This window comes from Thauera sp., assembly GCF_047601425.1.
Lineage (GTDB): Bacteria > Pseudomonadota > Gammaproteobacteria > Burkholderiales > Rhodocyclaceae > Thauera.
In genome coordinates this window covers 447852-505522 of sequence record NZ_JASGJL010000002.1, presented here as the reverse complement: position 1 = coordinate 505522, position 57671 = coordinate 447852, and the positions used below count along the sequence as shown (strand labels likewise).

Below are 57671 nucleotides of genomic sequence, written 5' to 3'. Positions count from 1 at the left end.
GCTGCAGCTTGTACACCACGCCCAACTGGTAGTTGAACATCGTGTCCTTGCGGCTGTAGCGCGTCGTGGCGTCCCACTGCCTGGTGCGATAGTCGTCGACGCGGATGCCGGCGTTGATCAGCCATTCGGACGTGAGCGTCAGCGTGTCGAAGGCATACAGCGACGTGGTGTTGGTCTTGTAATGAGTCGGCTTGTGGCTGCGCACCATGTGGCCGCCCCACGGATCGCTGCCATTGGGCGAGAACAGGCTGGTACACATGTAGGGCGCACCACCCGCCTTGCACTGGTTGCTGTTGGGAATGGCAACGCCGGCGGCGTCGAACTGGCCGTAGCTGTCGACATCCGACTCCTCGCGCGCCAGTTCCAGGCCGATGGCGAACTGGTGCTTGACGCTGCCGGTGGTGGCCTCTCCGGTCAGTTCGGTGACGTTCTGCAGCGTGTCGGTTTCGCTGTGGCGCGAGTTCATGCGGCGCCACACCCGGCCGTTCGCCGCATTGCCCTGGCTGTCGTCGGGCTGGGTCCACACATACTTCTGCGTCGACTGGCTGTAGCGCGTGGCATTGCGGATCTTGGCGGTGTCGCTGAGCTTGTGCTCGATCGCAGCGGTGAAGGTGTCGCCCTTTTCCTTGCGGAAATCGCGGTGCTTCAGGCCGTACCAGTTTTCACGGTCGCCGCCGGTGGTGGGACGAATGGTGGTGGGCGAGGTCAGCCCGGCGGTCGGACCGATGGCGAAGGGCACACCGCCGTCGGGCATGTCGTCGGTCTGCAGATGATCGTAGGACAGCGTGACTTCGGTGGGCGTGTTCATGCCGAAGGTGATCGTCGGCGCGATGCCCCAGCGCTTGTTCTCGGGGCCGTCGCGGCCCGGCACGTCGGCGTCGTGCGCCATCGCATTCAGGCGGAAACCGACGGTGTCGCTCAGCATCCGGTTCACGTCGATCGTGGCACGCTTGTAGTTGTCGGTGCCCAGGCCCACGTCGCCGGTGATGAAGTTCTCGTTCCTGGCCTTCTTGGTGCTCAGGTTGATGCTGCCGCCCGCCCCGCCACGGCCGCCGTAGGCGGAGTCGGAGCCCTTGATGACTTCCACCGCCTCCAGGTTGTACACCTCGCGGGAGCTGGCAGCGATGTCGCGCATGCCATCGACGAAGATGCTGTTCTGCGTGTCGCTGCCGCGCATGAACGGACGGTCGCCCACCGGGTTGCCGCCTTCGCCGGAGCCGAAAGTGATGCCGGGGCTGGAGCGCAGGGCTTCGGTCAGGCTGGTGGCGCCGGTCTGTTTGATGATCTCCTCGTTGATGACCTGCACGGTCTTGGGCGTGTCGATCAGCGGCGCGGTGAATTTGGCCGACGGCGCCTTATCGACCTTGACCGGACTGTAGGCCGAGTCCTGCACCGTCACGGTCGGCAGGGTCGCGGCAGCGTCCTGCGCCGAAGAAGCCGTGCTCGCCAGGCACAAGCCGATGGCAGCGGCCACCCGGCTCAGCTTCACTGGTGGCCGGGAGGTTTGGAAATTGCGCATGTTCATCTCTCTACTCTCTATTTTGTTGTTTTGTGAAAAATCCGTGGAACGGAGAGCTGATCGTAACGCAAACGATAATTCTTACTAATTGAGTAGAAAAAAAACAACACAACTTCCCGCCAACAGGGGAACCAAACGTACTTTTCAGTGTCGCCGGCAGCCGTCGCGCTGCTCGAATCAACGCCGAACTTACGGCCTTGAATCTCGGATTCCACCCCAATCAGGGCCGGCAAACCGAAGGGGCTGCATCACATCATGATTGGCGAGAACAGCAGTAGCCAGCATCCGCTCTTTTCCATGCTGCAGCGCAAAGCGTCAGGCGGCCCAAGCCGAAACACCGGCGGACGCAGCTCAGACGTCGTTGTCCACACCGTCGCCCAGCCCATCGGCCAGCGGCTCGCCGCCGATCTCATCCAGTTCGAGCTCCACCGTCTGCAGGTTGCGCAGCCGCACGGGTGCCTGCAGCGCATGCTGCGCGCCGGTGAATAGATCGCGCTCGAGCACCGAAACCGCCGCCACCCAGGCATGCGAGGCCTCGCAGGCCGATTTTTCCTCGCCCTGCCGGCACACCGTCAGCGCTTTCCCTTCCAGCGTGAAATGCATGCCCGGCAGGGGCCTCACACGCACTGCGTCATCGGCCTGGGCGGCGAAGCGCAGCATGGACTCCCGCTCGTCGCCGAGCAGATCGAGAATCAGGGACGGCAAGGCATACAGCGGCAGGTCGCCGGTGCGCACCGGACCGCTGCGGCCGTCGATGACGATGAGCGGCGTCGACACCATGGTCTGGAACATCTCGTCGTCGAATTCGCCGCGGTCGGGCGCGAGCAGGCCCGATTCGGTATAGCCGCCGTAGTTCCAGCCGAGCGAGGGCAGATGGTCGCCGAACATCACGATGATGGCGTCGGGGTCGCGGCTGCGCAGCTCGCGCAGGAAATCCATCAGTTCGCGGGACTTGTAGTAGACGGTATTGGCGTACGCGGCCACCAGTTCGTTTTCGCTGCTGGCCGTGATGACCGGCGGCCGGGCCTCGTTGAGCGGATAGTCGAGATGGCCGAAATAGGTCAGCACGTAGTTGAACAGCGGCCGGCCGGCCTCCAGCTCCGGGCCGATGCGTTCCAGCACCTGGCGATAGAGGGAGGCATCGCTGAGGAACTCGCGGTTCATGTCGTCGAGCACGAAGTCGCGGTCGGAAAAATACTGGCCGAAGCCCACGCGGCGATAGGCGTTGATGCGGTTCCAGAACGGCGCGGCATTGGGATGCGAAGCGATGCTGCGGTAACCCGCTTCTCCCAGGTGGCGCGGCAGGCAGGGTACGTCGCGGCGCAGGCTGCCTTCGAAGAACACCGCGTCGGTCTGCACCGGGAAACCGCACAAGGCCTCGAACTCGGCATTCGCGGTGTAGCCGCCGAACACCGGCGACAGCGCCCGCGACTTGCCGGCCGCCTTCCACAGCTTGCGGAACCCGGGGTCGAAGGGATCGGCCGACAGGCCGGCGGCCTTCAGTTGCGTCGGGTCCCAGAAGGATTCGAGCACGATCATGTGCACATTGCGGCCGCTGCGGTCATCCTGGCGCTGGGCCGCCTCGAGGAAACCGCTGGGCGCCTTCACCCCGAGCTGCCCCATCGCACCATCGACCTCGGCCATCTGCGGCGGCGGCAGCCGGCGCGACAGGTTGCGCGCCGCCTCCTGCACCAGATGGATCGGCAGTCCGCGCATCTCGTAGTTGCCGCGCTGATTCCACACCCAGTCGCCGAAGCGGGCATCCATCCAGGCCGTCACCGGCTCGGGATGCTTTGCCACCGTCGTGGTCGTGAACACCACGGCCAGCAGGGCCATCCAGGCACGCTGGCGCCTCCAGTCGAACATCCACAGCAGGCCCGCCAGCGGCACAGCCAGCATCGCCACGCTGCCCCACAACTGCCAGCCTTCCAGCAACAAAAAGAGATTCTTCGCCGCGATGAAATCGTCCGGCATCACCGGTCCGCCCAGTACGGCGAGCTTGATCGCGTTGGACACGGTGAAGGCCGAAAACAGCACCACCATCGCCAGCGCAAAGCGCTTCACGCTGCGTGCCATCGAAAAGAGCACGGCCCCTGCCAGCAGATGGGCTGCCAGATCGCGCAGCCAGGCGTCCTGTCCGGGCGACACGCCGATGGCAAAGGCGATACCGGCCTGCGCGGCCACATACCATGCCACCACGATGCCCATCGCACAGGCCCAGTCACGCAGCATCGCGGACGAACGGGCAGGCGGCGGAGTGATGGAACAGGGCATGGCAATACTCCCGGTCAGGATTGGCCGGCAATAATACCTCTGCAACATCACTGTGAACCGAAACCAGGGCCGCACCTGCGGCAACGCAACATGTTCAATTGCGACAAGGCATTACATCCGCCGCCGCCCACTTTGCCAAAATGCAGCGAGGCGATCCGCAGACCGCCTCGCAATCACTGATGGCCGCTCGATTTCAGCGCGGCAGCAGACTCTCGCCCATCAGGAATTCATCGACGGCACGGGCGCACTGACGGCCTTCCCTGATTGCCCAGACGACCAGTGACTGGCCGCGGCGCATGTCGCCGGCGGCGAAGACCTTGGGCACGTTGGTGGTGTAGCAGCCTTGACCGTCGGTGGCGGCGCTGGCGTTGCCGCGCGCGTCCTTGGTCACGCCGAAGGCCTCGAGCACGCCGCCCACCGGGTTGGTGAAGCCCATCGCGAACAGCACCAGGTCGGCCTTGATCTCGAATTCCGAGCCCGGCACCTCGACCATCCTGCCGTCCTTCCATTCGAGGCGACAGGCTTTCAGCGCCTTGACCTTGCCGTTCTTGCCGATGAACTCCTTGGTGGCGACGGCGAAATCGCGCTCGCAGCCTTCGTCGTGCGAGGACGAGGTGCGCAGCTTGGTCGGCCAGTACGGCCAGGTCAGCGGCTTGTTCTCCTGCACCGGCGGCATCGGCATCAGTTCGAACTGGGTCACGCTCGCCGCGCCGTGGCGGTTGGAGGTGCCGACGCAGTCCGAGCCGGTGTCGCCGCCGCCGATCACGACCACGTGCTTGCCCTTGGCCGAGATCGGGTTGGGCTTGTCGCCGGCGACCTGCTTGTTCTGCGGAATCAGGAGCTCGAGGGCGAAATGCACGCCGCCGAGTTCGCGGCCCGGCACCGGCAGGTCGCGCGGCACTTCGGAACCGCCGGTCAGCACGACGGCGTCGAAATCCTGCTGCAGCTGTTCGGCGCTGATCACCTCGGTGGCGTCGTTGACGATGCCGGCGGGCATTTCCTTCGCCCCCACCAGCACGCCGGTGCGGAAGCGCACGCCTTCGGCCTGCATCTGCTCGACGCGGCGGTCGATCAGCCACTTCTCCATCTTGAAATCGGGGATGCCGTAGCGCAGCAGGCCGCCGACGCGGTCGTTCTTCTCGAACACCGTGACGTCATGGCCGGCGCGTGCCAGCTGCTGGGCAGCGGCCAGGCCGGCAGGGCCGGAGCCGACCACTGCCACCTTCCTGCCGGTCTTCACCTCCGCCGGCTGCGGCACGACCCAGCCTTCTTCCCAGGCCTTGTCGATGATCGCATGCTCGATCGACTTGATGCCGACCGGATCGGTGTTGATGTTCAGCGTGCACGCGGCCTCGCAGGGCGCGGGGCAGATGCGGCCGGTGAACTCGGGGAAGTTGTTGGTCGAATGCAGCACCTCGATCGCTTCGCGCCAATGGTTGCGATACACGAGGTCGTTCCAGTCCGGAATGATGTTGTTGACCGGGCAGCCGTTGTTGCAGAACGGCACGCCGCAGTCCATGCAGCGCGCGCCCTGGATCGCGGCCTGCTCGTCGGTCAGGCGGAGCACGAACTCCTTGTAGTTCTTCAGCCGCTTGTCGACCGGCTCGTAGGCCTCGGACAGACGCTGATATTCGATGAATCCGGTTGGTTTGCCCATTTATGCGGCCTCCTTCTCAGCTTCGCGCTGCTCCGCCATCTCGGACAGCGCGCGACGGTACTCATGCGGGAACACCTTGACGAACTTCTTCCGCCAGACGGCCCAGTTGTTCAGGATCTCGCGGGCGCGGACGCTGCCGGCGAAGCGGACGTGGCGCTCGATCAGGCCCTTGAGGATCAGCTCGTCGCCCATCGTCAGGTGGTCGATATCGACCCGGCCGTGGGATTCGAGCTCGTCGCCCGATTCCGAGCCCTGGCGCGCGGCGATCTCGTCCGGCAGCGGTTCGAGCGAGACCTGCGCCATGTTGCAGCGCTGCTCGAAGCTGCCGTCCTCGTCCAGCACGTAGGCGACGCCGCCCGACATGCCGGCGGCGAAGTTGCGGCCGGTCTCGCCGAGCACCACCACGGTGCCGCCGGTCATGTATTCGCAGCCGTGGTCGCCCACGCCTTCCACCACTGCGGTGGCGCCGGAGTTGCGCACCGCGAAGCGCTCGCCGGCGACGCCGGCGAAATACACCTCGCCTTCGGTGGCGCCATACAGCACGGTGTTGCCGACGATGATGTTGCCGCCGGTGTCGCCGCGGAACTCGGCCTTCGGCTTGACCACGATGCGTCCGCCCGACAAACCCTTGCCGACGTAGTCGTTGCCCTCGCCCACCAGCTCGAGCGTGACGCCGCGCGCGAGGAAGGCACCGAAGCTCTGGCCGGCGGTGCCGTTGAGGCGGATGTGGATGGTGTCGCTCGGCAGGCCGGCATGGCCCCAGGCCGCCGCCACCTTGCCCGACAGCATGGCGCCGACGGTGCGGTTGATGTTGCGCACCGGCAGGTCGATGTTGACCTTCTCGCCCTTCTCCAGCGCCGGCTTCGCCAGCGCGATCAGTTGCTGGTCGAGCGCGCCGTCCAGGCCATGATCCTGGCCTTCGGTATGCAGGCGCGGCACCTCGGCAGGCACCGGCGGCAGGTAGAAGATGCGCGAGTAATCCAGGCCACGCGCCTTCCAGTGCGAGATGCCGGCCTTCATGTCGAGCAGGTCGGCACGGCCGATCAGTTCGTCGAACCTGCGCACGCCGAGCTGCGCCATCAGTTCGCGCACTTCCTCGGCGATGAAGAAGAAGAAGTTGACCACGTGCTCGGGCTGGCCGGAGAAGCGCTTGCGCAGTTCGGGGTCCTGCGTCGCCACGCCCACCGGGCAGGTGTTGAGGTGGCACTTGCGCATCATGATGCAGCCTTCGACGACCAGCGGCGCGGTGGCGAAGCCGAATTCGTCGGCGCCCAGCAGCGCGCCGATGACGACGTCGCGGCCGGTCTTGATCTGGCCGTCCACCTGCAGGCGGATGCGCGAGCGCAGGCGGTTCAGCACCAGGGTCTGCTGGGTTTCGGCGAGGCCGAGCTCCCACGGCGAACCGGCGTGCTTGATCGAACTCCACGGCGAGGCGCCGGTGCCGCCGTCATGGCCGGCGACGACGATGTGGTCGGCCTTGGCCTTGGCCACGCCGGCCGCCACCGTGCCGATGCCGATCTCGGACACCAGCTTCACCGAGATGCTGGCCACCGGGTTGGTGTTCTTGAGGTCGTGGATCAGCTGGGCCAGATCCTCGATCGAGTAGATGTCGTGGTGCGGCGGCGGCGAGATCAGGCCGACACCCGGCACCGAGTGGCGCAGGAAGCCGATGTATTCCGACACCTTGTGGCCGGGCAGCTGGCCGCCTTCGCCGGGCTTGGCGCCCTGGGCCATCTTGATCTGGATCTGGTCGGCGTTGACCAGGTATTCGGTGGTGACGCCGAAGCGGCCCGAGGCGACCTGCTTGATCGCCGAGCGCAGCGAGTCGCCGGCCTGCAGGTCGAGGTCGCGCGCGATGCGCTTCTCACCGATCACCTGCGACAGCTTGATCGCTGCGGTCAGCGGCTTGAAGCGCATCGGGTCCTCACCGCCTTCGCCGGTGTTCGACTTGCCGCCGATGCGGTTCATCGCCACCGCCAGCGTGGTGTGGGCCTCGGTCGAGATCGAGCCGAGCGACATCGCGCCGGTGGCGAAGCGCTTGACGATTTCCTTGGCCGGCTCGACTTCTTCCAGCGGCACCGGGGTGGCAGCGGTCTTCAGTTCGAACAGGCCGCGCAGCGTCATGTGGCGCTTGCTCTGGTCGTTGATGATGCGGGCGTATTCCTTGAAGGTGTCGAACTTGCCCGAGCGCGTCGAGTGCTGCAGCTTGGCGATCGCGTCCGGCGTCCACATGTGCTCTTCGCCGCGGATGCGGAAGGCATATTCGCCGCCGGCGTCGAGCATGTCGTGCAGCACCGGGTCGGCGCTGAAGGCGGCCTCGTGCTGGCGGATCGCCTCTTCCATGACCTCGAACAGGCCGATGCCTTCGACCTGGCTGGTGGTGCCGGTGAAGTACTTGTCGAGCAGCCCCTGCTGCAGGCCGACGGCTTCGAAGATCTGCGCGCCGGTATAGGACATGTAGGTCGAGATGCCCATCTTGGACATGACCTTCATCAGGCCCTTGCCGATCGCCTTGACGAAGTGCTTGACGTACTTGGCAGCCGATTCGGCATCACCAGCGAGGTGCTGCAGGGTTTCCAGCGCCAGGTAGGGGTGCACCGCCTCGGCGCCGTAGCCGGCCAGCACCGCGAAGTGATGCACTTCGCGCGCCGAACCGGTCTCGACCACCAGGCCGGCACGGGTGCGCAGGCCCTTCGCCACCAGGTGCTGGTGGATCGCCGACAGCGCCAGCAGCGCCGGAATGGCGACGCGCTCGGCGGTCAGCTTGCGGTCGGACACGATCAGGATGTTGTAGCCGCCCAGCACCGCGTTCTCGGCATCGGCACAGAGCGAGGCCAGGCGCGCTTCGACGCCCGCCTTGCCCCATTCGACCGGGTAGCAGATGTCGAGCTCGGCCGAGCGGAACTTGTTCTGCGTGTAGCGCGCGATATTGCGGATCTTGGCCATGCCGTCGAAGTCCAGCACCGGCTGGCTCACTTCGAGGCGGAACGGCGGGTTGATCTCGTTGATCTCGAGCAGGTTGGGCTTGGGGCCGATGAAGGACACCAGCGACATCACCATCTGCTCGCGGATCGGGTCGATCGGCGGGTTGGTGACCTGGGCGAAGAGCTGGCGGAAGTAGTTGAACAGCGGCTTGTTCTTGCTCGACAGCACCGCCAGCGGCGAGTCGTTGCCCATCGAGCCGGTCGCTTCCTCGCCCGCCTTGCCCATCGGCTCGAGGATGAACTTGATGTCTTCCTGGGTGTAGCCGAAGGCCTGCTGGCGGTCGAGCAGCGGCGCGACGCGGCCGCCTTCGGCGTCGGACACGCTGCCGCCGTTGACCGGCGCGGCCAGGGTGTCGAGCTTGATGTTGATGCGGCGCAGCCAGTCGGCATAGGGACGGGCGTTGGCCAGCGACTCCTTGAGTTCCTGGTCGCCAATGATGCGGCCCTGCTCCATGTCGATCAGGAACATCTTGCCCGGCTGCAGGCGCCATTTCTTGACGATCTTGCTGTCGGGGATCGGCAGCACGCCGGATTCGGAGGCCATGACGACGAGGTCGTCGTCGGTGACGAGGTAGCGCGCCGGGCGCAGGCCGTTGCGGTCGAGCGTGGCGCCGATCTGGCGGCCGTCGGTGAAGGCCACGGCGGCGGGGCCGTCCCACGGCTCCATCATCGCCGCGTGGTATTCGTAGAAGGCACGGCGCTTCTCGTCCATCTGCGCGTGCGATTCCCAGGCTTCGGGAATCATCATCATCATCGCGTGGGCGAGCGAATAGCCGCTCATCACCAGCAGTTCGAGGGCGTTGTCGAAGGAGGCCGAGTCGGACTGGCCGGGGTAGATCAGCGGCCAGATCTTCTGCAGGTCCTCGCCCAGCAGCGGCGAATGCACACCCTTCTCGCGCGCGCGCATCCAATTGTAGTTGCCGCGCAGGGTGTTGATCTCGCCGTTGTGGGCGATGTAGCGGAAGGGGTGGGCGAGATCCCACTTCGGGAAGGTGTTGGTGGAGAAGCGCTGGTGCACCAGCGACAGCGCCGACACGGTGCGCGGGTCGACCAGGTCGAGATAGTACTCGCCGACCTGGTTGGCCAGCAGCAGGCCCTTGTAGTTCACCGTGCGCGCCGACATCGACACCATGTAGAACTCCTTGCCGTGCTTCAGGGCAAGGGCGCCGATGGCGTTGGCGGCGCGGCGGCGGACGACGTAGAGCTTGCGTTCGAGCGCTTCGGTGACCATCACGTCGGCGCCGCGGCCGATGAAGATCTGGCGGATCACCGGCTCCTTGGCCTTGACCGTCGGCGACATCGGCATCTCGGGGTTGACCGGCACGTCGCGCCAGCCGAGCACGACCTGGCCTTCGGCCACGACGGCACGCTCGATCTCTTCCTCACAGGCCAGGCGCGAAGCGGCTTCCTTGGGCATGAAGACCATGCCGACGCCGTATTCGCCGGGCAGCGGCAGGGTCACGCCCTGCTTCGCCATTTCCTCGCGGTAGAGCTGGTCGGGGATCTGGATCAGGATGCCGGCGCCGTCGCCCTGCAGCGGATCGGCGCCGACAGCGCCGCGGTGATCGAGGTTCTTCAGGATTTCGAGGCCCTGGAGCACGATCTCATGGGTTTTCCTGCCCTTGATGTGGGCGATGAAACCCACGCCACAGGCATCATGTTCGTTGGCTGGATCGTACAGACCCTGCTTTTGGGGCAGTTCCATCTTCTTTTCCTCAAAAACGACAGAAGAGTTCACGCGTTCCGGCCTCATCCAAGGCTCGCCAGACAAAGCGAACGCGCACAAAAAAGCCGGGCGCATGCGCACCGGCTTCATGTACCGCACCACAATGGTGCAAAAATCCTGGCTTTATCGACCGATGCACCAAGTTGGAACTGTTACATGCACCATTTTGGTCATCGGCAGCGGGAATCCGCTTGACAAAAAAACTATACGCCCCGGAAACACTGGCTTCAAGATTTTTTTTGCGCTGCGACATACCCTTTTAAAGCAGGAATCGGGCCAGAAAAAGGCACTTTTCTGGAGCAGCCGGGGACAAAGTCCTGCTCACCCCGGGTGGCCTGCAAGGCACGACAGACGCCCCTGCAGGCGCCTGCTTCAGTAGATCTCGCCGACGGCGAACAGGCGGCGGTGTTCCTTCATCGCGTAGCGGTCGGTCATGCCGGCGATGTAGTCGGCAATGGCCCTCGGCTTGTCCTCGCGCGCCATGACCTGGTACTGCGGCGGCAGGATGTGGGGATCATCCATGAAGGCGGCGAACAGCTCGCCAATGATGCGCCGCGCCTTGTTGGTCATGCGCAGCACCTGGTAATGGCGGTAGAGCCGCTCGCGCAGGAACAGCTTCAGCTCGCGCAGGCGGGGCTGCAAGGCCTCGGAATAGGCCACCAGCCGCGGCGCGGCATGCACGTCGTCCAGCGAAGCCACGCCGGCAGCGGCGATGTTGGTACGGGTCTGCTCCAGCAGGTCGATCACCATCAGGTGGATCATGCGGCGCACGGTTTCGTTGATCAGCTTGCGCCCGGACAGCCCGGGCCAGCGCGCCTCGGCCGCGCGTCGCTGCTCGGCGAACAGCGGCACCTCGTCGAGCTGTTCGAGCGTGATCAGGCCGGAGCGCAGGCCGTCATCGACGTCGTGGTTGTTGTAGGCGATCTCGTCGGCCAGGTTGGTGAGCTGCGCTTCGAGCGAAGGCTGGGTACCGTCGAGAAAGCGCTGGCCGAGCGCACCCAGGCGCACAGCATTGGTGCGCGAGCAATGCTTGAGGATGCCCTCGCGCGTCTCGAACATCAGGTTCAGGCCGTCGAAGCCCGCGTAGCGATCTTCGAGCGCATCGACGGTGCGCAGCGACTGCAGGTTGTGCTCGAAGCCGCCGTATTCCTTCATGCAGGCATTCAGCGCATCCTGGCCGGCGTGGCCGAACGGCGTGTGGCCGAGGTCGTGGGCCAGCGCGATCGCTTCGGCGAGGTCTTCGTTGAGGCCCAGCTCGCGGGCGATGCCGCGCGTGATCTGGGCGACTTCGATACTGTGCGTCAGGCGGGTGCGGAACAGGTCGCCTTCATGATTGACGAAGACCTGGGTCTTGTACTCGAGGCGCCGGAAGGCGGTGGAATGGACGATGCGGTCGCGGTCGCGCTGGAAGTTGCCCCGCGCCACCGGTGCCGGCTCGTCATGGGCGCGGCCGCGGGAGTTGCTTTCGGTGACGGCATAGGGTACAAGCTGCAGCATCGCTCATCCTCGCTTCGGGAAACTGCCGGACTCAGCCGCAGCAGGCCTCGATCGCCGCGGCGATGTCAGCCTGCGGTGCCTCGCCGTGGATCACGGCCTTGCCGAGCGCGTGCAGCAGGATCAGGCGCAGCTTGCCGGCTTCGACCTTCTTGTCGTGCGACATCAGCTCCAGGTAGCGTCCGGCGCCCAGCGTCGGCCCGCGCACCGGCAGTGCCGCGCGTTCGAAGAGGGCAACAGTACGGGCAAGGTCGGCACCGTCCAGCCAGCCCAGGCGGCGCGACAGCTCGGCGGCCATCATGGTGCCGGCGGCCACCGCTTCGCCGTGCAGCCACTCGCCGTAGCCCAGCCCGGTCTCGATCGCATGGCCGAAGGTGTGGCCGAGGTTCAGCAACGCGCGTTCACCCTGCTCGGTCTCGTCGGCGGCAACGACTTCAGCCTTGTTGCGGCACGAGACTTCGATCGCGTGGGCCAGGGCCTCTGGCTCGCGCGCCATCAGGGGCTCGAGGTTCTGTTCCAGCCATTCGAGGAAAGCGGGGTCGCGGATCAGGCCGTACTTGATCACTTCGGCAAGGCCGGCGGACAGTTCGCGCGCCGGCAGCGTGTTCAGGGTGTCGATGTCGGCCAGCACCAGCTTGGGCTGGTAGAAGGCACCGATCATGTTCTTGCCCAACGGGTGGTTGATCGCCGTCTTGCCACCCACCGAGGAATCGACCTGCGCCAGCAGCGTGGTCGGGATCTGGATGAAGGGCATGCCACGCTGGTAGCAGGAAGCGGCGAAACCGCCCATGTCGCCGACGACGCCGCCGCCGAGCGCGACCAGCGTCGTGGAGCGCTCGCAACGTTCGGCCAGCAGCATGTCGAAGATGCGGTTCAGCGTCGGCCAGTCCTTGTGCGCCTCGCCGTCGGGCAGCACGACCGAGGCGACGCGCACGCCGGCTGCTTCCAGCGCAGCCTGCAGGCGACCGAGATACAGCGGCCCGACGACGTCGTTGGTGACGATCGCGACGCGCTTCGTCTTCAGGTAGGGCAGGATCAGGTCGGCACGATCGAGCAGGCCGCGGCCGATGTGGATCGGGTAGGCGCGATCGCCCAGGGCGACATTCAGGGTTCGCATGGTGTGTTCTTCAGTTTCTGCTGGGCGAGTTTCTGCAAGCCGTTTTCGATCATGCGCACCATCGTGCCGGGATTGCCGCGCCCGCCGCCAACGATCAGGTGCGCGACCTCGCGGTAAAGCGGATCACGCTGGCGGTACAGTTCCTCGATGCGCTGGCGGGGGTTGTCGACCTGCAGCAAGGGCCGGTTGCGGTCGTTGCGGGTACGCTCGTACAGCACGGCAGGCGGCACGTCGAGGTAGATCACCACGCCGCGCTCGCGCATCAGCTCGCGGTTGGCCGGCGTGGTGACGACACCGCCGCCGGTGGCGATGACGATGTCGGACTCCTGCGACAGCTCGTCCATCATCTGCGTCTCGCGGCGGCGGAAGCCTTCCTCGCCTTCGATCTCGAAAATGGTCGGGATGCTCACTCCGGTACGGGCCACGATCTCGTGGTCGCAATCGGCGAAGCGCACCTTGTGGCGGCGCGCGAGTTCCTTGCCGACCGTGGTCTTGCCGGCTCCCATCATGCCGATCAGTATCAAGCAGTTCACGCGCGATTCGCCGGAAGTCGAAATGAAAAGGTAAAAAGGCGGGCATCCACACAGGATGCCCGCCCCGGCATTGTATCAGCAGCGCAGCGGCTTACCGCAGCGTCAGCTCATCGGCGACGATGCGCGGAGTGATGAAGACCATCAATTCCCGACGCACTGACGATGTGCCACGGTTCTTGAACAAGTGTCCCAGGACTGGCAGATCTCCCAGGAACGGCACCTGTGTAACATCAGATCTTTCATCTTCTTCATAGATTCCACCAATAACAACGGTTCCCCCATTCTCCACCAGGACCTCGCTCTTCACCTTCTTCGTGTTGATTGCAGGCCCGGCCGGGGTGTCCTCACCCCTAGAGTCCTTGTTAACCTCGATCGAAAGCTGCAGCCGGCCATCAGGTGTGATCTGCGGCTTAACCTTGAGTGAGAGCACCGCCTTCTTGAAACTGACGCTCGTAGCTCCAGAACTGGAAGCTTCCTCGTAGGGAATTTCCACCCCTTGCTCAACGGATGCCTCGATCTGATTCGCCGTCAGAACTCGCGGGGATGCCACCTGCCTTATCCGGTTGTCAATTTCCTGAGCGTTCAACTCCAGGTTCAAAAACCGCGTCATGCTGCTATTGAACAGGGTGAGGTTCAAGTTTCCAAATTTCGCCCCCTGAACTCCACTCGTCGATTCACCAGGATTGAAGGTATTTGTTCCACCATCCGTACCTATGGAAGATCTTCCAAAACCTAGTCGAGCCCCGCCTCCGACCCCGACTGTACGCGTACTACCCACACCTAGCCTCACGCCAAGGTCACGTGTGAATGTTTTCTCAGCCTCGACGATGCGCGCTTCGATCAACACCTGCTGCGGCGGGATATCAATCTCTTGCACGACACGGCGCAACGCCTGCAGGCGCGATCCGACGTCAGTCACAAACAGTTTGTTGCTGCGCTCGTCGACATTGATCGAACCACGCTTAGATAGAAACAGTTGATCCTTGCTGCTCAGAAAAGCCTGAATCTCCTTCGCCTTGTGATAATTGATCTGGAAGCTCTCGGTCAACAAAGGCTCAAGATCGCCGATCTGCGCCTTCGATTCAAGCAACAGCTTCTCACGTGCCACCAGCTCATCGTCCGGCGCGATCCAGATCACGTTGCCGTTCTTGCGCATGTCCAGGCCCTTGGCCTGCAGGATGATGTCCAGCGCCTGATCCCAGGGCACATCCTTCAGCCGCAGCGTCAGGTTGCCCTGTACGGAATCGGACGTGATGATGTTGAAGTCGGTGAAGTCGGCGATGACCTGCAGCACCGAGCGCACATCGATGTTCTGGAAGTTCAGCGACAGCTTCTCGCCTTGGTACTGGCCACGCGTGCCCTGAACCAGCTTGTTGGGATCCTCCACCACCCGCTTGACTTCGAGCACGAAGCGATTGTCGCTCTGGTAGGCGTTGTGCTCCCACAAGCCATTCGGCACCACGGTCAGGCGTACGTTGTCACCCGACTGCTGCGCCGTCATCGACGTCACCGGCGTGCCGAAATCCAGCACGTCGGAGCGGCGGCGCAGATGCTCGGGCAGCGAAGTCTTGAGGAGCTCGACAACCAGATTGCCGCCTTGCTGGCGGATATCGATGCCCGCATCCGCACTCGACAGATCGACGACGACCCGCCCCTCGCCTTCGGCGCCGCGGCGGAAGTTGATGTCGCGCACGGCCATGCCGCCGCCGGCTGCGACCCGGGATTCGGCGAAGTTGCCCTGCGCCTGCTCGACGACGGAGCCGCGCGCTTGCTGCGCCTTGCCCTGGTGGATGGCGATGATGAGGTTGCGGCCGTCGATTCGCGTCTCATACGGACTGAGCTTGACCAGGTTGAGCACCAGCCGCGTGCGGTCGCCGGCCTGGATGATGTTGGCGCTGCGCAGATCGCCCTGCTCGATGTTCTGCATGTTGCGCCCCAGCGCATTGCCGGTGTCGCGGAAATCGAAGGCGATGCGGGCGGGGCTGGCAACGCTGAAGCTCGGCGGCGGGCTCGCCAGCGCTTCCTTCATCGTCAGGCGCAGATAGATCCCGTCGTCGTGCTGCGCGACGTCCAGCGCTTCGATCTGGTTCGTCTGGCTCTGGGCCTGTACCGCGTCCTGGGCCAATGCGGCAGACATCGGCGCGAGTCCCACAAAGGCCGTGGCCAGCACCCAAACTCGAATGTGTTTCATCATCTCCCGGCCTCCTGCCGTTCCTGCAGGACTATCGGAACTTCACGTTCGACCCAGTCGCCCTGCGCGTCCTCGACGAGCTCCTTCAGGGCTAGGCCACTCTCGCTGATGCTCGTGACCACACCGAAGTTCTGTCCCATGTAATCTCCGACCTTGACCTGATGCAGGTTCTTGCCCGCGAGCACGAGGGCACGGTTGCTCTTGCCCTGCGACAGCACGCCGACCATGCGCAGCGACTCGAGCGGATAGGCTTCGAGCGGCTCCTTGCGGCGATTCAGATCGGGCCGCAGCGAAGCATTGACCACCCGCTTCTCGACCTCCATGCGCCCCTTGGAAAAGGGGTCGTCCGCGGTGCTGCCGACATATTCGACGATCGGAAACGGTTTGATCTCGGGCAACGCCTTGACCGAGCCGCGCATGCCCTTGGCCTGCTCGTCCATCCAGGCGCGAATATCCTCCTGCTCACCGCTGCTGCACGCCGCCAGCATCGCGGCGGCGCAGGCGAGGGCCAACGCACGCTTCATCGTTTCTTCCCCTTGGCTGCCGCTGCCTTGGCATCCTGGCGCTGCTTGGCGACCTCTTCCTCGTCCAAGTAGCGATAGGTGATCGCCTTGGCCTCGAGCTTGAGCCGGCCGTCCTTGTCGGTGTTGATCGCGAGGTTGTTCAGCGTGACGATACGCGGCATGCGGGCGACGTCGCTGGCGAATTCGCCCAGCTCGTGATAGTTGCCGGTGACGCGGATGTCGATCGGCATCTCGGCGTAGAACTCCCTGACCACGTTGTTGCCCGGCTTGAACAGCTCGAACTGCAGGCCGCGGCCCAGCCCCGCCTGATTGATGTCCGACAGCAGCGAATCCATCTCGGCCCGATTGGGCAGCTGCTTCAGCAAGGCGCCGAACTGCCTGTCGATCTCGGCCAGCTGGTGGCGGTGCTCGTCGAGATTGACGGCCTGACGCTTCTTCGCCACCCAGCTCTCGCGCAGTTGCACTTCTTCCTGTTCGCGCTGGGCCAGGGTATCCGCCTGTTCCTGCCAATCGAACCACCAGAAGGCAGCCAGGGTCGCTGCTAGCAGCCCGGCCATGACAGCCACCCTCGGCGCCAGCGGCCACATGCCCGGATCGTTCGAATCGAGCCCCTTGAAGTCCTGCGCCAGCCGCTTGAAGTCGATCCCCCGCGCACTCTTGCGCGTGTCAGCCGCTTTCACTTGCGCCCCCTGTTCGCCTGCGTGGCGCTGCTGGTGGCCTCGGCAGCCTGCTCTTCGAGCTTCGGACGCTCGATTCCGATACCGAGGTTGAATTCGCTGACGCGACGGTCGTCGATCGCCGCCGCCTTGGTCTCGACCAGCGTCGGCCGCTCGAGGAAGGGAGAGTCCTCGAGGTTGCGCATCAGGTGCGATACGCGCGCATTGGATTGGGCATAGCCGACCAGGGTGATGCGATTGCCCGTCTGTTTGACCGACTTCAGATACACCCCCTCGGGTATGCCGCCGGCCAGTTCATTGAGCAGGTGGACCGACTCGGCGCGCGTGCTCTGCAGATCCTCGATGACCTTCTTGCGCACCAGCAAGGAGTCGATCTGATCCTTGAGACGGCGGATTTCGGCGATTTGCTGATCGAGCTTGGCGATTTCCGCCTTCAGGAAGGCATTGCGCGCCTCCTGCCGCTCGATGTAACCGGTGTAGATCGAATGGACCAGGAAACCGATCAGCGCACCCAGCACGATCATCGCCACCGACAGCACGTAGAACTGCGTGCGGCGCTGCTTGCGCTTTTCTGCACGGTGCGGCAGCAGGTTGATACGGATCATTCGTCGAACCTCCGCAAGGCCAGCCCGCAAGCAACCATAAGGCAAGGCGCGTCGGCCAGCAGACTCTTCGGCCTCACCTTGGAGGAAACGGTCATGCCGGCGAAGGGGTTGCCGACGATGGTTTCGACCTGGGTGCGCGCAGTGACGACGTCGGCCAGGCCCGGCATGGTCGCGCAGCCGCCCGCCAGCACGAGATGGTCCACCTGGTTGTACTGGGTGGAGGTGAAGAAGAACTGCAGCGCGCGCGAGACTTCGAGCGCCAGACTGTCGAGGAAGGGACGCATCAGATCCCGGCGATAGGTATCGGGCAGCGAGTCCGCGCGCTTGGCCGCCTCTGCCTCATCGGCGCTCATGCCGTACTGCCGGGCGATGTCCTGCGTCAGCTGGTTGCCGCCAAAAGCCTGCTCGCGCACATAGATCTGCTGCCGGTTGCGGAACACGCTGACATTCATCACGTTGGCGCCGACGTCGATCAGGCCGATCACCTTGTCCCGCCCGGCATTCGGCAACTGCCGGCTGACGAGGTCGAGCGCGACTTCGATCGCGAAGGACTCGACGTCGATCACCGTAGCCTTCACTCCGGCCGCCTGGGCAACGGCGACACGGTCCTCGACCTTGTCCTTGCGCGAAGCGGCGACCAGCACCTCGAGCTCGTTCGGGCTGCCCGCCGCCGGGCCGATGACCTGGAAATCGAGATTGACCTCGTCGATCGCGAACGGAATGTACTGATTGGCCTCGGATTCGACCGCGACCTCCATCTCCTGCTCGCGCAAGCCGGCAGGCAGGATGATCCGCTTGGTGATGACGGACGAGGCCGGCAGCGCCATGGCGACGTTCTTGACGCCTGGGCCGAAACGCCTCAGCGCACGGCGCACCGCCTCACTGACCGCCTCGAGGCTGGCGATGTTGCCGTCGACGACGGCATCGCGCGGCAAGGGCTCGATGGCATAGCGCTCGACTTTGTAAGCTTCCTTGTCCCCCCCGGACAGCTCGACGAGCTTGACCGATGAAGATGAAATATCGAGCCCTGCCAGCTGGCTTGCGGCAGAGCCGAAAAAGGGGAGTTCAATCACAAAGAAAGTCCTTACATTTCTTCATGTTACGGGCAAAATATGATTTTTGCCTTGAAATCGTATCAATAAGTTTCGGCAGGTGTAAAGCAAACTGCATCACGCTTCACTCCAGGAAACGGCTGGAAACCGCCAGCTCCGGGGCCATCTCGTATAATGCGCACCCCAATGACGTTTCCTGGACTGCTGATGCGCTGGGTCCTCTATCCGATCGCGGCGCTGTTGGCGCTGGTGGTTCTCGGTCTTGCCACGCTGGCAGCGATGGCGCTGTTCGCCTGGCCGAATCTCCCTTCACTGGAATCCCTGACCGACTACCAGCCACGCGTCCCGTTGCGAGTATATACGTCGGATGGGTATCTTCTGGGCGAATTCGGTGAGGAGCGCCGTGATGTGGTTCGCATTGCCGACGTCCCTGCGCTGCTCAAGCACGCCATTCTGGCCGCGGAAGACGAACGCTTCTACGAGCATGCCGGCGTCAACCCGATGGGCATCGCGCGCGCGGCACTGTCCAATCTGACCACCGGTGGCCGCGGGCAAGGCGCATCGACGATCACCATGCAGGTGGCACGGAATTTCTTCCTGACGCGCGAGAAAACCTACAACCGCAAGCTCTATGAAATCCTGCTCTCGTTCAAGATCGAGCATGAACTGAGCAAGGACCAGATCCTCGAGCTCTACATCAACCAGATCTACCTGGGCCAGCGCGCCTACGGCTTTGCCGCGGCAGCGCGCACCTACTACGGCAAGACCCTGGAGCAGCTGACCCTGCCGGAAGCGGCAATGCTGGCGGGACTGCCGAAAGCCCCCTCGGCCTTCAACCCCGTAGTCAATCCCTCTCGTGCCGCGCTGCGCCAGCAGTACGTACTGCGCCGCATGGCCGAGATCGGCATCATCACGCCGAGCGACTACGAAAATGCCATCGCCGACGTCACGCCGACCCGCAGCCAGCGCGTTACGGCCGTCGCCCGCAAGCAGCAGGAAAGCGCCATCCATGGCGACTACGTTGCCGAGATGGCACGCCAGATCGCAGTCGAGCAGTTCGGCGACCAAGCCTACGAACTGGGCATCCGCATCTTCACCACCGTCACCCGCAAGGACCAGGAAGCCGCCTACGCTGCGCTGCGCAAGGGGGTCATGGACTACGACCGGCGCCACGGCTACCGCGGCCCCGAGGCCTTCGCCGAGCTGCCGCCGAACGATGCCGCGCCCGAACAACTCGACGAACTGCTGGCAGGCCGCGGCGACTACGACGAGCTCCTCGCCGCAGTGGTGCTGCAGGCCTCGGCCAAGGAAGTCACGGTCTATCGCCGCGGCGAAGAGTTCAGGATCAGCGGCAACGGCCTGCGCTTCGCCGCGCCCATGCTGTCCGACAAGGCACCGCAGACGCGGCGCATTCGCCGCGGCGCCATCATCCGCATCCGCAGCAGCGGCAACGACAGCTGGGAAATCAGCCAGGTTCCCGAGGTTCAATCAGCCCTGGTGGCGGTCGATCCACGCGATGGCGCCGTACGCGCCCTGGTCGGCGGCTTCGACTTCAACCGCAACAAGTTCAACCACGTCACCCAGGGCCAGCGCCAGCCAGGCTCGAGCTTCAAGCCCTTCATCTACTCCGCCGCGCTCGAGCGCGGCTACGGCCCGGGCCACGTGGTCGCGGACGAACCGCTGTATTTCCCCCCCGGCGTCACCGGCAGCCAGGCCTGGGAACCGAAGAACTCCGACGGCAGGTACGCCGGACCGATGACGATTCGCGACGCCCTCGCCCGTTCCAAGAACATGGTGTCGATCCGCGTGCTGCAGGACATCACGCCACGCTTCGCCCAGGATTACATCGGCCGCTTCGGCTTCGACTCCGCCAAGCACCCGCCCTATCTGCCGATGGCGCTGGGCGCCGGCAGCGTCACGCCCTGGGAACTGGCCGGCGCCTACGCGGTGTTCGCCAACGGCGGCTACCGCATCAACCCCTACGTGATCAAGGAAATCTACGACGGCAACGGCAAGCTGGTCGCACGCACCAATCCGGCAGTTGCAAGTGAGAGCGCGCCGCGCGTGCTGGACCCGCGCAACGCCTGGCTGATGGATTCGATGCTGCAGGACGTGGTGACGCGCGGCACCGCCACTCGCGCCCGCAGCCTCAAGCGCAGCGACCTTGCCGGCAAGACGGGAACCACCAACGATTATCTGGATGCCTGGTTCTGTGGCTACAACCCCGACCTGGTCGCCGTATCCTGGGTTGGCTTCAGCCAGCCGCGCAACCTGGGCCGAGGCGAGACCGGCGGCGCTGCGGCACTGCCGATCTGGATCGACTACATGCGCACCGCGCTTGCAGGCACTCCGGAGATCCGGCGCCCCCGCCCTGGCGGCCTGATCCAGGTCGAGGCCGGCGACGGCAGCCGCACGGACTACCAGTACGCCGAATACGAGCCTCCCGAGCCGCCGGTAGCACCGGACTGGCTGCGGGAAATGTTCGCATCAGACCAGGGGCCGGCCCTGGAGGCGCCGGAAGAAGCCATCCCGCCTGTTGCCCCGGCCCCTGCGCCGCCTCCACCCATCCCTGCCGCGCAGGCTCCGGCTCCGGTCGAAGACCGCATGCCGGTGCCGATCCGGCGATGAACGGCGCGGGCTGGCCGTCCGCAACCGGCCGTCCGCAACCGGCCGTCCGCGACTGGCCGTCCGCGGCTTCAGTACGGACGGGCCAGGGTGACGGCCTCTCCCGCCTGCTCGCTCGCCAGCGCCGACAGCATCGCCCACAGCTCGCCATCGTCGCGGGTGTTACGCCAGGTGCCCTCCATCGGACGGAAATGAAAGCCGCCGGACCTGGCTGCGACCCAGATCTCGCGGGCAGCAGTATGGCGGTTGATGATCATCTTGCTGCCGTTGTCGAATTCGATCTCGAGCACGCCGCCAGGCTTGGGCTCGATGTCGATGTCGGCACCACAGGCATCGAAGGCGTTCTCGATGTGTGCCAGCTCGGCCTCGGCCAGCATGTTGAATGCGGACTCTTCCATGCGGATTCCTTCTGATAGCATTCCGGTTTTTCGTGAATGATGGCAATGCGAGCCAAACTTACTGCAATCGCGCTTGCCTGCGCGCTGCTGTCGGCCTGTGGCATCAAGGGCCCGCTTTACCTGCCCGCGCCCGGGACCGGTGCCTCCGGCCAACCCGCGCAGGGCGCCGATCATAGCAAACCCTCCCAGCCACAGGCCCAGGATGAACGGCCAGGCCAATACACGCCGATCCAGTGACCCCGACGCGATGAGCATTTCGAACGCCCCTCTCAGCCCTCTGCCCACTCCGACCCTGCACGCCCGGGATGGCATCCTCACCCTCGAAGGGTGCTCCCTGGCGCAGGTCGCCGAAAAATTCGGCACGCCGACCTACGTCTATTCGAAGGCCGCGCTGACCGCCGCCTTCGAAGCCTGGCAGCAGGCCCTGGCCGGCCGCCCCTCGCTGGTCTGCTATGCAGTGAAGGCCAACTCCAACCTCGGCATCCTGTCGGTGTTCGCCCGCCTGGGCGCGGGCTTCGACATCGTCTCCGGCGGCGAACTTGCACGCGTGCTGGCCGCCGGCGGACAGGCGGGCAAGGTCGTGTTCTCCGGCGTGGGCAAGACGCGGGACGAGATGCGCCAGGCGCTGAAGGCCGGCATCCGCTGCTTCAACGTCGAATCCGCGACCGAACTCGAGCGCCTCGACGCAATCGCCGGCGAGCTGGATGTGCTGGCGCCGGTGGCCTTGCGCGTCAATCCGGACGTCGACCCGAAGACCCACCCCTACATTTCCACCGGGCTCAAGGGCAACAAGTTCGGCGTCGCCTTCGCCGACGCGCAGACGCTCTACCGCCGCGCCGCGGCGCTGCCGAACCTGCGCATCTGCGGCGTCGCCTGCCACATCGGTTCGCAACTGCTCGACCCGGCGCCGATGGCGGAAGCTGCGCAGAAAGTCGCGGACCTGGTGGATCGCCTCGCCGGCGACGGCATCACGCTCGACCATATCGACCTCGGCGGCGGCCTTGGCATCCGCTATCGCGACGAAGCACCGCCGATGGTGGCCGACTACCTGGCGCCGCTGCTGAAAGTATTCGAAGGCCGCAGGGAAGAACTCTGCTTCGAGCCCGGCCGCTCGCTGGTCGGCAACGCCGGCCTGCTGCTGACTCGGGTCGAGTACCTGAAGCCCGGCGAGACGAAGAACTTCGCCATCGTCAACGCCGCCATGAACGATCTCGCCCGCCCGGCCCTGTACGACGCCTGGCACGAAGTCGTCGAAGTCGCTGCGCCCTGCGCCGATTCACAGATCTACGACATCGTTGGCCCGATCTGCGAGAGCGGCGACTTTCTGGCCCGCGAACGCCGGCTGGCCGTTGCCGAAGGCGACCTCCTGGCCATCCTGTCGGCCGGCGCCTACGGCATGACGATGAGCTCCAACTACAACACCCGGCCGCGCGCCGCCGAAGTCATCGTCGATGGCGAGCAGGCGCATCTGGTGCGTGCACGTGAAACCGTGGCCGCGCTGTTTGCGGACGAGAAGCCGCTGGCCTGAAAGGCCAGCGATCGGTCGGATCAAGCCGCGCAGGAGCGGCCTTGGCCGCGATGCGGCTCTCCAGAGGCAGCTTCAGCCGCGAAAACAGCGCGCGGAACAATATCAGGCCCTGTTCGCGGCTGGGCGCCCCCGGCTGGGCGCCCCCGGCTAGGCGCCCCCGGCTAGGCGCCCCCGGCTGAAGCCGCTTCTACGGGGGCTGGGTGCCCAGCGGTTCGGCCGCTCCATCACCGAGGCGCTCGGACTCCTGATAGAGCGCCCGGCCAAAGGCCTTCCAGGCCTTGCCACCGCTGGTATGCACGCCGATCTGCGCACTCTGGCGCATGGTATCCAGCATCAGATCGGCCAGGGCGAACAGTTCCCCCGTGAGCTTGTCCTGGCGAACCGGGCTGCGCAGAAGCTTCATCACGCCTCCCGATTTCGTGCTCAGCGCCTGCCGGGCCAGTTCCCGCATCCTTGCCTGGTCGTCCCAATCCAGTCCCAGCGCCAGGCCGCGCTTGTAGATCTCGCGCTCCAGCTCGTCGGCCGTGCGCGCATAATGTCCGAATCCACTCATTCTCGATACTCAGCAATCAGGCCGGAGCACGTGCTCCCGGCACCTGCACCCATGAAATCCCACAGGCGTATTCTTTTTTCATCACAGTCTCCATCGGCCCCATTTTATCGTCGTGCAGTCACGCGCCACGGCCCTCTCCGGCACGCACCGTGCTGCAGTGCACTACTCCAGCGATTCTGCCATTACCTGAGCCTGCTTTGCAGCGTTCTGATCCTGTTCGCGCCACCTGCCTCCGCCGCCGACGGATTTCCGCCGCCGGTGAAACTCGCGCTCGAGCGCGCCCGGATCAGCGAGGATGCGGTATCGGTCTGGGTGCAGCCGGTGGACGCGGCACGCCCCAGCATGGCCTTCAATGCCGGCAAGCCGATGAACCCGGCCTCGGTGATGAAGCTGCTCACCGCCTTTGCCGCGCTGGACCGGCTCGGCCCCGCCTGGACATGGACTACCCAGCTCGCCAGCAATGCCACCGTATCCAGCGGCGTGCTGGGCGGCGATCTGTACATCATCGGCAGCGGCGACCCCGTGCTGGATCAGGAGCGGATCTCAAAACTGCTGCGGCGTCTGCGCGGCCTGGGCATCGACCGCATCGCCGGCGACATCGTGCTCGACGCCTCCGTGCTGAAGCTGCCCTTGCATGACCCCGACGCCTTCGACGGCCGCGGCCTGCGCCCCTACAACAGCGGCCCGCACGGCCTGCTGATGCACTACAACACCCTGCAGCTCGCGCTGTTTCCCGGCAAGGCCAACGAAACCGTGACGGTGGTGGCCGAGCCGCCGCTTGCCGGCGTGACCATCGACAACCGCATCCAGAGCTCCGGCAGCAGCTGCGGCGTCTGGCACGACAAGCTCGAAGCACGGCTCGAACCCGGCCGCCGCCTCGTGCTCAGCGGCAGCCTGCCCGCAGCCTGCGGCCCGCGCACCTGGAGCGCCGCACCGCTGCCGCCCGCCGAATACGGCGCCGCGCTGGTCGCCACGCTGTGGTCGGAAGCCGGCGGCCGGCTCGATGGCCAGGTGCGTGACGGCACTGCCCCGATCGGCATTCGCAGCCTGCTGACGCACGAATCTCCGCCGCTCGCCGACATCGTCCGCGACATGAACAAATGGTCGAGCAATATCATCGCACGCCAGTTGCTTGCCGATCTCGGCGCTTTTGTCGCCGGCCCGGCCAGCGACGCCCCTGACATGGTTGCCGCGGGCGCCCGCGCCACGAAGGAACAACTCGCCGCCGCCGGCCTCGATGTCGATGGGCTGGTGATCGAAAACGGTTCGGGCCTGTCGCGCATCGAGCGGATCCGTGCCGACACCCTGGGCAACATGCTGCTGCTGGCCTGGCGCCGGCCATGGATGCCGGAATACATCTCGGCGCTGCCGGTCGCCGGCCTCGACGGCACGGCGCGCAAGCGCCTGCGCGACAGCCCGGCCAGCGGCCAGGCTCATATCAAGACCGGCACGCTGAACGGCGTGCGCGCGATCGGCGGCTACCTGCTGGACAGCAAGGGCCGGCGCCACGTGGTCGTGATGATGGTGAACCACCCCGAGGCCGCCAACAGCGCCGCCGCGCAGGATGCACTGCTGGAATGGGTGTGGGCCGGCCAGCCCTGAGAAAGGCTGGCCGGAGGCCTGGCGCCAGGCCTCAGCCCTGCGGCGGCATCGGCATCGGCGCGCGCTGCAGCAGCCCCCACCAGCCGCGCACGATGCGGTAGAGAATCCACAAGCCGACGATCAGCATCAGCCCGAATGCGAACGGCAGGCCGATGACGGTCACGGCCATCAAGGCCGCGATCACCACCCACAGCACCGCGAACCAGAAGGTGCGGATCTGCCAGCGGAAATGGCTTTCCAGCCAGGTATCGCGCACCGCCGTCTGGTTCCAGTAGTTCAGGATCACCGCCCCGATCGACGGCAGGCTGGCGATGAAGCCGAAGATGATCATCGTCGACCCGACGACTGCGGAAAACACCGCGAACGCATGCAGGGCATAGACCAGATGCGTGACGGTGACCATGTTCTCGGACGGCTGCCCGATCGGCAGCGGGGCGGGAACGGGATTGCTCATCGATTCTCCTCGGTTGCACGTGCTGCGCGGGATTGGCGGCATCCGTGACGGCGACTTCGACCCCCTGCCCGCCTCGGCGTTCAGTCCAGGGGTGGCATCAAACGTAAGCGGGTGTTCCACTGCGGCATGGCATCACGCCGCAACGGCGGCCATCACAGGCCGAGCTCACCCCATATCGCATCGACCCTGGCCTTGACCTCGGCATCCATGACGATCGGCGTGCCCCACTCACGGCTGGTCTCGCCCGGCCACTTGTTGGTCGCATCCAGCCCCATCTTGCTGCCCAGGCCCGCCACCGGGCTGGCGAAATCGAGGTAGTCGATCGGCGTGTTGTCGACCAGCGTGGTGTCGCGGGTCGCGTCCATGCGCGTGGTCAGCGCCCAGATCACTTCCTTCCAGTCGCGGATGCGCACATCGTCGTCCACCACGATGATGAACTTGGTGTACATGAACTGGCGCAGGAAGCTCCAGATGCCGAACATCACCCGCTTGGCGTGGCCGGGATACTGCTTGCGGATGCTGACCACCGCCAGGCGGTAGGAGCAGCCTTCGGGCGGCAGGTAGAAATCGACGATCTCGGGAAACTGCTTCTGCAGCAGCGGCACGAAGACCTCGTTCAGCGCCAGGCCCAGCATCGCCGGCTCGTCGGGCGGCTTGCCGGTGTAGGTGCTGTGGTAGATCGGATCGCGCCGCATGGTGATGCGCTCGATCGTGAACACCGGGAATTCGGACACTTCGTTGTAGTAGCCGGTGTGGTCGCCGTAGGGCCCTTCCGGCGCCATGTCGCCGGGGTGGATCAGGCCTTCGAGCACGATCTCGGCCGATGCCGGCACCTGAAGATCGTTGCCGATGCAGTTCACCAGCTCGGTCTTGGCGCCGCGCAGCAGGCCGGCGAACTGGTATTCGGAGATCGTGTCCGGCACCGGCGTCACCGCGCCGAGGATGGTGGCCGGGTCGCAACCCAGCACCACCGACACCGGGAAAGGCTCGCCCGGATGCGCGCGCTGGTGCTCGAGGAAATCCAGCGCGCCGCCGCGGTGGGCCAGCCAGCGCATGATCACGCGGTTGCGGCCGATCACCTGCTGGCGGTAGATGCCGAGGTTCTGGCGCTTCTTGTGCGGCCCGCGCGTCACCACCAGGCCCCAGGTGATCAGCGGCGCGGCGTCGCCCGGCCAGCAGTGCTGGATCGGCAGCTTCGCCAGGTCGACTTCATCGCCTTCCCACACCACCTGCTGGCAGGGGGCGGAACGGACTTCCTTCGGCGCCATGTTGAGCACCTGCTTCAGCACCGGCAGCTTGTCCCAGGCATCCTTCAGGCCCTTGGGCGGCTCCGGCTCCTTCAGGTAGGCGAGCAGCTTGCCGACTTCGCGCAGCGGCGTGCTCCAGTCGCCGTCGGCGACGTCCTCGCCCATGCCCATCGCCACCCGCTCCGGCGTGCCGAACAGGTTGGCGAGCACCGGAATGGCCTGCGGCACGCCGCGCGTCAGCGGCTTCTCGAACAGCAGCGCCGGGCCGCCGGCGCGCAGCACGCGGTCGGCGATCTCGGTCATTTCCAGGTGGGTATCGACCGGCAGCGTGATGCGCTTGAGTTCGCCGCGGGCTTCGAGCTGGCTGATGAAGTCGCGCAGGTCGTCGTATTTCATGCGGGCATCCCAGGATCAGCGATGCGCGTTGATCGCGTCGCGGGTATCGAGCGCGGCCTGGCGCGCAGCAGTGGCGAAATCCTCGCCCTTGCCGGCGTACAGGATCGCGCGCGAGGAATTGATCATCAGCCCGCTGCCGTCCGCGCTGCGCCCCGCCGCCATGGTCGCGGCGATGTCGCCGCCCTGGGCGCCGATGCCGGGCACCAGCAGCGGCATGTCGCCGGTCAGTTGACGCACGCGGGCGATCTCGGCGGGGAAAGTGGCGCCCACCACCAGGCCGCAGTTGCCGCTGGCATTCCAGTCCTGCGCCACCAGCCGGGCGACGTGTTCGTACAACTTGATGCCGCCGACGTCGAGGAACTGCAGGTCGGAGCCGCCCGGATTGGAGGTCCGGCACAGCAGGATCACACCCTTGTCGGGATAAGCCAGATAGGGATCGACCGAGTCCCGGCCCATGTAGGGATTGACCGTGATCGCGTCGGCCTTGAAACGCTCGAAGGCTTCGACGGCGTATTGCTCGGCGGTGCTGCCGATGTCGCCGCGCTTGGCATCGAGCACCACCGGCGTGCCCGGATGGCGGGCATGGATGTGTTCGATCAGGGCTTCGAGCTGGTCTTCGGCGCGGCGCGCAGCGAAGTAGGCGATCTGCGGCTTGAAGCAGCACACCAGGTCGGCGGTGGCATCGACGATCTGCCTGCAGAACTCGAGGATCGCATCCGGCCGTCCCTGCAGGTGGGCGGGAAAGCGGGTCGGATCGGGATCGAGGCCGACGCACAGCAGGCTGTTGCGCTGCTGCCAAGCGGCTTTCAGGGAAGTCATGAAGTGCATGTCGGCATCCAGGAGAAAAAAGCGGCGGCGGCAAGCATGCCGCTCAGGCATGGCGCAGCAGGTCGTCGATGAACAGGCCGGCGAACACCGCCGCGCCCAGCCAGTTGTTGTGGTTGAAGGCCTTGAAGCAGCCGGCGCGGTCACGGTCGCGGATCAGGAAGTAGTGATAGCCGGCAATCGCCGCCGCCACCAGCAGGCCGGCGAACCAGGCAGGGCCCCGCCCGGCGGCAATGCCGATGCCGGCCAGCAGGCCGAGCGCGGCCGCGTAGCACAGCATCACCGCGGCAACGTCGTAGCGGCCGAAGGTGATCGCGGATGTCTTGATGCCGATCTTCAGGTCGTCGGGCCGGTCAACCATCGCGTACTCGGTGTCGTAGGCGATCGCCCAGAACACGTTGGCGAGCAGCATCACCCAGGCAATGGCCGGCACTTCGCCGAGGATCGCGGCAAACCCCATCGGAATGCCGAAGCCGAAGGCAATGCCGAGATAACCCTGCGGAATGGCGAGGAAGCGCTTGGTGAAGGGGTAGCTGGCGGCCAGGAAAAGCGCCGGCAGCGACAGCCAGATCACCAGCGAATTCAGCGGCAGGATCAGCAGGAAGGAAAGCAGCGACAAACCGCCCGCCAGCAGCAGCGCCTCGCGCGTGCTGACCATGCCGGTCGCCAGCGGGCGGTCGCGGGTGCGCTCGACGTGGCCGTCGAAGTCACGATCGGCATAGTCGTTCATGACGCAGCCGGCCGAACGCATCAGGAAGGTGCCGATGACGAAGATCACCAGGATGTGCAGCGGCGGCCAGCCGTCGGCAGCGAACCACAGCGCCCACAGCGTCGGCCACAGCAGCAGCAAGGTACCGATCGGCCGGTGCATCCGCATCAGGCGGGCATAGTGGGGAAGCTTGTCGCTGAAGCTCATCGTGGTCATCGGGGGAGATCGAAAATCGCAGGCAGGAAAAACTCGCTCACCATCAACGCGCGGCCGTGGCGCAGGAACAGCGAGCGGCGTCCCCACAGCTCGCGCCCCACCGCCACCGGCGGCTGCCGCGCCGACAGCACGGAACGGGCCCGATGATAACGCGCATCGCGCGCATCGAGCCGGGCGCAGGCCAGCGGTGCGCGCTCGATCGCCGGATCGGCGAACAGCGCGGCACCAAGCGGGCGGGCACCGAAGCCGTGGAACAGGTTCCACGCCCCCCGCACGTTGCCGCGCGGCAGCAGAGTACGCGCGAACACCACCGGCACACCATCGGCAATCAGCAGCACCTCCCTCACCCACACCCGCTCACCCGTGTGCAGGCCGAGCAGCACGGCTTCGTCCCTCACGGCCCGCCCCAGCCCCTGGTACAGCACCTCGACGCCGAAACGCCCGCAGCGCCGGCGGATGCGGGCGGTGAGCGACGAGGGGTCGGTGAGCCAGGGGATCAGTGCGGGCGGAACCGTGGCGCGCGGTGGCGTCGATGACCAGGTTTCGCGATGAGAACAGGGAAGCATGGAATCTCTTGCGGGAACAGGCGGCATTCTAATCCGCATTGCCCGCGAACACCGTCTCCTTCCCCGGATCACGCCCCCACGTCGACACCGTAGATACGGACCGTGTTCTTGCCGGCCTTCTTTGCACGGTACAGCGCCTGGTCGGCGCATTCGAGCAGTTGGCCTGCTTCCAGCCCATGCTCCGGCCCGCACGCCGCCCCGACACTCAGCCCGATGGAGACGCTGACCGCATCGACGGCGAACGGCCGCGCGATTTCCACAATCAGCCGCTGCGCCAACGCCATGGCACCCACGCCGCCACGGCCGTCGGACAGAACCGTGAATTCGTCCCCACCCAGGCGGAACACACGGTCCGACTCGCGCAATGCAGCCTGCAGGCGCACGGCGGTTTCGCGCAGCACCGCATCGCCCGCCGCATGCCCGAGCGTGTCATTGACCTGCTTGAAACCATCCAGATCCATGTAGAACACCACGAACTTTCCGCCCCCCTGGCGCGCCCGCTCGATGGCCAGATCCAGACTGGCGGAAAAGGCGGCCCGGTTCGGGAGGCCGGTCAGATCGTCCACCTCGGCCAGATGCTTCAACCGCGCCTCCAGCTGCTTGCGATGGCCGATGCCGCGTGCGGTGGTGACGTAACCGTCCGGCTGGCCGGTATTGCGATCCAGCGTCAGCCTGATGAAGGCTTCGAGCCATACCCAGGAGCCATCCTTGTGGCGCTGGCGCTGCTCGCTGCGGCCGACTCCCAGGCGGCCGTCCCTTACCTCCCGCATCAGCTCCATGAATGCCGGCACGTCATCGGGATGGGTCAATTCGATGGCCCTTCGCCCGATGAGTTCTTCTGGCGCATAGCCGAGCAGATTCTCGACGGATGGCGATATGTAAAGGCGGACGCCATCGAGGCTGCCCCGTATGATCGTATCGGTCGACGCCTCCGCCAGCAGCCTGAAATCGCTTTCCCGTCGCAGCGCCTCCTGCGCCAGCTCGAACAGCCGGAGCTGTTCCTCGGCAAGTGCCGCAAGCTGCTCGAACAGGCGTTGGTCGTTTGCGTCGAATTCCCGGGACGATGCGCCGAACAGAGAAAACCGGCCGGCGCATCCCTCGCCGAATGGAATTGAGGAAACCAAACTGTGGCCATCCGCCACATATGCTTTGGATGCCGGCCCGCCGGCATGCCAGACCTTGTTTGTACCTTCGACACGAATGGTCGCCGCCGCCATGTCGAGCAGACGGCACGCCATGCCGCACAGCAGATCGAAACGGAGAGCCGACAGCTCGACTGCTCCGCCTGCGGACACGCCCATGATGGCGCTGCCCTCGGGCCGATGCACCGGATCATCAATGGCCATTCTCGTGATTTCTCTCTGCTGTCCGGCAGTCTGGCGCTGCGGAAGATCTTCAGATTGGGGTCTTGCGATTCTACGTAGAACCGACTCAGCCCGCACCCACCTTCTGGCGAGCATTGCCCGACAGCTCACTCGCCCTGAATCACGGATGCGTCAATTGCCGGATGTCACCGCCGCGCGTGCATGTAAAGCAAAGCTGTCGAGTCACCGCATCTCCAATGGAATGACGTCAGAGATCATGCACAGACCAGCAGTCTGCTTCGCGCTCGAAACGGATTCAACCTGGGGCTTCGTCGATGCAATAGCTGTGCGTGGTCATGTCAGCCGCCTGTTTCGGCCAGAATCGCCCATTGATCGCCGGCCTCCACCAAAGCCTCCCGAGTGCCACCGCAAGTGGCTGCCCGATGGACGATTTGGCCCCAGGCGTGGCTGGCGGCCTCCAGCGAGGAAACCCAGATGTAGGGAATCCTTTTCCTGAGGAGCGGCTCGATGATTTCTGCAGGATAGTGGCAAGCCATGAAGGCCTGGGAGCACAGAATATGATGGCTGCTGCCTGCCACGACGCCCACGCAACCGAAGCTGTCTGTTTCAACCAGCCGCGCTTGCGGCGTTCCGGTTTGAGACGGATTCGATTGACTGTGATGCGCATGGCGACGCTCCTGCAGCTATTCGGACCAGGGCCACGGTAGCACCACCACAAACACGCCGCCACGACGGGAACACGCCACCTGATTTCCACCTCTCGCCGGATTCAGGGCCTCAGCAGCAGGCGATACAAGTCGTTGCCGCAAACGGCATCGGCTTGAACGGCTTGTTACGCAACACAATTCCCTGGCCTGATCATATCGATATGAGGTATGCCGTCTTCGTCGTAAACCTCCCCTACTGAGCGGAATCCTAGCGATTCATAGAACCTTTTCAGATACACCTGCGCGCCAATCCTGATACCGCTCATCGGAAAAGTTGTCTCGGTGAACTTTATGGCCTCCTCCACCAAGCGGCGGCCAATCTTCTGGCCCCTGAACTTATTGACAGTCATGACGCGGCCGATTGAGGGTTCGCTGTACTTGACCCCAGGATCGACAACCCTGGCATACGCAGCCAGTTCGCCATCCATGAAAGCGGACAGATGCCAAGCATGAAGATCCATCCCATCGGTTTCCTGGTAAGGGCAATTTTGCTCGACGACAAAAACTGACTCGCGAGCACTAATGATCTCGTATAGCTCCAGCGTCGCCAGAGAGTCCAGCCGGGACCACTTGAAGTCAATATTCATGCCATCCGCCTCAGCCGAAATCCCGCGACAATCGATGGTGAAACTTTCCATGCCACCTAACGTAGAGCCAATCAGTGCCGCGCAGCTTTATCGCCAAGTACCCAGCGACCGAAGGGAGCAAGGCTGAACGAATTATAAAGGTCACAGAACCCCTTTTCGGCGACGAAGCCATGGGAAAAGTAAAAGAGCTGCGCCAACCGAAAAACCCAGCAAGCCCCATAGCCAAAAATATGGAGAGGGTGTGGCAACAATACGGTAGTACTGGTTCCCTGAACCGCCAAAGCTGATGGGATCGCTACCGATGAGTCCGGATGCAAATGCGAGCACCCCAAAGGCAATAGCGATCAAGGCACACAGGATACGCAGGCAACGAACAAATAAGGTTTTGGCAGACATGCTTGCTGACACCAGAATCAAACCATACCGCGAAGCGGCGTCGGCTTGAATGAATTTTCACGCCGCAGAGTAGTACCGGACTAGACCGACGGCAAGTAGCGCAAGACCTTGGCTTTCAGCAGCCGAGCATCCCGCCATCAACCCACTCCACCAGATATGGTTTGTCAGGGAGACGACGTGAACAATTCCAGAGCGAGCACAGGGTTTGCCTGTGGATCAAAGCGCACCTCCTCCATGTTGAACCTGCTCCGATAGCGGCGCCGCAAGAGCAAATCCTCGGTGCCAAACCAGGCAGTGCAGCGGCCTCCTCGAGGGTGCAGCCCGGAAACACAGGTGCAATGTACTCCCTGGACAATGCGGCCCTTGCGAAAGCGTGGGCGCCGTAGGTCAAGGAGATTGAAACCAGTGATGTCGGGAAGAAGAAGTGCTCCGATCGTGTGTGCGGTTCCGCTGGATATGCCAGTTGCTCCTGCCAAAGCCAAGTCGAGCGATTCCGGATGATCCAACTGTGCTGGGGACGAGTAATGCGACGCCCAGAAGAACGGACGTGTTCCGTCGTGCCCGAGCACGCAGCGAGAAACCATATGCTGTCTTCTGCGGCTTGGATGTGGACTCTCGAACGCAAAGCTCAGCAGGGTCGGGCGCCGAAATCGCGTCTCGAACGTACATGGCCACGGCCTGCGAGTTCCCAAAGAGCGAGACAGCCCCGCGTCCGAATAGCTCTCCAGTGAGCGATAGCGCGCATAGACCGCATACCATCACTCGATGCCCGGCTTTATCGCTGTTTAGGATTGCTCCGATAGCGTCTAGCGGAATACGCATAGTGACCTAACGCTTGAATTCAGCGGCCGCCGGAGGCGATCCGCTGGAGTGATTGGTTGGGCATAAGCGTTACCACAGTTTCCACCACGGCTTAGCCGCCACCGCCGTTTCTCCTGGATAGTGAACAAGCTCTGATTGAGGATCGTAAAGAGCCAACCCATGCTTTGCAGCTAGCGATTTGAGAAGAGAGCTGACGTAATCAGCCTTGGACCAAACGCAGCACATGATGATGTGCCCCTCCGAGCGATCAAAGGCAACGCTCCAGGGACATAAATCGTGGTCGTCCAATTGATCATCAGAGATGTCATTGATCTGCGGATGCTTCGCAACGAGCTCTTCATAGAATGAGTTGATGGCCGGGTGAGGCTGAACGCCGGACGTATCACCCTCGCAGAGGGCGACATGAAGCGCTCCAGCTTCTGCATGTGATAAGCGCTTGTGTGGAAACCAGACTGAGTGATCGCAGCTCATGCTCTCTGTGCTCAACGTTTGACATAACCGGCGGCCGACGGGCGCAGCCAGCTGGACGTCCGGATGATGGAAGGGTTAGGCGGCTGGTTCATGGATGATCGGATCAAACCTGCGACCAATAGGCCTCGGATTCTTGAAGCACTGCTTGAGCATTCCACTGCTTCATGATGCGTTTGGCTTCTGCGGCTGCAAGCTCGTCTGCATTTAGGGGGCGCCAGGTTCGACGCTCTGCGGAAGCTGGCTGCGACTTCTGCTCCCACAGGGTACTTGAGTAGCGCGGAATTTTGAGCCTCGGCGAGAGACTGCTTGTTCGCTCCGCCACCCGAGCATGGGTTTGCGAGTTGAACAGAATCGTCTTCCCATCCGCAGACTGGGCAGATGCTGTAGCTACCGTACTCCTCTTCGAGGGTGAGGAAGCCGCAGCAGGGGCAAGGCAGTTCGCGCACCATGAGACGCCTAACGCCTGAGTTAAGTCGCGCCGCGAAGCGGCGTCGGCTTGAAGAATTGTTAGACCTATCCCGACCCATCCTGATACTCAATGTAGTTGGGGTCTATGCGTTCTTTGAAATTTTCAATGGAAGCCTCAAGAACGTCAAAGTCTAGTTGGCGCGTGAACAAAGTCATGTATGTCCGCCGCTCAGAGTCATCTCTGAAGAGCTCCATGACTAGGTCACCGTTGATGTAGGTTTCAAGGCCGATACCATCTCTGGGGTTTACGTCACTCGCTACGACATAGCGGATTTCTCTTTCGGGACTCATGTGAACCGCCAAGTAGGCCTAACGCCAGAATTAACCGGCGCGCTTTAGCGCGTCCGGGTTGAATGACTACAAAGGGACTTCCCACTTCCGCTGTTGGCCTGTTCGGCCCGGCATCGAAGTGCCAAGATTGAATTGCTGACATTCAATCTGAAGACGCGAAAGGGGAAGTCCAAATGAATGCTACGACGATCGGAGTGGATCTGGCAAAGAATGTGTTCGTGGCCTGCGTAGGCGACGGCACGGGGCGGATGATCGAGACGCGCGAGTTCAACCGTGCGGGCTTTCTGGCGTGGCTTGCGACGCTGGCGCCGGGCACGGTCGTCGCAATGGAAGCGTGCAGCGGTGCGCACTGCTGGGGCCGCACGATGGCGGCCCTGGGCCTGGAGCCACGGCTGATGGCGGCCGATTTCGTGCGCGCCTACCGCAAGCGCCAGTCGGTCAAGCACGACCGGGCCGATGCCGCGGCGATCCTGGCCGCGCTGCACGCGCCGGGCATGCGCTTCATTCCGATCAAGACCGAGACCCAGCAACAACGCCTGGCCTGGCACAGCCTGCGCCTGGGCTGGATCGAGGAGAGAACGGCGCTGCTCAACCGTATTCGTGGCGTGCTGGCCGAGTTCGGTCTGGTGGTCGAACCGGGGGCCACAAAGCTGCGCCGCTGGTTGGCCGAACATGAGTTCGACACCGCCCAGCCCATGATCCTGCGTCATCTGATCCAGAGCGTGCGCGATCAGCTCGATGCGCTCGATCAACGCCTGACCGAGTGTGACCGGCAGATTGCCGCACAGCAGGCCGAGGATGCGGCTGCCCGGCGGGTGCGCGAATTGCCCGGCATTGGCAATCTGACGGCCGATGCGGTCACTGCCAGTGTGGGCGACGCGCGGATGTTCAAGAACGGCCGGCAGTTTGCCGCCTGGCTGGGGCTCACGCCGAGCCAGTATTCCAGCGGGCAAACCGAAGCTGGGACGCATCACCCGCCGCGGTGACCGTTACCTGCGAAGTCTGCTCGTACAAGGCGCGCGCAGCGTGTTCGCGGCCACCTTGCGCAAGGCACGCAGCAGTCCGGAGACGCTCACCCGATTGCAACAGTGGATCGTGGGCTTGAATGCACGGGTCGGATATCACAAGACCCTGGTCGCCATTGCCAACAAACACGCGCGGCAGTTGTGGGCCGTGCTGGCCAAGGGAGAACACTACGATCCGAATGCCTGGCGCCAATGGGGACCGGCGATCGAACAAGCAGCAAGCTGAAGCACCGCGTTCCAGAGTAAGGCAATCATGACTGCGCGCAAGCGATAGGCAAAACAGGTCAGACCGACCGGCTGAGAATCTGGCTAACCTGGTGGCCGACCAATGAGGGTGCGCGGCTGATCCCCGCGCCCCGGTCGCGCCGACGAGTGATTGAGGCCAGCCGGAGCGGTTAGTCGCATGGCCCCGGCACACCCGCGCCGAACAAGGCCGATTGGGGAAAGGCAGTCTGCTCTGTCCTTGTCCATTGCGATGGCGCCAGTCACAAAGCGATCACGCTCGGCCGTGATCAGCAGGAGAAGAAAATGGGTGCGTGATCAAGCGCTGTTGCGGCCTGCGGCCGCAGCTCTGCAAAAAGGTATTGACGGGAAGTCCCTTGGGGAATTGTTAGAGCCCGCCCACTCAAACTCTAGCAGACCATCTGGCAAGCATGACTCGACGGAAGATGTGGGGGAAATTAAGAACTCGGCCTGATGGCCAGAGGAAAAATTGGCATGAACCCTAACGATTGGCTGACCTGAAACGAAGCCGGTGATGGTTGAGTGCGATGAAGAGAATTGCAGGAAGTTGCGGTAAATGATGCGTGTAACAAGGGATTGCAAGCTCTCCGAGCCCGGCACTTGAATTGTGAGGGTAAGAGGGTTGGTCTGGTCGTCTGCGGCACAAACAGAGTCTCGGGTAACTTTAATGCTGCTCATGTGTCCGTTCCTCAGGTTGTCACTGCGGGGCCCTAACAGTGTAGGAGACGGAATCCACATATTGCCCGCCCCAAATTATTCGTTCAACATTTTACGTCTATAGCTTCCAACTGCATCGGCGATGACGTTAGTCCAGGTCCATGACCTTGTCAAACTACTCCGACACGGTAGCCAGCTTCTGGCGTAAGTACCGGTTTTCACTCGCCGAATCCGGTGTGAAGCCGACGGCGCTGCAGTGGTACGCCCGCCACGCCGCGGCCTATGTCAAGGCCGCTGACGGCTAGCGCCTCGCCACTCACTCGGCGGTGGTTGTGGAGTCCTGGCTGGGCGAGCTGGGCAGGGTAGACGGAATGCCTGCGTGGCAGTTTACGCAGGCGGTTGATGCGGTGCCCCACTTGTTGACAATGGTGGAGCGCCTGCAGCGACCGAGGTGGATTGGGCGTTCTGGCGCGAAGGGGGGCGTACCCTGGGGGCAAGCCATCCAATGATTGCGCGCGCAATGGCCAGTCCGCCCTTCCCTGCCCGCGGGAAATGACGATGGCGGTTCACGGCTTACGCCGGGTGACCGCCTGGTAGCGGTGATCCGGCAGTGCAATTATTCGATTCGCACTGAGCAAGCCTATCTTGGATGGCTTGAGCGCTATCTGCGCTTCATCGGCGGCCGCGATCCTGCGCAGGCGGAGGCGGCACAGGTGAAGGCTTTTCTGCAGGGGCAAGTGGCGGCCAATACGCAGAATCAGGCGCTGAATGCGCTGATGTTCTTTTACGCTCAGGTGCTGGAGCAGCCCTTGGGCGAGTTGGGTGCTTTTGCGCGCGCGAAGCGTCCGCAGCGCTTGCCGGTGAGTTGCCATGCGTTGCGCCACAGTTCTGCCACCCACATGCTGGAGGGCGGCTACGACATCCGTACCGTGCAGGAACTGCTCGGCCATGCCGATGTGAAGACGACGTTGATCTATACCCATGTGCTCAACCGTGGTGGGTTGGGGGTAGTGAGTCCGCTGGACAGGGTTTGAGAGGCAGATCCTCTGCGCGCTTTTCTATCTACGCCCGCAGTAGCGCCTCACGTCCACCCAGCCAGCGCTGCATCAAGCGCTCCGCAGCCTCCGGCATGTCGCGCAGCATGCGTTCGGCGAGCGCACGCGCGGGCTCGATCAGGTCGGTGTCGTTCTCCAGGCTTGCATAGCGCAGCAGTGGCAGGCCGCTCTGGCGGGCGCCGACGAATTCGCCGGGGCCGCGGATGCGCAGGTCGGCGCGGGCGATCTCGAAGCCGTCGGTGTTCTCGTAGATCACTTTCAGGCGTTCGCGGCCGGTCTGCGACAGCGGCTGGGCGTAGATCAGGATGCAGGCCGATTCGGCGCTGCCGCGCCCTACCCGGCCGCGCAACTGGTGTAGCTGGGCAAGACCGAAGCGCTCGGCGTGTTCGATGACCATCAGGCTGGCATTGGGCACGTTGACACCGACTTCGATGACGGTGGTGGCGACCAGCACGTCGATTTCGCCGGCGGAGAAGGCTTTCATCGTCGTGGATTTTTCGTCCGCCTTGAGCCGGCCATGCACCAGACCGACGCGCAGCTCGGGCAGCGCGTCGGCCAGGGCCTCGAAGGTGTTGACCGCGGTCTGCAACTGCAACGCTTCGGATTCCTCGATCAGCGGGCACACCCAGTAGGCCTGGCGGCCGCCCAGGCAGGCCTGGCGCACGCGTTCGACCACTTCGTCGCGGCGGGCGTCGGAGGCGAGCTTGGTGCGGATCGGCGTGCGTCCGGGCGGCAGCTCGTCCAGCACCGAGACGTCGAGGTCGGCATAGTGGGTCATCGCCAGCGTGCGCGGAATCGGCGTGGCCGACATCATCAGCATGTGCGGGCGGCGGTTTTCCTCGCCTTTCTCGCGCAGCGCCAGACGCTGGCGCACGCCGAAGCGGTGCTGCTCGTCGACCACGGCCAGCGCCAGCCGCGGCATCGTCACGGGGTCTTCGATCAGCGCATGGGTACCGACGGCAAGCAGCAATTCACCACTGTGGAGGCGTTCGAGCACGGCTTCGCGCTCGCGCTTCCTGCGGCTGCCCGACAGCCAGGCGACTTCGATGCCGAGCGGCGCGAGCCAGTCCGACAGCTTGCGCCAGTGCTGTTCGGCGAGGATCTCGGTGGGCGCCATCATCGCCGCCTGCCAGCCGTTATCCACTGCCTGCAGCATCGCCAGCGCGGCGACCAGGGTCTTGCCGCTGCCGACGTCGCCCTGCAGCAGGCGCTGCATCGGATGCGGCGCGGCGAGGTCGGCCGCGATCTCGGCCGCGGCACGGCGCTGTGCGCCGGTGGGCTGGAACGGCAGGCTTTCGAGCAAAGCGCGCGGCAGGCGGTCCTGCACCGGCAGCGGCACGGCACGGCGCGCACGGCGGGCGTTGTAGGCACGCCGAAGCGACATCTGCTGCACCAGCAGTTCCTCGAACTTGATGCGGCGCCAGGCGGGATGTTCGCGCAGCTCGAGCGCGGCCGGGTCGGCATCGGGCGTCGGGTGGTGCAAGGCGCGCAGGGCATCGGCAAAACCCGGCAGGTTCAGTGCGTGCAGCACGTCGGGCGGCAGCAGATCATCCAGCGGCTCACTCGCCAGCGCACGGTCGATCAGCTTGCGCAACGTCGCCTGGCCCACCCCGGCTACGGCCGGATAGACCGGCGTCAGGGCTGCGGGCAGCGGCTCGCCCTGCTCCACCGACCTTACGCGGGGGTGCACCATCTCGACGCCGAAGAAGCCCACACGAGGCTCGCCGAACAGGCGCACGCGACGCCCGACGGCAAGCTGCTTCTGCTGCGAAGGGTAGAAGTTGAGCCAGCGCGCCACCAACGCGCCGGATGCATCGCGGATGCGGGCGACAAGTTGCCGCCGCGGGCGCAGCACCACTTCGCACGAGGCCACTTCGCCTTCGATCTGGACAGGGAAACCCGGCCGGGCATCGGCGACCGGCATCAGCCGGGTTTCATCCTCGTAGCGCAGCGGCAGGTGCAGCAGCAGATCGCGCGGGCCACGGATGTCGAGCTTGGCCAGCAGTCCGGCGAGCTGCGCTCCCACGCCCGGCCATGGCTGCGGCGCCGGCGGACGAGGTGACGATGACGCCTCCCGGCCGGGCCTTGCATCGGCGGCATCGGTCCGGGCGGCGGCTTGCTTCGCGCGGGCCACTGCAGCGTCGGGATCAGTCGAGGACGATGGTCAGATCGGCCTCGACCAGCGCGCCGCGCGGCAGTTCGCGCACGCCGACGGTGGCGCGGGCCGGATAGGGTTCGGCGAAATAACGCGTCATGACTTCATTGACGATGCCAAAGTTCGACAGATCGGTCAGGTAGATGGTGATCTTGGCCACTTCGGCAAACGAGGCACCCGCCGCTTCGGCAACCGCCTTCAGGTTCTCGAACACGCGCACGGTCTGGGCCTCGACGCCTTCGACCAATTCCATGCTGGCGGGATCGAGGCCGATCTGGCCGGACAGGAAGACCTGGTTGCCGACCTTGACGGCCTGGGAATAGGGGCCGATGGCAGCCGGAGCGTTGGGCGTGGAGATGATGGTGCGGGCCATGGTTCAACCTCGTTGGATAAAGGCCCACATTCTAAACCGCACGCCAGACTCCGGCAGACCGGCGCTACGTTCAGTCCTGCTGGCGCAGCGTGATCTCGCAGCCGAGACGGCTGATCACTTTCTGCATTCCCTTGCGGGCGCGTGTATTGATGACGAGCGGCGCCATGAAGTTGGCACTCAGCCCGGCGCTGGCCGGCCCGTCCTCCTCGGGACTCTGCGAACGCACGATGATCGCCACCGCCAGATCGCCGGTACCTTCGAGCTCGAGCAAGGCCACGTCCTCGTCGCTCAAGGCGAATTCGAGGTTCACGCCGAGCCGGATCGGCGCGGTGATCGAGAATGCCACATCGGGCTCATCCACCGATTGCAGCAGAAAAACCTCGGCTTCGCGGCCTTCCTCGTGCACCAACGCGAAACGGCGGCATTGTTCGAAACCGGGCAGGCCCGCGGGAAAGTCGATGATGCGATCGTCGGCGACCTCTACGGTACCGAACTCCGGACTCCTGATTTGCATGGGTGCTCCCCTGGATGGAATGGATCGGGCCAGATATCGGGCATCAGCGCCTTTTTTTCTCTGGTGCCAATAGCATACCCGCCTCGACCCCTGCCGAACGCAGCGCGGCCTGGGCTTTTTCCGCGGCATCACGGTCGGCGAAGGGGCCAAGCACGACACGGCTCTGGATGCCGGCCTGCAGACCCTGGGCTGAAAGCGACCGTTGCAGCGCAAGCGCATTGGCAGGGTCGCTGAACACGCCGAGCTGGATGCGGTATCCATCCACTGGCGCTGATTGCGCATCGGCCAGCACCGGTGCCGCAGGTCCGGTAGTCGGGCTGCTTTGGGGCGATGGCACGGATGAGACTGTCTCCACGAGCGGCCGTACCGGCTCCTGAGCCGCGCCGAGGACGGCAGATGGGCGGCTTGCAACGCTCGCCTCCATCGGTGCAAACAGACCGCTGCCGAGCGATGGCGCCGGCGAGACGGCATCCGGCACCGGGCGGACGACACCCGCCGGTTCCTGCTGTTCGAGCGATAGCGCGGCAATCAGGGCCACGATCGCCGCGAGCAGGGCAGCACCGGCCATGCGCAGCGCTGCATTACGCTGGCGCCGCCGCGCGTCCATCACTGACGTTCTCCGTTGCGCGCCAGGGCCAGCAACAAGCCAGCTTCGGCAATGCTGATGCCGCAACGTGCCGCAATCTCGTCGGCACCCAAACCCTGCTCAGCCAGGCGCCTGGCTTCGGCGTATTCAGGCGACGTCGCCGATTGCGGCAGCTGCGCGTGCAGCGTCTCTTCGACTTGCTGCCGCAACCCGGCCAATTCGGTCTGCAGCATTTCGATCTCGGCACGCTGCTGCTCGACGAGCGCCTGCTGGCCTTCGAGCAGGCGCCGCACGCGCTGTGTCTCCAATGTCGCACGAAAGGCGTCCGCCCCGCTCCCGGCAGCAGCCTCAGCCACGTCGGCACCCGGCCTCGGTTCTGGCGCATAGTCCAGAGCTTCGCTGCCGTCATCCTCGCCTGCTGCCGCATCAGCCGACGTGGCCGGCACCTGCTGCCGGGAAGTGGCGCCGGGGGCGCTCGACGCAGCCGAAGCCTCCAGCTGGGACATCGGATCACGGCTGAGCCACACCGCGCGCAGGAACTGCCAGCCCGCCAGCAACAGCAGCAGAAGAACCAGGATCCACAATGCCTGCCGCAAGCTCATCCCACTCTCCCTGTGCCGGACAGCAGCATCAAATCACCAGCATCGGCGGGGCCAACGTCGCCTGGAAGTACGGTACATGCTGGCATCGGCAGGAAAGGCTTCATCGGCAAACACGGCCTGGAACGGGATTCGCCCGATAATACTGCCCGCCCCTGCTGACCACAAACCCAGGAATCAGAGACCCCGATGGATCTTTCAACGCTGCTCTTCTCGTTCAAGAAGCTGGCCGCCGCATTCGCCCTGCCACCGCTTCTGCCCCTGCTGCCGATTGCGCTCGGCCTGGTGCTGCTCGGCCGTTTTCCGCGCCTGGGACGCACGCTGGGCTGGAGCGGCGTGATCCTCGGCCTGCTGCTGAGCACCCCTGCAAGCGTGAACTGGCTTGCAGCGCAGATCGAAGATCCTGTGCCGCTGTCGGCCGACACCATCCAGAATGCCGACGCCATCGTCATCCTCGGTGCCGGCCGGCGCCCCTATGCGCCCGAATTCGGCGGAGCGACGGTAAACAGGCTGGCGCTCGAACGCCTGCGCTACGGAGCACATCTGGCGCGTGCAACCGGCCTGCCCATCCTGGTGAGTGGTGGCAGTGTTGCCGATGAAACACCGGAGGCAGTACTGATGAAAACCGCACTGGAAGAAGACTTCGGCATCCAGGTGCGATGGGTCGAAGAACGCTCGCGCGACACCCGGGAGAATGCCCGCTACTCCAGCGCAATACTCACCCTGGCCGGCATGCGGCGCGTCCTGCTGGTGACCCACGCCGCCCACATGTCTCGTGCCCAGGCCGAATTCGAAGCCGCAGGCCTGGTCGTTCAAGCGGCTCCGACGGCCTGGCTGGGCAATTACAACGAAACTACGGTCGGGGATAGCTGGCTGGCAGAACTGCCCAATCCGAACAGCGCCTACGCCGGCTGGTTTGCCATGCATGAAGCGCTGGGGCGGCTCGCCTACCGCCTGTCGCGCTGAACGGATCACACTTTTCCCCGAGGCGGCTCTCGCCGCCATCGGGGAACAGCTTCAGACCCGCTCGAAGACGCCCGCGGCTCCCATGCCGGTGCCGATGCACATGCTGATCATGCCGTGGCGCAGCCCAGGATCGCGCTGCATCGCGGCCATCAGCGTCGCAGTGCGGATCGCGCCGGTCGCCCCCAGCGGATGGCCGAGCGCGATCGCGCCGCCAAGCGGATTCACCTTCGCCGGATCCATCTCGAGCTGGCGCATCACCGCCAGCGCCTGGGCGGCAAAAGCCTCGTTGAGTTCGGTCCAGCCGATGTCGTCCATGCTCAACCCGGCCCGCTTCAGCGCGCGCGGAATGGCCTCGACCGGGCCGATGCCCATCACCTCGGGCGGCACGCCGGCCACCGCGTATGAAGCGAAGCGGGCGATCGGCGCCAGGTTGTAGCGCTTGAGCGCGGCCTCGCTCATCAGCAGTACGGCCGCGGCACCGTCGGACATCTGCGAGCTGTTGCCCGCCGTCACCGAGCCGCGTGCGGCAAACACCGGCTTCAGCTTCGCCAGCGATTCCGGCGCCGAATCCGGCCGCGGCCCCTCGTCGCGCGACAGCAGGCGCTCGGCGATGCGCACCGTGCCACCCTCGCCCGGCAGGTAGGATTTCACCGCATAAGGCAGGATTTCGGCATCGAACTGCCCGGCCGCAATCGCGGCGCAGGCACGGCGATGCGACTCGGCGGCGAAGGCATCCTGGTCTTCACGGTTCACCGACCATTGCGTGGCGACGCGCTCGGCGGTCAGGCCCATGCCGTAGGCGATGTCGATATTCTCCGCACGGGCGAAGATTTCCGGGTTGAGGCTGACCTTGTTGCCCATGATCTGCGGCATCGCGCTCATGCTCTCTGTACCGGCGGCGATCATCACGTCGGCCTCGCCGAGGCGGATGCGGCTTGCGGCGTCGGCCACGGCCTGCAGGCCGGAAGCGCAGAAGCGGTTGATCGTGATGCCCGGTACCGAGTCGGGCAGGCCCGCCAGCAGCAGGCCAATGCGCGACACGTTCATGCCCTGCTCCGCCTCCGGCATCGCGCAGCCGGTGATGACGTCGCCGATCTCGTTGCCGTCGAGGTTGGGCACGCGAGACACCAGCTCCCGCAGCACCGCGGCCAGCATGTCGTCGGGCCGCACGTGGCGGAAGGCGCCGTTGCGCCTGGCCACCGGCGTGCGCGCCGCGGCGACGATGTAGGCGTCCTGAATCTGTTTGCTCATCGTCCGTTCTCCATCAGTTGCGCAGCGGCTTGCCCGTTTCGAGCATGTGCGCGATGCGTTGCTGGGTCTTCTCGGTCTTCAGCAGTTCGACGAACTGCGCACGCTCGACCTCGAGAATCCATTGCTCACTCACCCGGCTGTTGCTGTCCACCTCGCCGCCGCACAACGCCGTCGCGGCCGCCTTGGCGACGCGGTAGTCGTGCGCCGAGATGAAACCGCCTTCGGCCATGTTCACCAGCATCAGTTCGCAGGTGGCGATGCCGTCACGACCCGCGACCTTGACCGCCGGATCGACCAGCGCCGGCCGCCAGGCCGACTCGGCCAGCGCCCGCGCACGGCGGATGGCCGCGTACAGCAGTTCGGCTGCATTGAAGACGACGTCGTCCGAGGCACGGGCAAAACCAAGCTCGATCGCTTCGATCGCGCTCTTCGCCACCGTCGCCATCGCGATGGTCTGGAACGCGGTCTGGATGTAGGGGAAGACCTCGCCGCCGGCCGCGCGCCTGGCCATGGTGTGCGCCTGCAGCGCGAATTCCTTGCTGCCGCCACCTGCCGGAATCAGGCCCACGCCGGCTTCGACCAGGCCGACGTAGCTTTCCAGTGCCATCACCCGGTGCGCCGCGTGCATCGCGAATTCGCAGCCGCCGCCCAGCGCCATGCCCTGCACCGCGGCGACGACCGGCACCTGTGCATGCTTGATCGCCATCGAGGTCTGCTGGAACTTCGCCACCATCTTCTCCAGCAGTTCGAACTGGCCGGCGCGGCAGGCTTCGCCCACCTGCTGCAGGTTGGCGCCGACCGCGAACGGCGCCGGATGCCAGATCACCAGGCCGTCGAGATCGGTTTCGGCACGGGCGATCGCCTCCAGCATGCCGTCCATGACTTCCTCGCCGATGGCGTGCATCTTGGACGTGATCGAGACGATGCCGATGCGTCCATCCTGGTCGGCACGCCGCCACAGCCGCACGCCGGCGTTCTCCCACAGGGTTTCGCCGCGATCGTCCGGCGCTTCGCCGAACACCCTGTCGGGATAGAGCTGGCGCTGGTACACCGGCAGATCGACACGCGGCTTCGGCGCGCTCTGCGCCGCGCTCCATGAGCCTTCCGGCGCATGCACGCCGTCGCACTCGAACACCCACGGCGGCAGCGGCACGTTCGACATCGCGCGGCCATGGCGGATGTCGTCGTCGATCATCTTCGCCACTTCGCCCCAGCCGGCGGCCTGCCAGGTCTCGAACGGCCCCTGCGCCCAGCCGAAGCCCCAGCGCATCGCCAGGTCGATGTCGCGCGCATTGTCGGCGATGTCGCCCAGGTGCACCGCGCAGTAGTGGAACACGTCGCGGAAGATGGACCACAGGAACTGCGCCTGCGGATGCGGATGGGCTGCAAGCTGGGCGAACTTCTCGGCCGGATTCTTCAGCTTCAGGATCGCGTCGACCTCGGGGAAGACCTCGCCGCCGCTGTCGCGGTAGTCCTGCAGGCCCAGGTCCAGCACCTGGATCTGCTTGCCCTGCTTGCGGTAGATGCCGCCGCGGGTCTTCTGCCCCAGCGCGCCCCTGGCGATCAGCGCACGCAGCCATTCGGGCGATTCGAAATAGCCGTACCAGGGATCGTTGGGCAGCGTCGCCTTCATGGTGCCGACGACGTGCGCCAGGGTATCCAGGCCGACCACGTCCGCGGTGCGGAAGGTGGCGCTCTTGGGCCGGCCGATGCGCGGCCCGGTCAGCAGGTCGACCTCGTCGAAGGCCAGCCCCAGGCGGGCGGTGTGGTGCAGCACGGCCAGGATCGAGAACACGCCGACACGGTTGGCGACAAAGTTGGGGGTGTCCTTGGCACGCACGATGCTCTTGCCCAGGCGGGTGGTCAGCCAGGCCTCGAGCCCGTCGAGCATCGCCGGGTCGGTCTCGGCGGCCGGGATCAGTTCCACCAGCGGCATGTAGCGCGGCGGGTTGAAGAAATGAATGCCGCAGAAGCGGCTGCGCAGGCCTTCCGGCATGCCTGCGGCAAGGGCCTGGATCGACAGGCCGGAAGTGTTGGATGCGAACACCACGCCTGGCTTCAGGTGCGGCGCGACCTTGGCGTACAGGTCGAGCTTCCACTCCATCTTCTCGGCGATGGCCTCGATGACGAGGTCGCATTCGCCCAGGCGGGCGAGATCGCTGCCGTAGTTCGCCGCCTCGACGAAGCGGCTGCGATCCTTGGCTGCGAACGGCGCCGGATCGAGCTTCTTCATCATGGTGAGCGCCTTGTTGACGACGCCGTTGGCATCGCCTTCGCCAGCGGGAAGATCGAACAGGATCACCGGCAGGTCGGCGTTGGCGCAGTGGGCCGCGATCTGCGCGCCCATGACGCCGGCACCGAGCACGGCAACTTTGCGGATGATGAGACGACTCATAGGGTTATCTCCAGATACCGGGCGGCCGGCTCAAGCGCCGGCCGCCACCCTCTGCGGTTGTCAGAAAGCGTGATTGAGCTGAAGCGAGAAGATGTTCACCGAGGTGTCGAACGAGCCACGGACGAACTGCGTGGTCGCGTTGGTGCCGAGCACGGTGCGGCGATCGATTTTTGCCTTGTCGAAGAACAGGCGGGCATAGCCGGCGTCGATCGAGGTCTGCTTGTTCAGCTTGTAGTTGAAGCCGATCGCGAGCCAGGTGCGGTCGGAGTCGGGCAGCCGCACGGTGCGGTCCTCGGCCTTGCGGATGGGCGACTGGTCGTAGGCCACCCCCGCACGCAGGCGCAGCGCATCGGTGTACTGGTACTGCATGCCGATGCCGACGCGATAGCTGTCCTTGAAGCCGAGGTATTCGTCGGTCAGCACCACGCCGAGGTTTCGATGCTGGACGCGCAGCCGCGGTATGGAGCTCCAGCCGGTCCAGGTATAGTCGGCGAGGACCTGCAGCTTGTCGCTGGCCTGGTAGGCAAGCGCCAGCGAAGCCGTGTCAGGCAGCTCGATGGACACCTTGGCCGGCGTCGACGTCGGCCCCGCCTCCACCTTGCCTTCGACATCCAGGTCGATCTTCGAGCGGTAGGTAAGCCCCACGCGCAACGCCGGATTCAGCTGGAAGATCACGCCGGCATTCCAGCCCCAACCGGTATCGTCGCCCGACAGCTTGCTTTCGATATCCACCGTATTGGGCAGCAGCCTGGTGACGGGTTGCATGCCGCGCAGGTCGGCCTCGAACTTCACGTAGTTGATGCCGAAGCCCAGCGAAACCATGTCGTTGACCCGGTACGCGACGCTCGGATTGATGTTGATCGCCTTGATCTCCGAATAGGCGCCCTGGTAACGGCCGATGAAGGCATCGTCCCATTCCGTCGCATTGCCGAAGGTCGGCGAGATGCCCAGGCCGAGGCGAAGATCCTTGTTCAGCGACATGGCCCAGTACACCGCCGGCACCAGGGAGGCCCCGCCGGCGTCGCCGCCATCGTTCCCCAGGGGATAGCCCGGCACGGGCGGCGCGGCGACGCGCAACGCATTCGAGCCCCGATCGGAGAACTCGAGCTTGCGGTCGAGCACCGTCAGCGCGCCCGAAACATGATGCCCTTCGCTCAGGTAGAGCATGCCCGCCGGATTGAAGAAAATGGTGCTCGCATCCTCTGCCACCGCAGCCGAGCCGGCGTATGCGTAACCCGTACCGGCACCGTTCTGGTTCTGCAGCATGAAGCCCGCGGCCATAACATTGCCTGCCGCCAGCATGGCGGTCGCTGCCGCGACCTTGATCGTCAAACGCTTGAGTTGCATATCGTGTCCCCTCACTTCTTATGATTTGCGGGCCCGCCCCGCGCTGCTGAAAAAAGGATTGCTCCCCGACCAACACCTGTCCAACACTCATTCAGCCGGCAACGGCCGCTTGCGTCCCTTGTCGTCGAGTGCAACATAAGTCAGTTGCGCCTCCGTCACCTTGACCACGACCGGGTTCTCCGGGTCACGCTCGGCGAAGACCTCGACATCCACGGTGATCGAAGTCCGTCCGGCCGCGATCACCTCGGCATAGAAGCTGACGAGATCACCCACCGACACCGGCTGCTTGAAGACGAAGGAATTGACCGCCACCGTCGCCACCCGCGAACGCGCCCTGCGCACCGCCGGGATCGCACCAGCGATATCCACCATCGACATCACCCAACCGCCGAAGACGTCGCCCGCAGGGTTGAGATCGGCCGGCATCGGCATCACGCGCAGCGCTGGCTGCTTGTCGCGCGGCAAGGCCGCGACGACGTCAGTTGAATCGCTCATCTAGTCCTCCTGGTCTGTTGTCTCGCCAGCACGTTCGGCCACCGCCGGAGCCTCGGCAATCCGGGCTTTCCCGAAACTAGCTGCATAATGAAGAGGACCGCCGGTATGCGGTGCAAAGCCTGTGCCGAAAATCACACCGGCATCGGCAAGCTCGGCATCGGCGACCACGCCGTCGCGCGCGCAGCGCTCTGCTGCGGCCAGCAGCGGTGCCAGGATGCGTTCCGCCAGCGCGGCGTCGAAAGCACCCGCCTCGCCCTTCTGCGCCTTGCCGTCAACCCAGCGGTAATAGCCTTCGCCGCTCTTGCGGCCGAGCTTGCCGTCCTTGACCAGTTGCAGCAGCCGTTGCGGCGGCGCCACAAGCTTGCCGGACGCGGCATCGCCGGTCAGCGCCTCGCCTGCCGCCACCGCGATGTCCAGGCCCACGGTATCGACCAGTTCCACCGGCCCGATCGGCATGCCGAAGCGCAGCAGCGCGGCATCCACGGTCTCGGGCGAGCGCCCCTCCTCGACGCAGCGCAGCGCTTCGAGCATGTAGGGGCCGAGCACCGCATTGACCAGGAAGCCCGGTGCGCTCTTCACCGGCAGCGGCAGCTTGTCGATCGCGCGCACGAAACCGACCGCACGGCGCAGCACCTCTGCGTCGCTGGCTTCGCCCTGCACCACTTCGACCAGCGGCAGTTGCGGCACCGGGTTGAAGAAGTGGATACCGACCAGCCGCGACGGCTGCTGCAGTGCCGTGGCAATGTCCTCCAGGCGCAGGCTGGAGGTGTTGGTCGCCAGCACCGCATCCGGCCTGGCGCGGTCTTCGAGATCGGCGAACAGGCTGCGCTTGGCCTCCAGATTCTCGAAGATGGCCTCGATGATCAGGTCGGCATGGGCCGCGCCCTTGCCCTGTGGATCGGGGATCAGGCGGTCGAGGGCGAAGCGCACCGCGCGTGCATCGCCCTTGCAACGACGCTCGAACAGCTTGGCCGCGCGCTTGATCGCCGGCGCGATACGCTCGACCGACTGGTCCTGCAGCGTCACCCGCATACCGCGCAGCGCGCACACCGCGGCGATGTCGCCGCCCATGACGCCGGCACCGACCACATGGACGTGCCGCGGCACGAAGTCGATGCCCTTGCCGAAGGCCTTCAGGCGCTCCTGCAGGAAGAACACCCGCACCAGGTTCTTGGTCGTCGGCGAGGCGAAGATGGCCTCCAGCGAAGCGGGGGCACCCGCCGGCACCGCCAGCGCGTTGCCCTGGTGCTTTTCCCAGATCTCGATGATGGCGAAAGGCGCCGGATAGTTGTCGCGCGAGACCTTGGCCTCGGTCTGCTTGCGCGCCTTCTCCGCCACCTTGCTGCGCAGCGGGCCGTTCATGAGCTTGCGCAGCAGGCGCTCCTTCAGCGCGGGTTTGCGCGCCGGCGCGCCGGACAGCGCGACGATGCGCGCGGCGGACGCCATCACCCGCAGCGGCACGACGTCGTCGACCAGCCCCAGGCGTTTCGCCTTGCGCGCATCGACGCTCTTGCCGGTCAGCATCATGTCCAGCGCCGCAGCCGGGCCGATGGTCCCGGGCAGACGCAGCATGCCGCCCCAGCCCGGCACGATGCCGAGCATCACTTCCGGCAGCGCGAGCTTGGTTGAGGGCTCATCGACCGCCAGCCGGTAGCGGCAGGCGAGCGCAAGCTCCAGGCCGCCGCCCAGGCAATGGCCGCGGATCAGCGCCAGCGTGGGGTAGCGCACCGCCGCCAGGCGGTTGAACAGGTTCCAGCCGCGCTCGACCAGCGTACGTGCAGCCGCCGGCGAATCCAGCCGTGAGAATTCCTCGATGTCGGCGCCGGCGATGAAACCGGCCGGCTTGGCAGAGGCGATGACCAGCGCCGGCGGCGGCTGGCGGTCGAGTTCGTCGAGCACCTGCGAGAACTCGGCCATCACTTCGGCCGACAAGGTGTTGGCTGCGGCGCCCGCGCAGTCGATCTCCAGCCAGGCCAGGCCGTCCGCCTCGCGGCGCAATGTCCAGTGCATCCAGTTCCGTTGGCTCATTGCAGGGTCTCCACCAGCATCGCTCCTCCTTGGCCACCACCGATGCAGATCGACGCCAGCCCGCGCTTGCCGCCATTGCGGCGCAGCACGTGCAGCAGATGCAGCACGATGCGCGCACCGCTGGCGCCGACCGGATGGCCAAGCGCCACCGCGCCGCCGTCGATGTTGAGTTTCACTGCGTCCGGCGCACCCGGCGCGGCCTCGAGGCCAAAGTGGGTGCGGCAGTAATCGTCGTCGGCAAAGGCACGCAGGCAGGCGATCACCTGCGCGGCGAAAGCTTCGTTCAGTTCCCAGGCGTCGATGTCGGCCGGACTCAGGCCATGCCGCTGCAGAATCGGCAGCGTCGCATGCACCGGGCCGAGCCCCATCTGGTCTGGCGCCAGCCCTGCCCACTGGCTATCGACGATGCGCCCGAGCGGTCTCAGGCCATGGCGCTCGACCGTTTCAGCCGAGGCCAGCAGCAGCCAGGCCGCGCCGTCGCTGATCTGCGAGCTGTTGCCAGGTGTCACCCGGCCGTATTTCTTGTCGAAGAAGGGTTTCAGCTTGGCCAGCCCCGCCATCGACGCATCGCGCCGCACGCCGTCATCGGCGCCATAGACGCTGCCGTCGCGGCCGATCAACGGTGCGAGCTCGGTCGCGAAATGCCCCGCATCCTGCGCCGCCGCGACGCGGCGATGGCTCTCGAGCGCGAAGGCATCCATCTCCTCACGGCTGATGCCGAAGGCGAACGCCAGGTTCTCGGCGGTCTGCCCCATCAACTGACCGACGATCGGGTCGGTGAGCCCTTTCATGATGCCGATCACCGGCGCCAGGTTGGCGGGACGGAATTCCTTCAGCGCGGCCAGCTTCTGGCCCGGCTTCTTCGCCGCGTACCAGTTCGCCAGCCAGCGCACCATCTTGTCGGAGAACAGCAGCGGCGCATGCGACAGCGCATCGACGCCGCCTGCCAGCACCAGGCCGGAACGGCCGCACTGGATGTTCGCGATCGCGGAGTCCAGCGCCTGCATGCCGGACGCGCAGTTGCGCATCACCGTCCAGCCGGGCACGGCGTTGCCGCAGCCCATGCGCAGCGCCACCACGCGGCCGATGTTGACCTCGTCGACCGAAGGGTTGGCGCAGCCCAGGATCACTTCGTCGAGCTGCCCGGGGCCGAACGGCTGGCGCATCAGCAGCGCCGTACCGGCCGCCGTCGCCAGATCGGAGGCGGTGAAGGGGCCAAGCCCGGTGCGCGCCTTCAGGAAAGGCGTGCGCGCACCATCGACGACGAACACATCCTTGCTCATGCAGCCTCCCTGCGGGCCGGCGACACATCAGGCATGCCTGCCACGGCCTCGCGCAGATCGAAGTCATAGGGGAAGTCATCGACGCGGATCACCTTGTCGCGCAGCATGTTGCGGCGCTCGACGAGCTGGTATTCGGCCCCGGTGATCACGCCGGCATCACGTGCCCGGCGCCAGACTTCGTCGACGTCGCCGCCCGTCATCAGGCCAGGCTGGAAGCTGCCGGAACGCTGCGCCTGCTTGAGCTTGGCCTCGATCGGCTCGGCCTCGACCGTCGCCAGCAGCGCCGCTTCGAGCGCGCCGACCGGCTCCTCGATGTCGTCCGGCAGATGGACGTCGGCAGTGAGGCGGTCGCGCGTAGCCGAGGGATCGATCAGCAGCGAGGCGACTTCATGGCCCAGGCGGTCGGACGGCACCTTGTAGGGGCGGCCGAGCGGAAACACGATGAGGCGGCGCAGCAGGAAGGCGAACAGCTTGTTCGGGAAATTGGCGATCACGCCTTCGAAGGCCACCTGGATGCGGTACATGCAGTCCCAGATCGCCCAATGCATCAACGGCGCATCGGCGGGCTGGCGGCCTTCGGCCTCGAAGCGCTTCAGCGTCGCGGTGGCCAGATACATCAGCGACAGGATGTCGCCCAGCCGCGCCGACAATTTCTCCTTGCGCTTCAGCGCGCCGCCCAGGGTGCCCATCGAGATGTCGGCGATGAAAGCGAAGGCTGCCGAGAAGCGGGTGAGCTGCTGATAGTAACGGCGCGTCTGCGGCGCAACATTCGCCGGCACCTTGACGAAGTGCGAGCCGGTCATCCCCATGACGAAGGCGCGGCCGGCGTTGTTCACCGTGAAGCCGACGTGGTTCCACAAGGCCTCGTCGAAGGCATCCTCGTCGTTGCGCCGTGCCGCGTCCATCTCGGCGAGCACGAAGGGATGGCAGCGGATCGCGCCCTGGCCGAACAGGATCAGGCTGCGCGTCAGGATGTTGGCGCCTTCGACCGTGATGCCGACCGGAATCTGCTGGTAGGCGCGGCCGAGGAAGTTCTGCGGCCCGAGGCAGATGCCCTTGCCGCCGATCACGTCCATACCGTCATTGACCACCTGGCGCGCACGCTCGGTGACGTGGTACTTGACGATCGCCGACACGACGGAAGGCTTCTCGCCGAGGTCGATCGCGCCGGCCGTCATCGTGCGCGCAGAGTCGCATAGATAGGTGTTGGCGCCGATCCGGGTCAGTGCCTCCTCGACGCCTTCGAAGCGGCCGATCTGGGTCTTGAACTGGTAGCGCACGCGGGCATAGGCGCCCACGGTACGCGCGGTGAGCTTCTGCATGCCAACATTCGAACCCGGCAGCGAGATCGAGCGGCCGGCGGCGAGGCACTCCATCAGCATCCGCCAGCCCTGGCCGGCCATCGCCGGGCCGCCGATGATGAAGTCCAACGGCATGAACACGTCCTTGCCGCGCACCGGGCCGTTCATCCACACCGCGTTGAGCGGGAAGTGGCGGCGGCCGATGTCCACGCCCGGATGGTCGTGCGGCACCAGCGCGCAGGTGATGCCGATGTCTTGCTCGCCGCCGAGCAGCCCGTCCGGGTCGTACAGGCGGAAGGCGAGGCCGAACACGGTGCACACCGGTGCCAGCGTGATGTAGCGCTTGTCGAAGCTGACGCGCATGCCCAGCACTTCCTCGCCCTGCCAGATGCCCTTGCAGACCACGCCGGCATCGGGAATCGAGGCGGCATCCGAACCCGCCCACGGGCTGGTCAGCGCAAAGGCCGGAATCTCGCGCCCGCTGGCGAGCCCGGGCAGGTAATGCTCCTTCTGCTCGGGCGTGCCGTAGTGCAGCAGCAGCTCGGCCGGGCCGAGCGAGTTCGGCACCATCACCGTCACCGCGGGCGCCGACGACCGGGTCGACAGCTTGGTGATGACCTGCGAATGGGCATAGGCCGAGAAACCCTTGCCGCCGTATTCCTTGGGAATGATCATCCCGAGGAAGCCCTTGTCCTTGATGTGCTGCCACACTTCGAGCGGCATGTCCTGCTGCTGGGTGCACTCCCAGTCCCTGGTCAGGCGGCACAGTTCCTCGACTTCATTGTCGAGGAAGGACTGTTCCTCCTCGCTCAGCTTGGGCCACGGGTAGCCGTCCAGCTTGCGCCAGTCCGGGTTGCCGCTGAAGAGATCGCCTTCCCACCACACGGTGCCGGCTTCCAGCGCATCCTTCTCGGTCTGCGACATCGTCGGCAGGGCCTTGCGGAAAGCCTTGAAGATCGGTGCCGTCACCCGCTGGCGGCGCAGCGAATCGTTCAGGAAAACGCTCAGCGCCCCGCCATAAACAAGCAGTGCCAGCAGCGTCAGCAGCACCGGCCAGTCGCCCGCCCACCCCATCGCCGCAATCCACATCAAGCCAGCCGTCAACCAGGCAAAAAGTGGCGCTCGCCCGTAGGCGAGCGCACCTGCCAAGGGAGGGAGGCAAACCAGTAGCAACCAGACCATCACGTTCTCCTCATGCCGGGGTGCCACCCCGGTCGTTCTCCAGTCAATCCGTTTCCGCTGCGCCAAGATCCGGCAGCGGAGCACGCAGTCCGCCGAGCAGGAAACTCATCAGGCGCGGCAACATCCGCGACGGCGGCTCCTCCTCGCGAGGCAGCCCTGCCATCGCATAGACGCTTTCGACACCCGCTATCGCAAAAGACATCGCACCCATCATGTAATGGAAGCGCCACATGATCTCGTCACGCGGCACTCCCGGCAGGGACCGAAACAGCGCCGTCAGGAAGCGGTCCATCACCTCGGCGTATTCCTCGGCGAGAAACTGGCGCACGAAGGCGTTGGGTTCGTTATAGGTGCGACTGAGCAGGCGCATGAAAGTGCTGCCGCCGTGCTCGGTATCCGCCGCCAGCTCCAGCGCCGTGCCGAAGAAGGCCTCGACGATGCGGCTGGGCTTGATCGTCTCGCCGCCTGCTTCCGCCTCCAGCCGATCGAGCGCCGCCAACCGGGTTTCGTTCAATGCCGTCAGGCGGCGGCGGAACACGGCCTGGATCAGCGCGTCCTTGCTGCCGAAGTGATAGTTCACCGCCGCCAGATTGGCATTCGCCGCACTGGTGATCATGCGCATCGACGTGCCTTCGAAGCCATGCTCCATGAACAGCCGTTCGGCGGCATCGAGGATGCGATCGCGCGTTTCGGACTGCGGCAGGCGTGGCTCGGAGGACATCGGCAACCTCAATTCAAACGTTTGTTTGAATCATACGTTCAATTTATTTGATGTCAAGCACGATTCATCGAACAGCTTGCGGTTTGACTCACCACGGCCCGGGCAACAGAATCGCGCGCTTGCCGCCCATCCTGACGACGCCATGAGACGCTCCTCCGCCACCGCCCTGCCCGGCCCCGAACCCACCGAGCGCCACGACTGGCAGACGCTGAAAAGCCTGTTCCCCTTCATCTGGGCCTACAAGGGCAGGGTGATCTTCGCGCTCGGCTGCCTGCTGGCGGCCAAGGGCGCCAACGTGACGGTGCCGATCGTCTTCAAGCACCTGATCGACGATCTGAGCATCACCCGCGAACAGGCTTTCATCGTCGTGCCCGCCGCACTGCTGCTCGCCTATGGCGTGTTCCGCTTCTCGACCTCGCTGTTCACCGAGCTGCGCGAGATCGTCTTCGCCCGCGTCACCCAGCAGGCCGTGCGCGAGATTTCGCTGCGCGTGTTCCGCCACCTGCATGCACTGTCGCTGCGCTTCCACCTGGAGCGCCAGACCGGCGGCCTGACGCGCGACATCGAGCGCGGCACCCGTTCGATCGGCTCGCTGATCAGCTACACGCTGTACTCGATCCTGCCGACGCTGATCGAGATCAGCCTTGTCATCGGCATCCTGCTGGTGCAGTACGACCCGGTGTTCGCACTGATCGCACTGACGGCCCTGACCGTCTACGTCGTGTTCACGATCAAGGTCACCAACTGGCGCACGGCACTGAGACGGCGCACCAACGAACTCGATTCGGCCGCCAACGCACGTGCGATCGACAGCCTGATCAATTTCGAGACGGTCAAATATTTCAACAACGAGGAATTCGAGGCGCGCCGCTACGACGAGCAGCTCGCCAAGTGGATGCAGGCCCAAATCACCAACCAGTATTCGCTGTCCGGCCTCAACATCGGCCAGGCGGCGATCATCGCGGTCGCCGTCACGGCGATGATGTGGCAGGCCTCGATCCGGGTGGCGAGCGGCGAGATGACGATCGGCGACATCGTGCTGGTCAACGCCTTCCTGATCCAGCTATACGCGCCGCTGAACTTCCTCGGCGTGATCTACCGCGAGATCCGCCAGTCGCTGACCGACATCGAGCGCATGTTCGGGCTCATGGGCCAGCACCGCGAGATTGCCGATGCGCCGGATGCGCTCACGCTGCCCCCTGGCCCGGCGAGCGTGCGCTTCGACAATGTCGGCTTCGCCTACGACGCCAAGCGGCCGATCCTGTTCGACCTCGGCTTCGACGTTCCCGCCGGCAGCACGGTGGCGGTCGTCGGCCATTCCGGCTCGGGAAAATCGACCCTGGCGCGCCTGCTGTACCGCTTCTACGACGTGCAGCAGGGCGCGATCCGGGTCAATGGCCACGACATCCGCCAGTTGTCGCAGGACAGCCTGCGCGCGGCGATCGGCATCGTGCCGCAGGACACCGTGCTGTTCAACGACAGCCTGTTCTACAACATCCAGTACGGCCGCCCCAGCGCGAGCCGGGAGGAAGTCGAAGCCGCGGCGCGCGCTGCCCAACTGGAAGACTTCATCCGCCAGTTGCCGGACGGCTACGAAACCCGCGTCGGCGAGCGCGGCCTGAAGCTGTCGGGCGGCGAGAAGCAGCGCGTCGCGATCGCCCGCGCGCTGCTGAAGAACCCCGCGATCCTGATCTTCGACGAGGCCACCTCGGCGCTGGACTCCCGCACCGAGAAAGCCATCCAGGCCCAGATCGAACGCGCCGCCGAGGGCCGCACCGCGCTGGTCATCGCCCACCGGCTATCGACAATCATGAATGCGGACGAGATCATCGTGCTCGACGGCGGCCGCATCGTCGAACGCGGCCGGCACGGCGCCTTGCTGGCAAGCGGCGGCGCCTATGCGCAGATGTGGCTGCTGCAACAGCAGGAAGAAAGCATGCCTGCAGCGCCGCAGCAGGCCGGTTCCTGAAGACGGAAGGGAAGACGAAGATGAACGCACGCAGATCCCGCATCGCCCTCGTCGCCACCGGCGGCACCATCGCCGGCACCGCCGCGTCAGCCACCGACACCGCCAACTACACTGCCGGGCAGCTGGGTGCCGCAGAGCTGCTCGACGCCGTGCCGCAGCTGGCCGCACTGGCCGAGCTGCGCGCCGAACAACTATTCAACATCGACAGCAAGGACATGGGGCCAGCCCACTGGCTGCCTCTGCTGCGGCGCGTGCAGGCGCTGGCCGACGACGACGCCATCGACGGCATCGTCATCACCCACGGTACCGACACCCTGGAAGAAACCGCTTATTTCCTCCATGTCGCGCTCAGCACCGGCAAACCAGTGGTGATGACCGCGGCGATGCGTCCGGCCACCGCCCTGTCGGCCGACGGCCCGCTGAATCTCTACCATGCCGTGCAGCTTGCCTGCCGCCCCCTCGCCGGGCGGGCAGGCGTACTTGCGGTACTGGGCGACCGCATCCTGCCTGCGGCGCTGCTGACCAAGCGCCATCCATCCGCGATCGACGCCTTCAGCTCCCCTGCTGCCCTGACCGTCGATGCCAGCGACACGCAGCTGCAGGCCTTTCCTTCCTCTCGCCACCACCACATCGACCTGCCCATCGAAGTGCAGGCGCTGCCGCCCGTCGAATTGCTGACGGTGAGTGCAGGCAGCTCCCCCGCGCTGGCTGCAGCCGTGGTGCGCGCCCTGGCCCGCGCCAACCTGATCGCCGGACGCGCCGGCCTGGTGCTGGCGCTGCCGGGCAATGCCAGCCTGCCGGCGGCGTGGGAAACCGTGCTCACTGAAGACCTGCCGCCGGCAGTGCCGGTCGTACTGGCCAGCCGCTGCGGCGCCGGCGCGACTCCACACCGTATCGACCGCCCGGGCAACTGGCTGCAATGCCGCTCGCTCGATCCGCTGAAAGCGCGCGTCCGCCTGATTGCCGGCCTCGCCGCCGGACTGCGCG

At 65.2% G+C, this 57671-nt stretch carries 47 protein-coding genes and 3 pseudogenes (2 of these 50 cut by a window edge); 11 read left to right on the top strand and 39 right to left on the bottom strand.

What is annotated here, in order from left to right:
• From QM748_RS18900 to QM748_RS18840, 13 genes are all read right to left on the bottom strand, one after another.
• Positions 1–1519: the 5' portion of a TonB-dependent receptor gene (locus QM748_RS18900; protein ID WP_415248530.1), read on the bottom strand. 755 nt of this gene lie to the left of the window's left edge; 1519 of the gene's 2274 nt are visible here — the first part of the coding sequence; it begins with the start codon at positions 1517–1519; its stop codon lies beyond the left edge, outside the window.
• A 351-nt stretch (positions 1520–1870) separates the two neighbouring features.
• Positions 1871–3793: an LTA synthase family protein gene (locus QM748_RS18895; protein WP_415248529.1), complete on the bottom strand. Its 1923-nt coding sequence runs from the start codon at positions 3791–3793 to the stop codon at positions 1871–1873.
• A gap of 193 nt (positions 3794–3986) precedes the next feature.
• A complete protein-coding gene (locus QM748_RS18890) occupies positions 3987–5450 on the bottom strand; it encodes a glutamate synthase subunit beta (RefSeq protein ID WP_415248528.1) in 1464 nt (487 codons plus the stop codon).
• The gene (locus QM748_RS18885) at positions 5451–10139 is read right to left on the bottom strand and encodes a glutamate synthase-related protein (protein WP_415248527.1); all 4689 of its coding nucleotides are present in this window, start codon (positions 10137–10139) and stop codon (positions 5451–5453) included.
• Between the two features lie 10 nt (positions 10140–10149).
• Positions 10150–10413: a hypothetical protein gene (locus QM748_RS18880; RefSeq protein WP_415248526.1), complete on the bottom strand. Its 264-nt coding sequence runs from the start codon at positions 10411–10413 to the stop codon at positions 10150–10152.
• A 119-nt stretch (positions 10414–10532) separates the two neighbouring features.
• Positions 10533–11657 (bottom strand): deoxyguanosinetriphosphate triphosphohydrolase, encoded by a 1125-nt coding sequence (locus tag QM748_RS18875; RefSeq protein WP_415248525.1) that lies wholly within the window; start codon positions 11655–11657, stop codon positions 10533–10535.
• Positions 11658–11688: 31 nt separating this feature from the next.
• Positions 11689–12771, bottom strand: a complete 1083-nt coding sequence (aroB, locus tag QM748_RS18870; RefSeq protein ID WP_415248524.1) for a 3-dehydroquinate synthase — start codon at positions 12769–12771, stop codon at positions 11689–11691.
• Positions 12759–13304, bottom strand: a complete 546-nt coding sequence (locus tag QM748_RS18865; RefSeq protein WP_415248523.1) for a shikimate kinase — start codon at positions 13302–13304, stop codon at positions 12759–12761. The genes aroB and QM748_RS18865 overlap by 13 nt, the downstream gene beginning before the upstream one ends.
• A gap of 91 nt (positions 13305–13395) precedes the next feature.
• Positions 13396–15495 (bottom strand): type IV pilus secretin PilQ, encoded by a 2100-nt coding sequence (gene pilQ / locus QM748_RS18860; protein ID WP_415248696.1) that lies wholly within the window; start codon positions 15493–15495, stop codon positions 13396–13398.
• Positions 15495–16019, bottom strand: a complete 525-nt coding sequence (locus QM748_RS18855) for a pilus assembly protein PilP (protein WP_415248522.1) — start codon at positions 16017–16019, stop codon at positions 15495–15497. Before QM748_RS18855 ends, pilQ begins: the two co-directional genes overlap by 1 nt.
• A complete protein-coding gene (locus tag QM748_RS18850) occupies positions 16016–16699 on the bottom strand; it encodes a type 4a pilus biogenesis protein PilO (protein ID WP_415248521.1) in 684 nt (227 codons plus the stop codon). Before QM748_RS18850 ends, QM748_RS18855 begins: the two co-directional genes overlap by 4 nt.
• On the bottom strand, positions 16696–17301 hold the full coding sequence (locus tag QM748_RS18845; RefSeq protein ID WP_415248520.1) for a PilN domain-containing protein: 606 nt from the start codon (positions 17299–17301) through the stop codon (positions 16696–16698). Before QM748_RS18845 ends, QM748_RS18850 begins: the two co-directional genes overlap by 4 nt.
• On the bottom strand, positions 17298–18374 hold the full coding sequence (locus QM748_RS18840; RefSeq protein ID WP_415248519.1) for a pilus assembly protein PilM: 1077 nt from the start codon (positions 18372–18374) through the stop codon (positions 17298–17300). The genes QM748_RS18845 and QM748_RS18840 overlap by 4 nt, the downstream gene beginning before the upstream one ends.
• Before the next feature lie 186 nt (positions 18375–18560).
• On the opposite strand from QM748_RS18840, the gene QM748_RS18835 reads away from it, so the two are divergent.
• The gene (locus QM748_RS18835; protein ID WP_415248695.1) at positions 18561–20981 is read left to right on the top strand and encodes a penicillin-binding protein 1A; all 2421 of its coding nucleotides are present in this window, start codon (positions 18561–18563) and stop codon (positions 20979–20981) included.
• Positions 20982–21049: 68 nt separating this feature from the next.
• Here the strand turns inward: QM748_RS18835 and cyaY are convergent, their stop codons facing one another.
• Positions 21050–21376, bottom strand: a complete 327-nt coding sequence (gene cyaY, locus QM748_RS18830; protein WP_415248518.1) for an iron donor protein CyaY — start codon at positions 21374–21376, stop codon at positions 21050–21052.
• A gap of 36 nt (positions 21377–21412) precedes the next feature.
• Here cyaY and lptM point away from each other — a divergent pair, with 36 nt between their 5' ends.
• Entirely contained in the window at positions 21413–21613 is a 201-nt protein-coding gene (gene lptM, locus QM748_RS18825; RefSeq protein ID WP_415248517.1) for an LPS translocon maturation chaperone LptM, read from the top strand.
• Between the two features lie 10 nt (positions 21614–21623).
• On the top strand, positions 21624–22904 hold the full coding sequence (gene lysA, locus QM748_RS18820; protein ID WP_415248516.1) for a diaminopimelate decarboxylase: 1281 nt from the start codon (positions 21624–21626) through the stop codon (positions 22902–22904).
• Positions 22905–23091: 187 nt separating this feature from the next.
• On the opposite strand, the gene QM748_RS18815 is transcribed toward lysA, so the two are convergent.
• The gene (locus tag QM748_RS18815) at positions 23092–23457 is read right to left on the bottom strand and encodes a hypothetical protein (protein WP_415248515.1); all 366 of its coding nucleotides are present in this window, start codon (positions 23455–23457) and stop codon (positions 23092–23094) included.
• 258 nt (positions 23458–23715) lie between these two features.
• Between QM748_RS18815 and dacB the strand changes: the two genes are divergently transcribed.
• The gene (gene dacB, locus QM748_RS18810) at positions 23716–25059 is read left to right on the top strand and encodes a D-alanyl-D-alanine carboxypeptidase/D-alanyl-D-alanine-endopeptidase (RefSeq protein WP_415248514.1); all 1344 of its coding nucleotides are present in this window, start codon (positions 23716–23718) and stop codon (positions 25057–25059) included.
• A gap of 31 nt (positions 25060–25090) precedes the next feature.
• On the opposite strand, the gene QM748_RS18805 is transcribed toward dacB, so the two are convergent.
• The 10 genes from QM748_RS18805 to QM748_RS18760 all read right to left on the bottom strand — a co-directional run bounded on the left by QM748_RS18805 (position 25091) and on the right by QM748_RS18760 (position 34229).
• Positions 25091–25513: a DUF4870 family protein gene (locus tag QM748_RS18805; protein ID WP_415248513.1), complete on the bottom strand. Its 423-nt coding sequence runs from the start codon at positions 25511–25513 to the stop codon at positions 25091–25093.
• 152 nt (positions 25514–25665) lie between these two features.
• Entirely contained in the window at positions 25666–27156 is a 1491-nt protein-coding gene (gene ubiD, locus QM748_RS18800; protein WP_415248512.1) for a 4-hydroxy-3-polyprenylbenzoate decarboxylase, read from the bottom strand.
• Between the two features lie 15 nt (positions 27157–27171).
• The gene (gene pyrF / locus QM748_RS18795; RefSeq protein ID WP_415248511.1) at positions 27172–27984 is read right to left on the bottom strand and encodes an orotidine-5'-phosphate decarboxylase; all 813 of its coding nucleotides are present in this window, start codon (positions 27982–27984) and stop codon (positions 27172–27174) included.
• Positions 27985–28027: 43 nt separating this feature from the next.
• Complete coding sequence (gene ubiA, locus QM748_RS18790) at positions 28028–28906, bottom strand: 4-hydroxybenzoate octaprenyltransferase (protein ID WP_415248510.1); 879 nt, start codon at positions 28904–28906, stop codon at positions 28028–28030.
• Positions 28903–29472, bottom strand: a complete 570-nt coding sequence (locus QM748_RS18785; RefSeq protein WP_415248509.1) for a chorismate--pyruvate lyase family protein — start codon at positions 29470–29472, stop codon at positions 28903–28905. The genes ubiA and QM748_RS18785 overlap by 4 nt, the downstream gene beginning before the upstream one ends.
• Before the next feature lie 68 nt (positions 29473–29540).
• Positions 29541–30818, bottom strand: coding sequence for a diguanylate cyclase domain-containing protein (locus tag QM748_RS18780; RefSeq protein ID WP_415248508.1), 1278 nt, complete (start codon positions 30816–30818; stop codon positions 29541–29543).
• An 811-nt stretch (positions 30819–31629) separates the two neighbouring features.
• Positions 31630–32142: a GNAT family N-acetyltransferase gene (locus tag QM748_RS18775; protein ID WP_415248507.1), complete on the bottom strand. Its 513-nt coding sequence runs from the start codon at positions 32140–32142 to the stop codon at positions 31630–31632.
• Between the two features lie 90 nt (positions 32143–32232).
• Positions 32233–32487 carry a hypothetical protein gene (locus tag QM748_RS18770; RefSeq protein WP_415248506.1) on the bottom strand — a complete coding sequence of 85 codons (255 nt, stop codon included), beginning with the start codon at positions 32485–32487 and terminating at the stop codon, positions 32233–32235.
• 891 nt (positions 32488–33378) lie between these two features.
• Positions 33379–33780, bottom strand: coding sequence for a hypothetical protein (locus tag QM748_RS18765; protein ID WP_415248505.1), 402 nt, complete (start codon positions 33778–33780; stop codon positions 33379–33381).
• 11 nt (positions 33781–33791) lie between these two features.
• Positions 33792–34229: a CPCC family cysteine-rich protein gene (locus tag QM748_RS18760; RefSeq protein WP_415248504.1), complete on the bottom strand. Its 438-nt coding sequence runs from the start codon at positions 34227–34229 to the stop codon at positions 33792–33794.
• Positions 34230–34712: 483 nt separating this feature from the next.
• Between QM748_RS18760 and QM748_RS18755 the strand changes: the two are divergent.
• Positions 34713–35790: pseudogene (locus QM748_RS18755) on the top strand (IS110 family transposase).
• A gap of 314 nt (positions 35791–36104) precedes the next feature.
• On the opposite strand, the gene QM748_RS18750 reads toward QM748_RS18755, so the two are convergent.
• On the bottom strand, positions 36105–36485 hold the full coding sequence (locus QM748_RS18750) for a hypothetical protein (RefSeq protein ID WP_415248503.1): 381 nt from the start codon (positions 36483–36485) through the stop codon (positions 36105–36107).
• A gap of 140 nt (positions 36486–36625) precedes the next feature.
• Between QM748_RS18750 and QM748_RS18745 the strand changes: the two genes are divergently transcribed.
• From QM748_RS18745 to QM748_RS18735, 3 genes and pseudogenes are all read left to right on the top strand, one after another.
• Complete coding sequence (locus QM748_RS18745; RefSeq protein ID WP_415248502.1) at positions 36626–36769, top strand: hypothetical protein; 144 nt, start codon at positions 36626–36628, stop codon at positions 36767–36769.
• 294 nt (positions 36770–37063) lie between these two features.
• Positions 37064–37270: pseudogene (locus tag QM748_RS18740) on the top strand (site-specific integrase); the annotation flags it as partial.
• A gap of 18 nt (positions 37271–37288) precedes the next feature.
• Positions 37289–37498, top strand: a pseudogene (locus QM748_RS18735) (tyrosine-type recombinase/integrase); the annotation flags it as partial.
• Between the two features lie 28 nt (positions 37499–37526).
• On the opposite strand, the gene recG reads toward QM748_RS18735, so the two are convergent.
• The 5 genes from recG to QM748_RS18710 all read right to left on the bottom strand — a co-directional run bounded on the left by recG (position 37527) and on the right by QM748_RS18710 (position 41749).
• Positions 37527–39545, bottom strand: a complete 2019-nt coding sequence (gene recG / locus QM748_RS18730; protein ID WP_415248501.1) for an ATP-dependent DNA helicase RecG — start codon at positions 39543–39545, stop codon at positions 37527–37529.
• A 121-nt stretch (positions 39546–39666) separates the two neighbouring features.
• A complete protein-coding gene (locus tag QM748_RS18725) occupies positions 39667–40047 on the bottom strand; it encodes a RidA family protein (RefSeq protein ID WP_415248500.1) in 381 nt (126 codons plus the stop codon).
• A 70-nt stretch (positions 40048–40117) separates the two neighbouring features.
• Positions 40118–40561, bottom strand: a complete 444-nt coding sequence (gene fliW / locus QM748_RS18720; RefSeq protein WP_415248499.1) for a flagellar assembly protein FliW — start codon at positions 40559–40561, stop codon at positions 40118–40120.
• Between the two features lie 43 nt (positions 40562–40604).
• Entirely contained in the window at positions 40605–41168 is a 564-nt protein-coding gene (locus QM748_RS18715; protein WP_415248498.1) for an SPOR domain-containing protein, read from the bottom strand.
• On the bottom strand, positions 41168–41749 hold the full coding sequence (locus tag QM748_RS18710; RefSeq protein WP_415248497.1) for a DUF2802 domain-containing protein: 582 nt from the start codon (positions 41747–41749) through the stop codon (positions 41168–41170). The genes QM748_RS18715 and QM748_RS18710 overlap by 1 nt, the downstream gene beginning before the upstream one ends.
• Positions 41750–41935: 186 nt before the next feature.
• Between QM748_RS18710 and QM748_RS18705 the strand changes: the two genes are divergently transcribed.
• Entirely contained in the window at positions 41936–42712 is a 777-nt protein-coding gene (locus tag QM748_RS18705) for a YdcF family protein (RefSeq protein ID WP_415248496.1), read from the top strand.
• A 51-nt stretch (positions 42713–42763) separates the two neighbouring features.
• On the opposite strand, the gene QM748_RS18700 is transcribed toward QM748_RS18705, so the two are convergent.
• From QM748_RS18700 to QM748_RS18665, 8 genes are all read right to left on the bottom strand, one after another.
• On the bottom strand, positions 42764–43963 hold the full coding sequence (locus tag QM748_RS18700; protein ID WP_415248495.1) for an acetyl-CoA C-acyltransferase: 1200 nt from the start codon (positions 43961–43963) through the stop codon (positions 42764–42766).
• Between the two features lie 13 nt (positions 43964–43976).
• Positions 43977–46358 carry a 3-hydroxyacyl-CoA dehydrogenase/enoyl-CoA hydratase family protein gene (locus QM748_RS18695; protein ID WP_415248494.1) on the bottom strand — a complete coding sequence of 794 codons (2382 nt, stop codon included), beginning with the start codon at positions 46356–46358 and terminating at the stop codon, positions 43977–43979.
• Positions 46359–46418: 60 nt separating this feature from the next.
• Positions 46419–47705, bottom strand: coding sequence for an OmpP1/FadL family transporter (locus tag QM748_RS18690; protein ID WP_415248493.1), 1287 nt, complete (start codon positions 47703–47705; stop codon positions 46419–46421).
• 87 nt (positions 47706–47792) lie between these two features.
• Positions 47793–48200: an acyl-CoA thioesterase gene (locus tag QM748_RS18685; RefSeq protein ID WP_415248492.1), complete on the bottom strand. Its 408-nt coding sequence runs from the start codon at positions 48198–48200 to the stop codon at positions 47793–47795.
• On the bottom strand, positions 48201–50228 hold the full coding sequence (locus tag QM748_RS18680; protein ID WP_415248491.1) for a 3-hydroxyacyl-CoA dehydrogenase NAD-binding domain-containing protein: 2028 nt from the start codon (positions 50226–50228) through the stop codon (positions 48201–48203).
• Positions 50225–51511 carry an acetyl-CoA C-acetyltransferase gene (locus tag QM748_RS18675; RefSeq protein ID WP_415248490.1) on the bottom strand — a complete coding sequence of 429 codons (1287 nt, stop codon included), beginning with the start codon at positions 51509–51511 and terminating at the stop codon, positions 50225–50227. The genes QM748_RS18680 and QM748_RS18675 overlap by 4 nt, the downstream gene beginning before the upstream one ends.
• Positions 51508–53994, bottom strand: a complete 2487-nt coding sequence (locus QM748_RS18670; RefSeq protein WP_415248489.1) for an acyl-CoA dehydrogenase — start codon at positions 53992–53994, stop codon at positions 51508–51510. The genes QM748_RS18675 and QM748_RS18670 overlap by 4 nt, the downstream gene beginning before the upstream one ends.
• A gap of 43 nt (positions 53995–54037) precedes the next feature.
• Positions 54038–54715 carry a TetR/AcrR family transcriptional regulator gene (locus QM748_RS18665; protein ID WP_415248488.1) on the bottom strand — a complete coding sequence of 226 codons (678 nt, stop codon included), beginning with the start codon at positions 54713–54715 and terminating at the stop codon, positions 54038–54040.
• Positions 54716–54857: 142 nt separating this feature from the next.
• On the opposite strand from QM748_RS18665, the gene QM748_RS18660 reads away from it, so the two are divergent.
• Both QM748_RS18660 and QM748_RS18655 read left to right on the top strand, forming a co-directional pair.
• Positions 54858–56684 carry an ABCB family ABC transporter ATP-binding protein/permease gene (locus QM748_RS18660; RefSeq protein WP_415248487.1) on the top strand — a complete coding sequence of 609 codons (1827 nt, stop codon included), beginning with the start codon at positions 54858–54860 and terminating at the stop codon, positions 56682–56684.
• Positions 56685–56704: 20 nt separating this feature from the next.
• Positions 56705–57671 carry the 5' portion of an asparaginase gene (locus QM748_RS18655; RefSeq protein ID WP_415248486.1) on the top strand. The gene runs 35 nt beyond the window's last position, so 967 of the gene's 1002 nt are visible here — the first part of the coding sequence; its start codon is at positions 56705–56707; its stop codon lies off the right edge, out of view.

What these genes read in the sequence shown, in the direction of transcription:
- QM748_RS18895 (WP_415248529.1), bottom strand. Translation starts at nt 3,793, where the DNA reads ATGCCCTGTTCCATCACTCCGCCGCCTGCCCGTTCGTCCGCGATGCTG.
- QM748_RS18890 (WP_415248528.1), bottom strand. Translation starts at nt 5,450, where the DNA reads ATGGGCAAACCAACCGGATTCATCGAATATCAGCGTCTGTCCGAGGCC.
- QM748_RS18885 (WP_415248527.1), bottom strand. Translation starts at nt 10,139, where the DNA reads ATGGAACTGCCCCAAAAGCAGGGTCTGTACGATCCAGCCAACGAACAT.
- QM748_RS18880 (WP_415248526.1), bottom strand. Translation starts at nt 10,413, where the DNA reads ATGTCGCAGCGCAAAAAAAATCTTGAAGCCAGTGTTTCCGGGGCGTAT.
- QM748_RS18875 (WP_415248525.1), bottom strand. Translation starts at nt 11,657, where the DNA reads ATGCTGCAGCTTGTACCCTATGCCGTCACCGAAAGCAACTCCCGCGGC.
- aroB (WP_415248524.1), bottom strand. Translation starts at nt 12,771, where the DNA reads ATGCGAACCCTGAATGTCGCCCTGGGCGATCGCGCCTACCCGATCCAC.
- pilQ (WP_415248696.1), bottom strand. Translation starts at nt 15,495, where the DNA reads ATGAAACACATTCGAGTTTGGGTGCTGGCCACGGCCTTTGTGGGACTC.
- QM748_RS18855 (WP_415248522.1), bottom strand. Translation starts at nt 16,019, where the DNA reads ATGAAGCGTGCGTTGGCCCTCGCCTGCGCCGCCGCGATGCTGGCGGCG.
- QM748_RS18845 (WP_415248520.1), bottom strand. Translation starts at nt 17,301, where the DNA reads ATGATCCGTATCAACCTGCTGCCGCACCGTGCAGAAAAGCGCAAGCAG.
- QM748_RS18835 (WP_415248695.1), top strand. Translation starts at nt 18,561, where the DNA reads ATGCGCTGGGTCCTCTATCCGATCGCGGCGCTGTTGGCGCTGGTGGTT.
- cyaY (WP_415248518.1), bottom strand. Translation starts at nt 21,376, where the DNA reads ATGGAAGAGTCCGCATTCAACATGCTGGCCGAGGCCGAGCTGGCACAC.
- lptM (WP_415248517.1), top strand. Translation starts at nt 21,413, where the DNA reads ATGATGGCAATGCGAGCCAAACTTACTGCAATCGCGCTTGCCTGCGCG.
- lysA (WP_415248516.1), top strand. Translation starts at nt 21,624, where the DNA reads ATGAGCATTTCGAACGCCCCTCTCAGCCCTCTGCCCACTCCGACCCTG.
- QM748_RS18815 (WP_415248515.1), bottom strand. Translation starts at nt 23,457, where the DNA reads ATGAGTGGATTCGGACATTATGCGCGCACGGCCGACGAGCTGGAGCGC.
- QM748_RS18805 (WP_415248513.1), bottom strand. Translation starts at nt 25,513, where the DNA reads ATGAGCAATCCCGTTCCCGCCCCGCTGCCGATCGGGCAGCCGTCCGAG.
- ubiD (WP_415248512.1), bottom strand. Translation starts at nt 27,156, where the DNA reads ATGAAATACGACGACCTGCGCGACTTCATCAGCCAGCTCGAAGCCCGC.
- pyrF (WP_415248511.1), bottom strand. Translation starts at nt 27,984, where the DNA reads ATGCACTTCATGACTTCCCTGAAAGCCGCTTGGCAGCAGCGCAACAGC.
- ubiA (WP_415248510.1), bottom strand. Translation starts at nt 28,906, where the DNA reads ATGACCACGATGAGCTTCAGCGACAAGCTTCCCCACTATGCCCGCCTG.
- QM748_RS18785 (WP_415248509.1), bottom strand. Translation starts at nt 29,472, where the DNA reads ATGCTTCCCTGTTCTCATCGCGAAACCTGGTCATCGACGCCACCGCGC.
- QM748_RS18780 (WP_415248508.1), bottom strand. Translation starts at nt 30,818, where the DNA reads ATGGCCATTGATGATCCGGTGCATCGGCCCGAGGGCAGCGCCATCATG.
- QM748_RS18775 (WP_415248507.1), bottom strand. Translation starts at nt 32,142, where the DNA reads ATGGAAAGTTTCACCATCGATTGTCGCGGGATTTCGGCTGAGGCGGAT.
- QM748_RS18770 (WP_415248506.1), bottom strand. Translation starts at nt 32,487, where the DNA reads ATGTCTGCCAAAACCTTATTTGTTCGTTGCCTGCGTATCCTGTGTGCC.
- QM748_RS18765 (WP_415248505.1), bottom strand. Translation starts at nt 33,780, where the DNA reads ATGAGCTGCGATCACTCAGTCTGGTTTCCACACAAGCGCTTATCACAT.
- QM748_RS18760 (WP_415248504.1), bottom strand. Translation starts at nt 34,229, where the DNA reads ATGGTGCGCGAACTGCCTTGCCCCTGCTGCGGCTTCCTCACCCTCGAA.
- QM748_RS18750 (WP_415248503.1), bottom strand. Translation starts at nt 36,485, where the DNA reads ATGAGCAGCATTAAAGTTACCCGAGACTCTGTTTGTGCCGCAGACGAC.
- QM748_RS18745 (WP_415248502.1), top strand. Translation starts at nt 36,626, where the DNA reads ATGACCTTGTCAAACTACTCCGACACGGTAGCCAGCTTCTGGCGTAAG.
- QM748_RS18725 (WP_415248500.1), bottom strand. Translation starts at nt 40,047, where the DNA reads ATGGCCCGCACCATCATCTCCACGCCCAACGCTCCGGCTGCCATCGGC.
- fliW (WP_415248499.1), bottom strand. Translation starts at nt 40,561, where the DNA reads ATGCAAATCAGGAGTCCGGAGTTCGGTACCGTAGAGGTCGCCGACGAT.
- QM748_RS18715 (WP_415248498.1), bottom strand. Translation starts at nt 41,168, where the DNA reads ATGGACGCGCGGCGGCGCCAGCGTAATGCAGCGCTGCGCATGGCCGGT.
- QM748_RS18710 (WP_415248497.1), bottom strand. Translation starts at nt 41,749, where the DNA reads ATGAGCTTGCGGCAGGCATTGTGGATCCTGGTTCTTCTGCTGCTGTTG.
- QM748_RS18705 (WP_415248496.1), top strand. Translation starts at nt 41,936, where the DNA reads ATGGATCTTTCAACGCTGCTCTTCTCGTTCAAGAAGCTGGCCGCCGCA.
- QM748_RS18700 (WP_415248495.1), bottom strand. Translation starts at nt 43,963, where the DNA reads ATGAGCAAACAGATTCAGGACGCCTACATCGTCGCCGCGGCGCGCACG.
- QM748_RS18695 (WP_415248494.1), bottom strand. Translation starts at nt 46,358, where the DNA reads ATGAGTCGTCTCATCATCCGCAAAGTTGCCGTGCTCGGTGCCGGCGTC.
- QM748_RS18690 (WP_415248493.1), bottom strand. Translation starts at nt 47,705, where the DNA reads ATGCAACTCAAGCGTTTGACGATCAAGGTCGCGGCAGCGACCGCCATG.
- QM748_RS18685 (WP_415248492.1), bottom strand. Translation starts at nt 48,200, where the DNA reads ATGAGCGATTCAACTGACGTCGTCGCGGCCTTGCCGCGCGACAAGCAG.
- QM748_RS18680 (WP_415248491.1), bottom strand. Translation starts at nt 50,228, where the DNA reads ATGAGCCAACGGAACTGGATGCACTGGACATTGCGCCGCGAGGCGGAC.
- QM748_RS18675 (WP_415248490.1), bottom strand. Translation starts at nt 51,511, where the DNA reads ATGAGCAAGGATGTGTTCGTCGTCGATGGTGCGCGCACGCCTTTCCTG.
- QM748_RS18670 (WP_415248489.1), bottom strand. Translation starts at nt 53,994, where the DNA reads ATGGTCTGGTTGCTACTGGTTTGCCTCCCTCCCTTGGCAGGTGCGCTC.
- QM748_RS18665 (WP_415248488.1), bottom strand. Translation starts at nt 54,715, where the DNA reads ATGTCCTCCGAGCCACGCCTGCCGCAGTCCGAAACGCGCGATCGCATC.
- QM748_RS18660 (WP_415248487.1), top strand. Translation starts at nt 54,858, where the DNA reads ATGAGACGCTCCTCCGCCACCGCCCTGCCCGGCCCCGAACCCACCGAG.